The sequence below is a fragment of the Campylobacter sp. CH186 genome, from assembly GCF_004378925.1.
In the GTDB taxonomy this organism is placed as follows: domain Bacteria; phylum Campylobacterota; class Campylobacteria; order Campylobacterales; family Campylobacteraceae; genus Campylobacter_D; species Campylobacter_D jejuni.
Genome location: NZ_RYYB01000001.1, coordinates 499,159 through 554,125, shown reverse-complemented (window position 1 = coordinate 554,125; position 54,967 = coordinate 499,159). Strand labels below are relative to the sequence as shown.

At 30.0% G+C, this 54,967-nt stretch carries 57 protein-coding genes and 1 tRNA gene (1 of these 58 cut by a window edge); 17 read left to right on the top strand and 41 right to left on the bottom strand.

What is annotated here, in order from left to right:
* The first annotated feature begins 165 nt into the window (after window positions 1-165).
* Window positions 166-1,056, top strand: coding sequence for a tRNA 5-methoxyuridine(34)/uridine 5-oxyacetic acid(34) synthase CmoB (gene cmoB, locus ELQ09_RS02765; RefSeq protein ID WP_079862153.1), 891 nt, complete (start codon window positions 166-168; stop codon window positions 1,054-1,056).
* 72 nt (window positions 1,057-1,128) lie between these two features.
* A complete protein-coding gene (locus tag ELQ09_RS02760; protein ID WP_070317136.1) occupies window positions 1,129-1,707 on the top strand; it encodes a hypothetical protein in 579 nt (192 codons plus the stop codon).
* On the opposite strand, the gene ELQ09_RS02755 is transcribed toward ELQ09_RS02760, so the two are convergent.
* Window positions 1,708-1,881 carry a hypothetical protein gene (locus ELQ09_RS02755; protein WP_134224639.1) on the bottom strand — a complete coding sequence of 58 codons (174 nt, stop codon included), beginning with the start codon at window positions 1,879-1,881 and terminating at the stop codon, window positions 1,708-1,710.
* Between the two features lie 8 nt (window positions 1,882-1,889).
* On the bottom strand, window positions 1,890-2,417 hold the full coding sequence (locus tag ELQ09_RS02750; RefSeq protein WP_134224638.1) for a thermonuclease family protein: 528 nt from the start codon (window positions 2,415-2,417) through the stop codon (window positions 1,890-1,892).
* Window positions 2,418-2,484: 67 nt separating this feature from the next.
* On the opposite strand from ELQ09_RS02750, the gene ELQ09_RS02745 reads away from it, so the two are divergent.
* Window positions 2,485-3,753 (top strand): M20/M25/M40 family metallo-hydrolase, encoded by a 1,269-nt coding sequence (locus ELQ09_RS02745; protein WP_070317134.1) that lies wholly within the window; start codon window positions 2,485-2,487, stop codon window positions 3,751-3,753.
* On the opposite strand, the gene ELQ09_RS02740 is transcribed toward ELQ09_RS02745, so the two are convergent.
* Entirely contained in the window at window positions 3,736-4,983 is a 1,248-nt protein-coding gene (locus tag ELQ09_RS02740; protein WP_070317133.1) for an MFS transporter, read from the bottom strand. The two genes, ELQ09_RS02745 and ELQ09_RS02740, sit on opposite strands and share 18 nt — an antisense overlap.
* Window positions 4,984-5,024: 41 nt before the next feature.
* Entirely contained in the window at window positions 5,025-5,864 is an 840-nt protein-coding gene (locus ELQ09_RS02735) for a cysteine ABC transporter substrate-binding protein (RefSeq protein ID WP_002853956.1), read from the bottom strand.
* Window positions 5,865-6,082: 218 nt separating this feature from the next.
* On the opposite strand from ELQ09_RS02735, the gene jlpA reads away from it, so the two are divergent.
* Window positions 6,083-7,201 (top strand): lipoprotein adhesin JlpA, encoded by a 1,119-nt coding sequence (gene jlpA / locus ELQ09_RS02730; protein WP_088303944.1) that lies wholly within the window; start codon window positions 6,083-6,085, stop codon window positions 7,199-7,201.
* A gap of 90 nt (window positions 7,202-7,291) precedes the next feature.
* Window positions 7,292-8,032, top strand: a complete 741-nt coding sequence (locus tag ELQ09_RS02725; protein ID WP_070317130.1) for a YaaA family protein — start codon at window positions 7,292-7,294, stop codon at window positions 8,030-8,032.
* 3 nt (window positions 8,033-8,035) lie between these two features.
* On the opposite strand, the gene ELQ09_RS02720 is transcribed toward ELQ09_RS02725, so the two are convergent.
* The 3 genes from ELQ09_RS02720 to ELQ09_RS08290 all read right to left on the bottom strand — a co-directional run bounded on the left by ELQ09_RS02720 (window position 8,036) and on the right by ELQ09_RS08290 (window position 10,407).
* The gene (locus tag ELQ09_RS02720; RefSeq protein WP_096702679.1) at window positions 8,036-9,187 is read right to left on the bottom strand and encodes a M20 aminoacylase family protein; all 1,152 of its coding nucleotides are present in this window, start codon (window positions 9,185-9,187) and stop codon (window positions 8,036-8,038) included.
* Between the two features lies 1 nt (window position 9,188).
* Window positions 9,189-9,764 carry a hypothetical protein gene (locus tag ELQ09_RS08295; RefSeq protein WP_208357096.1) on the bottom strand — a complete coding sequence of 192 codons (576 nt, stop codon included), beginning with the start codon at window positions 9,762-9,764 and terminating at the stop codon, window positions 9,189-9,191.
* 232 nt (window positions 9,765-9,996) lie between these two features.
* A complete protein-coding gene (locus ELQ09_RS08290; RefSeq protein WP_079862151.1) occupies window positions 9,997-10,407 on the bottom strand; it encodes an MFS transporter in 411 nt (136 codons plus the stop codon).
* 232 nt (window positions 10,408-10,639) lie between these two features.
* Here ELQ09_RS08290 and ELQ09_RS02705 point away from each other — a divergent pair, with 232 nt between their 5' ends.
* Window positions 10,640-10,846 carry a membrane protein gene (locus ELQ09_RS02705; RefSeq protein ID WP_002853356.1) on the top strand — a complete coding sequence of 69 codons (207 nt, stop codon included), beginning with the start codon at window positions 10,640-10,642 and terminating at the stop codon, window positions 10,844-10,846.
* Between the two features lie 2 nt (window positions 10,847-10,848).
* Here the strand turns inward: ELQ09_RS02705 and ELQ09_RS02700 are convergent, their stop codons facing one another.
* Genes ELQ09_RS02700 through hemB form a run of 6 tightly spaced genes read right to left on the bottom strand, consistent with a single transcriptional unit; the run spans window position 10,849 to window position 16,604 of the window.
* Window positions 10,849-11,610, bottom strand: a complete 762-nt coding sequence (locus ELQ09_RS02700) for a DUF5416 family protein (RefSeq protein WP_079862150.1) — start codon at window positions 11,608-11,610, stop codon at window positions 10,849-10,851.
* Window positions 11,607-12,872, bottom strand: a complete 1,266-nt coding sequence (locus ELQ09_RS02695; protein ID WP_134224636.1) for a (Fe-S)-binding protein — start codon at window positions 12,870-12,872, stop codon at window positions 11,607-11,609. Before ELQ09_RS02695 ends, ELQ09_RS02700 begins: the two co-directional genes overlap by 4 nt.
* Before the next feature lies 1 nt (window position 12,873).
* Window positions 12,874-14,229 carry an oxygen-independent coproporphyrinogen III oxidase gene (gene hemN / locus ELQ09_RS02690; protein WP_070317126.1) on the bottom strand — a complete coding sequence of 452 codons (1,356 nt, stop codon included), beginning with the start codon at window positions 14,227-14,229 and terminating at the stop codon, window positions 12,874-12,876.
* Entirely contained in the window at window positions 14,216-14,707 is a 492-nt protein-coding gene (locus tag ELQ09_RS02685) for a DUF2603 domain-containing protein (protein WP_002853412.1), read from the bottom strand. The genes hemN and ELQ09_RS02685 overlap by 14 nt, the downstream gene beginning before the upstream one ends.
* Window positions 14,704-15,624, bottom strand: a complete 921-nt coding sequence (gene argF, locus ELQ09_RS02680; RefSeq protein WP_088303527.1) for an ornithine carbamoyltransferase — start codon at window positions 15,622-15,624, stop codon at window positions 14,704-14,706. Before argF ends, ELQ09_RS02685 begins: the two co-directional genes overlap by 4 nt.
* Window positions 15,621-16,604 carry a porphobilinogen synthase gene (gene hemB, locus ELQ09_RS02675; protein ID WP_070317124.1) on the bottom strand — a complete coding sequence of 328 codons (984 nt, stop codon included), beginning with the start codon at window positions 16,602-16,604 and terminating at the stop codon, window positions 15,621-15,623. The genes argF and hemB overlap by 4 nt, the downstream gene beginning before the upstream one ends.
* Window positions 16,605-16,661: 57 nt before the next feature.
* Between hemB and ribA the strand changes: the two genes are divergently transcribed.
* Window positions 16,662-17,222, top strand: a complete 561-nt coding sequence (ribA, locus tag ELQ09_RS02670; protein ID WP_070317123.1) for a GTP cyclohydrolase II — start codon at window positions 16,662-16,664, stop codon at window positions 17,220-17,222.
* Window positions 17,223-17,789, top strand: coding sequence for a 16S rRNA (guanine(527)-N(7))-methyltransferase RsmG (gene rsmG, locus ELQ09_RS02665; RefSeq protein WP_070317122.1), 567 nt, complete (start codon window positions 17,223-17,225; stop codon window positions 17,787-17,789).
* 15 nt (window positions 17,790-17,804) lie between these two features.
* On the opposite strand, the gene ELQ09_RS02660 is transcribed toward rsmG, so the two are convergent.
* Window positions 17,805-18,377, bottom strand: coding sequence for a hypothetical protein (locus ELQ09_RS02660; protein WP_070317121.1), 573 nt, complete (start codon window positions 18,375-18,377; stop codon window positions 17,805-17,807).
* Between the two features lie 91 nt (window positions 18,378-18,468).
* Complete coding sequence (locus tag ELQ09_RS02655; protein ID WP_038817288.1) at window positions 18,469-19,566, bottom strand: YeiH family protein; 1,098 nt, start codon at window positions 19,564-19,566, stop codon at window positions 18,469-18,471.
* 114 nt (window positions 19,567-19,680) lie between these two features.
* Between ELQ09_RS02655 and ELQ09_RS02650 the strand changes: the two genes are divergently transcribed.
* Both ELQ09_RS02650 and rpoD read left to right on the top strand, forming a co-directional pair.
* On the top strand, window positions 19,681-20,562 hold the full coding sequence (locus ELQ09_RS02650; RefSeq protein WP_002932884.1) for a LysR family transcriptional regulator: 882 nt from the start codon (window positions 19,681-19,683) through the stop codon (window positions 20,560-20,562).
* A 79-nt stretch (window positions 20,563-20,641) separates the two neighbouring features.
* Window positions 20,642-22,510 carry an RNA polymerase sigma factor RpoD gene (gene rpoD / locus ELQ09_RS02645; RefSeq protein WP_002865625.1) on the top strand — a complete coding sequence of 623 codons (1,869 nt, stop codon included), beginning with the start codon at window positions 20,642-20,644 and terminating at the stop codon, window positions 22,508-22,510.
* A gap of 14 nt (window positions 22,511-22,524) precedes the next feature.
* On the opposite strand, the gene ELQ09_RS02640 is transcribed toward rpoD, so the two are convergent.
* Window positions 22,525-23,037 carry a histidine phosphatase family protein gene (locus ELQ09_RS02640; protein ID WP_070317120.1) on the bottom strand — a complete coding sequence of 171 codons (513 nt, stop codon included), beginning with the start codon at window positions 23,035-23,037 and terminating at the stop codon, window positions 22,525-22,527.
* Complete coding sequence (locus ELQ09_RS02635) at window positions 23,034-23,552, bottom strand: rhomboid family intramembrane serine protease (protein ID WP_002853517.1); 519 nt, start codon at window positions 23,550-23,552, stop codon at window positions 23,034-23,036. The genes ELQ09_RS02640 and ELQ09_RS02635 overlap by 4 nt, the downstream gene beginning before the upstream one ends.
* Before the next feature lie 97 nt (window positions 23,553-23,649).
* Between ELQ09_RS02635 and ELQ09_RS02630 the strand changes: the two genes are divergently transcribed.
* On the top strand, window positions 23,650-24,066 hold the full coding sequence (locus ELQ09_RS02630) for a PepSY-like domain-containing protein (protein WP_134224635.1): 417 nt from the start codon (window positions 23,650-23,652) through the stop codon (window positions 24,064-24,066).
* Between the two features lie 7 nt (window positions 24,067-24,073).
* On the opposite strand, the gene ELQ09_RS02625 is transcribed toward ELQ09_RS02630, so the two are convergent.
* The 5 genes from ELQ09_RS02625 to ELQ09_RS02605 are packed head-to-tail and all read right to left on the bottom strand — an operon-like array spanning window position 24,074 to window position 31,010.
* Window positions 24,074-25,690, bottom strand: a complete 1,617-nt coding sequence (locus ELQ09_RS02625) for an ATP-dependent metallopeptidase FtsH/Yme1/Tma family protein (protein WP_002932876.1) — start codon at window positions 25,688-25,690, stop codon at window positions 24,074-24,076.
* A 3-nt stretch (window positions 25,691-25,693) separates the two neighbouring features.
* Complete coding sequence (gene mtaB / locus ELQ09_RS02620; RefSeq protein WP_002932875.1) at window positions 25,694-26,944, bottom strand: tRNA (N(6)-L-threonylcarbamoyladenosine(37)-C(2))-methylthiotransferase MtaB; 1,251 nt, start codon at window positions 26,942-26,944, stop codon at window positions 25,694-25,696.
* Window positions 26,941-28,512, bottom strand: coding sequence for a mechanosensitive ion channel domain-containing protein (locus ELQ09_RS02615; protein WP_002865744.1), 1,572 nt, complete (start codon window positions 28,510-28,512; stop codon window positions 26,941-26,943). Before ELQ09_RS02615 ends, mtaB begins: the two co-directional genes overlap by 4 nt.
* Window positions 28,509-29,564 carry a 3-dehydroquinate synthase gene (gene aroB / locus ELQ09_RS02610; protein WP_038817426.1) on the bottom strand — a complete coding sequence of 352 codons (1,056 nt, stop codon included), beginning with the start codon at window positions 29,562-29,564 and terminating at the stop codon, window positions 28,509-28,511. Before aroB ends, ELQ09_RS02615 begins: the two co-directional genes overlap by 4 nt.
* A 45-nt stretch (window positions 29,565-29,609) precedes the next feature.
* The gene (locus ELQ09_RS02605; RefSeq protein ID WP_002856550.1) at window positions 29,610-31,010 is read right to left on the bottom strand and encodes a COG3400 family protein; all 1,401 of its coding nucleotides are present in this window, start codon (window positions 31,008-31,010) and stop codon (window positions 29,610-29,612) included.
* A gap of 29 nt (window positions 31,011-31,039) precedes the next feature.
* On the opposite strand from ELQ09_RS02605, the gene tgt reads away from it, so the two are divergent.
* The 3 genes from tgt (at window position 31,040) to ELQ09_RS02590 (ending at window position 33,059) form a co-directional block, all read left to right on the top strand.
* Entirely contained in the window at window positions 31,040-32,161 is a 1,122-nt protein-coding gene (tgt, locus tag ELQ09_RS02600) for a tRNA guanosine(34) transglycosylase Tgt (RefSeq protein WP_070317117.1), read from the top strand.
* A gap of 1 nt (window position 32,162) precedes the next feature.
* Entirely contained in the window at window positions 32,163-32,930 is a 768-nt protein-coding gene (locus tag ELQ09_RS02595) for a magnesium transporter CorA family protein (RefSeq protein ID WP_038817424.1), read from the top strand.
* A 52-nt stretch (window positions 32,931-32,982) separates the two neighbouring features.
* Window positions 32,983-33,059 (top strand) — tRNA-Arg (locus tag ELQ09_RS02590).
* Between the two features lie 2 nt (window positions 33,060-33,061).
* Here ELQ09_RS02590 and ELQ09_RS02585 read toward each other — a convergent pair.
* The 19 genes from ELQ09_RS02585 to lepA all read right to left on the bottom strand — a co-directional run bounded on the left by ELQ09_RS02585 (window position 33,062) and on the right by lepA (window position 52,798).
* Window positions 33,062-33,511 (bottom strand): hypothetical protein, encoded by a 450-nt coding sequence (locus tag ELQ09_RS02585; RefSeq protein ID WP_088303580.1) that lies wholly within the window; start codon window positions 33,509-33,511, stop codon window positions 33,062-33,064.
* 15 nt (window positions 33,512-33,526) lie between these two features.
* Window positions 33,527-36,772: a cytochrome c biogenesis protein CcsA gene (gene ccsA / locus ELQ09_RS02580; RefSeq protein WP_088303530.1), complete on the bottom strand. Its 3,246-nt coding sequence runs from the start codon at window positions 36,770-36,772 to the stop codon at window positions 33,527-33,529.
* Between the two features lie 17 nt (window positions 36,773-36,789).
* Entirely contained in the window at window positions 36,790-37,485 is a 696-nt protein-coding gene (locus ELQ09_RS02575) for an ABC transporter ATP-binding protein (protein WP_002881782.1), read from the bottom strand.
* A complete protein-coding gene (locus ELQ09_RS02570; protein ID WP_002893211.1) occupies window positions 37,472-38,242 on the bottom strand; it encodes an ABC transporter ATP-binding protein in 771 nt (256 codons plus the stop codon). The genes ELQ09_RS02575 and ELQ09_RS02570 overlap by 14 nt, the downstream gene beginning before the upstream one ends.
* Entirely contained in the window at window positions 38,239-39,291 is a 1,053-nt protein-coding gene (locus ELQ09_RS02565; protein WP_002893210.1) for a branched-chain amino acid ABC transporter permease, read from the bottom strand. Before ELQ09_RS02565 ends, ELQ09_RS02570 begins: the two co-directional genes overlap by 4 nt.
* The gene (locus ELQ09_RS02560) at window positions 39,291-40,187 is read right to left on the bottom strand and encodes a branched-chain amino acid ABC transporter permease (protein WP_002852952.1); all 897 of its coding nucleotides are present in this window, start codon (window positions 40,185-40,187) and stop codon (window positions 39,291-39,293) included. The genes ELQ09_RS02565 and ELQ09_RS02560 overlap by 1 nt, the downstream gene beginning before the upstream one ends.
* An 18-nt stretch (window positions 40,188-40,205) precedes the next feature.
* Entirely contained in the window at window positions 40,206-41,315 is a 1,110-nt protein-coding gene (locus ELQ09_RS02555) for an ABC transporter substrate-binding protein (RefSeq protein WP_070317113.1), read from the bottom strand.
* A 21-nt stretch (window positions 41,316-41,336) separates the two neighbouring features.
* Window positions 41,337-42,452 (bottom strand): ABC transporter substrate-binding protein, encoded by a 1,116-nt coding sequence (locus ELQ09_RS02550; protein WP_002867160.1) that lies wholly within the window; start codon window positions 42,450-42,452, stop codon window positions 41,337-41,339.
* A gap of 30 nt (window positions 42,453-42,482) precedes the next feature.
* Entirely contained in the window at window positions 42,483-42,917 is a 435-nt protein-coding gene (locus ELQ09_RS02545; RefSeq protein ID WP_070317112.1) for a c-type cytochrome, read from the bottom strand.
* 8 nt (window positions 42,918-42,925) lie between these two features.
* Window positions 42,926-43,117 (bottom strand): mini-MOMP protein, encoded by a 192-nt coding sequence (locus tag ELQ09_RS02540; RefSeq protein WP_002853004.1) that lies wholly within the window; start codon window positions 43,115-43,117, stop codon window positions 42,926-42,928.
* 51 nt (window positions 43,118-43,168) lie between these two features.
* Entirely contained in the window at window positions 43,169-43,675 is a 507-nt protein-coding gene (locus ELQ09_RS02535; RefSeq protein ID WP_070317111.1) for a YqhA family protein, read from the bottom strand.
* Between the two features lie 8 nt (window positions 43,676-43,683).
* A complete protein-coding gene (locus tag ELQ09_RS02530; protein WP_002870587.1) occupies window positions 43,684-44,715 on the bottom strand; it encodes an aspartate-semialdehyde dehydrogenase in 1,032 nt (343 codons plus the stop codon).
* A complete protein-coding gene (flgR, locus tag ELQ09_RS02525; RefSeq protein ID WP_002892246.1) occupies window positions 44,715-46,016 on the bottom strand; it encodes a fla regulon two-component system response regulator in 1,302 nt (433 codons plus the stop codon). Before flgR ends, ELQ09_RS02530 begins: the two co-directional genes overlap by 1 nt.
* Window positions 46,017-46,072: 56 nt before the next feature.
* Window positions 46,073-46,522 carry a flagellar assembly protein FlgQ gene (gene flgQ / locus ELQ09_RS02520; RefSeq protein ID WP_002853668.1) on the bottom strand — a complete coding sequence of 150 codons (450 nt, stop codon included), beginning with the start codon at window positions 46,520-46,522 and terminating at the stop codon, window positions 46,073-46,075.
* Window positions 46,498-47,013 (bottom strand): flagellar assembly lipoprotein FlgP, encoded by a 516-nt coding sequence (gene flgP, locus ELQ09_RS02515; RefSeq protein WP_070317110.1) that lies wholly within the window; start codon window positions 47,011-47,013, stop codon window positions 46,498-46,500. Before flgP ends, flgQ begins: the two co-directional genes overlap by 25 nt.
* Window positions 47,014-47,079: 66 nt before the next feature.
* Window positions 47,080-49,668, bottom strand: a complete 2,589-nt coding sequence (gene gyrA, locus ELQ09_RS02510) for a DNA topoisomerase (ATP-hydrolyzing) subunit A (RefSeq protein ID WP_002870584.1) — start codon at window positions 49,666-49,668, stop codon at window positions 47,080-47,082.
* 40 nt (window positions 49,669-49,708) lie between these two features.
* Window positions 49,709-50,284: a ComF family protein gene (locus tag ELQ09_RS02505; RefSeq protein WP_070317109.1), complete on the bottom strand. Its 576-nt coding sequence runs from the start codon at window positions 50,282-50,284 to the stop codon at window positions 49,709-49,711.
* Window positions 50,281-50,925 (bottom strand): outer membrane lipoprotein MapA, encoded by a 645-nt coding sequence (gene mapA / locus ELQ09_RS02500; protein ID WP_088303533.1) that lies wholly within the window; start codon window positions 50,923-50,925, stop codon window positions 50,281-50,283. Before mapA ends, ELQ09_RS02505 begins: the two co-directional genes overlap by 4 nt.
* A 76-nt stretch (window positions 50,926-51,001) precedes the next feature.
* Window positions 51,002-52,798, bottom strand: a complete 1,797-nt coding sequence (lepA, locus tag ELQ09_RS02495; protein ID WP_070317107.1) for a translation elongation factor 4 — start codon at window positions 52,796-52,798, stop codon at window positions 51,002-51,004.
* Window positions 52,799-52,923: 125 nt separating this feature from the next.
* Here lepA and cmeD point away from each other — a divergent pair, with 125 nt between their 5' ends.
* The 3 genes in view from cmeD to cmeF are tightly spaced (at most 2 nt apart) and all read left to right on the top strand, a layout consistent with a single transcriptional unit that may run on beyond the window.
* Window positions 52,924-54,198 carry a multidrug efflux RND transporter outer membrane subunit CmeD gene (cmeD, locus tag ELQ09_RS02490; protein ID WP_070317106.1) on the top strand — a complete coding sequence of 425 codons (1,275 nt, stop codon included), beginning with the start codon at window positions 52,924-52,926 and terminating at the stop codon, window positions 54,196-54,198.
* Window positions 54,195-54,935 carry a multidrug efflux RND transporter periplasmic adaptor subunit CmeE gene (gene cmeE / locus ELQ09_RS02485; RefSeq protein WP_134263748.1) on the top strand — a complete coding sequence of 247 codons (741 nt, stop codon included), beginning with the start codon at window positions 54,195-54,197 and terminating at the stop codon, window positions 54,933-54,935. Before cmeD ends, cmeE begins: the two co-directional genes overlap by 4 nt.
* Before the next feature lie 2 nt (window positions 54,936-54,937).
* On the top strand, window positions 54,938-54,967 hold the 5' end (the start) of the coding sequence (gene cmeF / locus ELQ09_RS02480; protein ID WP_134263747.1) for a multidrug efflux RND transporter permease subunit CmeF. It continues 2,988 nt past the right edge of the window; only the first 30 of its 3,018 coding nucleotides appear in the window; it begins with the start codon at window positions 54,938-54,940; its stop codon lies beyond the right edge, outside the window.

The following is a 54,967-nucleotide window of genomic DNA, read 5'->3' as shown; positions in this document are numbered from 1 at the left end:
GCTTTAAAGAAGTATAAACTAGATGATGATTATAGTTCTAAAGCTTATGTGAGCTTTGGGAAGTATTTTTGAGTTTTTAAAAAATTATTTTTGATTAAATATTTAATGCATATAATTTATATTGCCATAAAAGCTTTTAATGTTATAATTTAGTATTAAAAGCAAATGTCAAGGATAAAAATGCAAGAAAATTTACTCGAAAAACAATTTCTAAATCACCCTTTATATGCTAAAATACAAGAACTTAAAGCTCTCAATCTTGCTTGTAATTTTTCTTTAGATGATAGTGTAAATTTATCTACAAATTCTCAAGCCAAAGATGAAATCTTAGCTATAACAAAAGAACTCAAACCATGGAGAAAAGGTCCTTTTAAAATAGACAATCTTTTCATCGATACAGAATGGCAAAGTTTTATTAAATTCAACATTCTAAAGCCTTTCATGAACGAAATTTCTCAAAAATGCGTTGCTGATATAGGCTGTAATAATGGTTATTATATGTTTAAAATGCTTGAATTTAATCCTGTAAAACTCATAGGTTTTGATCCTTCTATCAAATACCGTTTGCAATTTGAACTCATTAATGCTTTAGCTAAAACTCCTATAAAATACGAACTTTTAGGTGTAGAGGATCTTCCAAGCTATGGATTGAAATTTGATGTGATTTTCTGTCTTGGCGTGATTTATCATAGAAGTGATCCTATAAAAATGCTAAAAGATTTAAAAGCAGGACTTAATAAAAATGGAGTTGTTTTTTTAGATACCATGTATATAGAAGATGAGAGAGAAATCGCTCTTGTACCTAATAAAACTTATTCTAAAATTCCAAATATTTATTTTGTGCCAAGCATTAGTGCATTAAAAAACTGGTGTGAAAGAGCAGGATTTAAAGAATTTGAAGTTTTGGCTACAAAAAAAACCGATGAAAACGAACAAAGAAAAACAGAATGGATAGACTCTTTTTCGCTGGAAAATTTCTTAGATCCAAAGGATAAAAATCTTACCATTGAAGGCTATGAAGCACCCAAAAGAGTTTATATACGCATTAAAATATAAATTCTTTTTATTTTTTGCCGATATTGAAATTTAGATATTTTGAAGTAGATAAGTAGAATTTAAAGGTTAGATATGGCAAAAAAAGATAATTTTGAAGAATATGCACAACTTGAAGAATACGCATCTGCAGAAGATATATCTCGCGTTAGAGCAGAATTACTTACTTGTCCTGAATTAAACACCTCGCTTACTGGAACCATTATCGAAATTGATAAAAACTATGCCAAATCAATTTTAATAACTACAAGCGAAATGGTAGCAGATGATCAAGGATTGATTTTTGATGCCTTTATTTTCGCTGCGGCAAACTATGTAGCACAAGCCTCTATCAATAAAGAATTTTCAGTGATTATTGGATCAAAATGTTTTTTTTATGCTCCGCTTAAATTAGGCGATGTTTTAGAACTTGAAGCTCATGCACTTTTTGACGACACCTCCAAAAAAAGAGATGTAAAAGTGGTTGGGCATGTTAAAGAAATTAAAATGTTTGAAGGAACGATACAAGTTGTTAGCACCGATGAGCATATATTTAAACTCAAGCGTCCGCCACTTAACACTGTTAAACCTACGGAAAATCAAGAACAAGATACCAAAATCAAAAATCCAGAAGCTGTAGCAGCTGCATTAATGGCCTCTGTGGGTGGAAAATAATCAAGGAGTCATTTTAATATCCACCCAATTTTTTGAGCAATCCTTATGATAAGTTCCGCTTCCATCATAATACTCTTTACAATCATCATAAAAACGATTTGAAATCCCTCTTTCATTTACAAAACATCCAGAAATTCCTAAAGCTAATAGTATCATTAAAGTATATTTTTTCATGTTTTTCCTTAGAATTTATTGTGTTTTCTCCATTTATAAGGCTCTATAGGATTACTCTCTTTCCAAAGACCTAAATGATTTTTCTTAGCATTTTCTTGTTCTTTGATATAAGCATTGCTATAGTAAGTATCAGCCCAAGCATAACCTTTACTTACTAAAAATCGATTAATATCAACATCATTAAGCTTTACAATAGCAACAATTCTACCATAAGTATCTTTATTTTTATAAATAATTTCAACTTGTTTACTACTTAAAATTCTACTTAAAGCTTCTTTTGATTGCTTCCCAAAACTTTGTTTAAGTTCTGGTGCATCTATACCAAAAAATCTTATTTTAGCGAGTTTGTTTTCATGATTAACTTCTATAGTATCTCCATCAATAATTCTAACTACTTTTCCTTCAAAACTAGAATTTTGGGCAATATAGTTCTGAATAAAAACAACTACAAGAGTGAAGATTAATACAGAAAAAAGTTTTTTTGGATCACTTAGCAATTTTCTTAAATTAAATAATTTTTTATAATTTATTCTCATTTTTTAATCATTTTGCCTTTAAATTTTAAAAAATATGCCATAATTTTATCAAAACAAAGGAGATAAAATGCAAAATGTTATAGAAAATTTTAAACAATTATGCAAAATTCCTCATTGCAGTTATGAAACAGAACAAATGAAAGAATTTTTAAGCTCTTATGCTAAAGATAAAGGCTTTAAAGTGAATATAGATAAAGCAGGAAATATCCATGCCATAAAAGGCAAACCAAAAATTTGCTTACAAAGCCATTATGATATGGTCTGTATGGGCGATGCACCAAACTTAGAAGTTTATGAAGAAAATGGCTTTTTAAGAGCCAAAAATTCAAGTCTTGGCGCAGATAATGGTATAGGTATAGCCATCATGATGAGTGCTATGGCTGAATTTGAAAATTTAGAGTGTCTTTTTACAAACGATGAAGAAGTAGGACTCATGGGAGTGAATTCACTCGAGCACACTTTAGAATCTAAAATGCTTTTAAATTTAGATCATGAAAGCGATGATGAGATCATGATAGGTTGTGCAGGTGGAGTAGATATAGAAGCTAGCTTGCCTTTTAATACCCTTACAAAAAAGGGTAAAATTTATGAACTTTGTGCACAAAATTTTAAAGGTGGACACTCAGGCATAAATATCATACGCAATGAAAAAAGTTCCATCAAAGAAATGGCTAAATTCATACAAGAAAATGAAGGAGAAATCATTTCTTTTGAAGGCGGAGAAAGAATCAATTCTATACCTAAACACGCCAAAGCTTTAGTGCATTTTAAAAATGAAGTAAAGAGTAATAACTGGATAAAATGCAAATTTAAAGAAGAAGGTGAATTTGAAATTTGCGATCAAAGTAAAAAACTTTTAAGCCTTATCAATTCTTTTACTCATGGAGTTAGAGCTTATGATGAAAATCTAGGTATAGTTCAAACAAGCATTAACCTAGCTACTTTAAGAATGCAAGATAAACAAATCAAATTCGCACTTTTTGCAAGATCTAATATACTTGATGGGCTTAAGCAAATAGAATTTGAAACTTTAGAATTTTTCAAAGCTTTTGATTTTAAAGTAAGAAGTTTTAATTTCTATCCGCCTTGGGAAGGCAAACCAAACGCACTTAGCGACATGGTTTTTAAAGCACTTAAAAAACTATCGCCTAATGCCAAAGTTTCAGCTATCCATGCAGGACTTGAGTGTGGTATTATAGAGAAAAAACAAGAGCTTTTATGTGCTTCTATAGGCCCAAATATCCATAATCCTCATTCAACTGATGAGCATTGTGAAATCGCTTCAGTTGAAAAAATATCTAAGGTTGTTTTTGAAGTTTTAAAAGACAATGCTTAATTCTTTAATCTTGCTTCTTGCAAAAACGCGTTTTAACAAAAACACACAAAGCAAGGAGCAAAATCCCACTATAGCAAGATAAATACCTAAATACTCTTTATAAAAAGCATTAACTACAAAAGGGGTTAAAAAGCCTAAAATCGCATAAGAAATATTATAAGCAAAACTAAGCCCACTAAATTTAAGCTCGCTTTTAAAAATTTGCGTCATAAAAACAGGCGCGAAAGTGATAATACCTTGTGCAAAACAAGCCAGTAAAAAATAAAATAAAAAATTCTCATCATAAAAACTAAAAAGCATACCAAAGATAATAAAAGCTATACTAAAAATAGAACAAATCCTATAGCTTCCCCATTTGCTTGCTAAAAAACCTTGAAATAAAGCTCCAAAAATCACCGCTAAGATAGCAAAATTTTGCACCCATAAAGCAGAAGTTTTACTCATAGCTAAAAGACTTTCAAAATACTTAGGTAAAATCATCAAAGTTGCCACACCGCTTGTTAAAACCATGGTCATTAAAAAACAAACAAGCATGCTCATTTTATGAGTTTTTAAAGCTTCAAACAATGGAAAATTTAAAATTTTCTTTTCATTTTGAACTTTTATAAATTCTGGAGTTTCGCTGAGTTTATTTCTTAAAAACAAAGCTAAAATTCCAAAAAATCCTCCTATGATAAAAGGAATTCTCCAAGCATAGCTTTGAACTTCTTCAGGGGTAAAATAAGATCTTATGCCTAAAGTGGCAATATTTCCTAGCAATAAACCTATGGTTAAAGTCGCTGAAATAAAACCAAGAGCTAAAGGAATTTGACGCCCTTTGACAAATTCGCTCACATAAATCCAAGCTCCGCTCACCTCGGTTCCAACGGCTAAACCTTGCAAAATACGAATAGTAAATAAAATCAAAGTAGCAAATATACCTATACTTTCATAACTTGGTAAAAAAGCTAAAGCAAAACTAGGCAAAACCATCAAAAGCATAGAAATATAAAAAATATTCTTTCTTCCATATCTATCAGCAAAATGTGCCATCACAATAGAACCAAAAGGACGCGCTAAATAAGCAGCACCAAAGGCTATATAAGCATTTATCTGCATCCAAAAAGCATCATTTTGCGGAAAGAATACCTTAGCAAAAATATCCAAAAAAAAGGCAAAAAGCACAAAATCATAAAATTCTAAAATTCCACCCAAAGAAGCATAAATAATATTTTTGTATTTTTTTTGCATATTTTATCCTAAATCAATATAAAGGGCAAAAAAGCCCTTTGTTAAATTTTTCCACCTTCAATCACTACATCATCAGCCTTAACATCATCTCCAAAATGAGCTTTTAAAGTTTCATCATAAGCCTTGTGAAAAAACTGCTCTTGGCCTAGTTTAATGATCAAATTATCGATAAATTCTTTAAGTTCTTTATCGCCTTTTTTAACTGCTGGTGCAATAACATCTTTATTACCTAGCTCTTTAATACCCATTTTAAAATCAGGATGATCTTTCACCCAAGCAAAAAGCAAGGTATTATCATGACTTAAAGCATCGCCTCTTTTATCCATCAAAGCGGCAAAAGTTTCGGTATTTTGATCATATTTTAAAGTTTTAATATTAGGATAATTTTGCGTAAAGTAAGCATCCGCTGTTGTGCCTTTGTTTAAAAGTAAAGTTTTATCTTTTAAATCTTCTACGCTAGTTATATTACTATCCTTTGGTACAGCTACACCTAAAGCCACTTTCATATAAGGCAAGCAAAAATCAACCTGCTCGGCTCTTTGTGGAGTTTGAGTAAAATTAGCCAAAATAATATCTACTTTATTTGATTTTAAAAACTCAACCCTATTTGCAGCTTCAACAAGAACAAATTGCACCTTATTTTCATCGCCAAAAAGTTCTTTTGCTATGCGTTTAGCTAAAGCTATATCATAGCCTTGATTGTTTCCTTTTTCATCCACATAACCAAAAGGTGGTTTATCGCCAAATACCCCAATCCTAACAACTCCATTTTGCTTGATCTTATCAAGAGAATTTAAAGTTTTAGAGTCAGAATTTCCTCCACAAGCAGCCAATACTACTGCAACAAAGGCCGTTAAAACACTTAGAAGTATTTTTTTCATACATTTCCTTTCTTTAAAAATAAGCTTAAAGCTATTGCAAAAATATATAATAATTGCAAGGTTAATTATACTTAAAATTATAAATAATGCATTTGAAACAAACTAAAAAGATTTTCCTATGTGTAAAAATGTAATTAATCTCACACTCTCTTTTAGCATTGTTTAAATTTTAAGTAAAAAAAGATATAATCTTTTTTTAAATTTTTAAGGAGAAAACTATGAAAAAAGGTATTTTTCTCTCTATTGGAATAGCTGTTTTGTTTTCAGCTTGCGGAAATTCCATAGATGAAAAAACAGTTAAAAAATATGAAAATCAACTAAATCAAACAGTTAAACAAGAAATTGCAAGCCTTTCTCAGGATTCTGGAATAAAGATTGAATTTTCTGATTTTAAATGCAATGCAGATGGTGATTTTATAGCGTGTTTAAGTCCAAATTTCAAAACTCTTGCAAAAGATAATAACGATGAGTATCAAGAACTATTTCAAGCAAAAAATATCAAAATTCGCTCAAATGAAATTTACAAAGGCAAAGCAAATACATCAATTAGCATTAAAGAATATTACAACGATCTTTTTAAAAACCAAAAAAGCATACAATCAAATTTGGTTTTTGAAGATTTTAAACTTGGAGAAAAAGTTGCTGGTGACATCAATGCAAGCTTATTTCAACAAGATCCAAAAATCAGCTCTTTTATCAATAAATTAAGCTCGGATTCTTACACTTTATCATTTGACAACTCTATCAACAAACAAGAAAACAATTATCTAGATAATCTTGATATAAAATTTTATAACGCAAAATTAAATTTCAATACAAATCTAAATATAAATCTAAAAGAAGATTTGCTTAATTACCTTGATTCTAAGGGTATAAAATTTAACACTCAAACTTTAGCTATGGATGAACAAGCTATCAATGAACTTCTTAATATAGCAAACTACGAACAAGCTTCAGATTTTAGTAATACAATCCAAAAATACATCATCTTAAATAATTTTAAAATTGATTCAACTCTTAAAACCGAAGGCGTATTTAGTAGCTATGTAGCAACTGCTAAGGAAAATTTACAAACCTTAAAAGCTCAAAGTCAAAATGAAGAACAAGCATTAATCTTTGATAAAGCTTTAGCTATTTTAAACAATATCACTCAAAATGATGATTATAAACTCAATCTTGATTTAAAATTTAAAAACATCCCTGTTAGTGACTATAGCGCACAGGGAATCGACAGCATCGAAAAACTAAGCATCAACAATCAAGACGCCACAGAAGCGTTAAAAATTATACTTCCATTTATCATGTTTTCTATGTTAATGGGCGGAGCGTCGTTTTAAATTTTAAAATGATAAAAACTTCAAAAACATTAAAAGCAAGATTAAATTCTTTGCTCTTAATGTTTCATAACATTAACAAAAAAGGCTAAAATGAAAATTTTATTCTCCCCTAGTGAAAGCAAAAATGAAAATTGCGTAAAAAATCCTATCAATGAAAACTCATTTATATTTAAAGAATTATTTCCTTATAGAATGGAAGCTTTAAAGCATTATGAAGAATTTATCAAAAACGCAAGTTTACAGAATTTACAAGAACTTTTTGGCATTAAAAATGAAAATGAAATTGATAAATTTAAACACGACTTAAAACAAGCTCCCACTCAAGGAGCTATATTGCTTTATACTGGGGTAAGTTATGAATATCTTAATTTTAAAGCTTTAGATAAAAAAAGTCAAGCTTATATTTTAGAAAATACTCTTATATTTTCTAATCTTTTTGGCGTTGTAAGAGCTAATGATACCCTACCCTTTTATAAATTCAAGCAAGGGGCTAAAATAGGAAATTTTGCCATAGAGAAATTTTATAAAGAACATTTTAGTAAAGCCTTAGATGAATACTTGGAAAATGAAGAAATACTTGACCTTAGAGCAGGATTTTATGATAAATTCTATACCCCAAAAAAGAAATTTTATACCTATAAATTTGTAAAAAATGGTAAAGTCATCAGTCATTTTGCTAAAGCTTATAGGGGAATTTTACTCTCCATAAGTGCAAAAAACCAAGTAAAAAACAATAAAGAGCTTTTAGCAAACCTTCCTTCAAACCTAAAACTCAAAGAAATTCAAATCAAAGGTTTAAAGGAAGAAATTGTGCTTGAAATTCTAGATTAGTTTTTATTTTAAGTATTTTAAAGCTAGCTTCGCATAATAACTTGCAGCCCTAGCTAAAAGCTTATCATTAAAAACATAACTAGAATTATGTAAATAAATGTCGTTTTCATTTTCTAAAAAAGCATAGGCACATTTTTTCATTTCGCAAAAAAATCCAAAATCCTCACTTGCCATTAAAGGACGATGATTAAATTCACAATTTTTTTCTCCAAATAATTCTTTTGCAACCTCACTAGCAAAATCCACAGCTTCATCGTTATTCATGGTCACTGGTGCAACAACATTTTTATTGATTTTAATCTCTATATCATTAGCCTGTGCAATACCTTTACAAATTTTATAAATTTTTTCTTCAGTTAGCTTTCTAGTTTCATTATCTAATGCTCTAACACTCATTTTAATCGTTGCAATATCTGGAATGATATTAAAAGCATGTCCTGCATTAAAAGCTCCTATGCTTACAACTGCTGAATTTTGGGGATCAACATTGCGAGATACTATACTTTGTAAAGCCACAACAAGCAAAGAAGCAGCATAAATAGGATCTTTTGCCTTTTCTGGAGCACTTCCATGACCACCCCTTCCAATAACTTCAATACTATAACCATCCGAAGAAGCCATCATCGCACCTTTTTTAAGATAAAATTTCTTATCGCTACCAAAAGGCATATTGTGCCATCCAAAAACATAATCACTATCAAATTTTTCAAACAATCCATCTTCTATCATTGCCTTAGCACCACCCAAACCCTCTTCAGCAGGTTGAAAATAAAGATTTAGAGTGCCATTAAAATTCTGACTTGCTAAATATTTTGCAGCAAGCAATAAAGAAGTAGTATGCCCATCATGACCGCAAGCATGCATTACATTTTCTTTTTTGCTTTTATAAGGCAAATTTGTGCATTCTTGTAAAGGCAAAGCATCCATATCTGCACGAAGTCCTATTTTTTTATCGCTATTTCCCTTTTTTAAAACCCCAACAACGCCTGTTTTTCCTATTTCTTCATAAACCTCATAACCAAATTCTTTTAATTTTTGTGCCACTAATTTTGCAGTACATAATTCATCAAAACCAAGCTCAGGATTTTCATGAATTTGATGACGAATTTTTTCAAATTCGCCTTGTAAGTCTAGTATTTCTGGAATTAAATTCATTCTATTTTTCTCCTTGTATAAAATTTTCTCTTCTAGGTAAAACAAATTGTGCTAAGATCGCTGAAATAAAAATCAAAACAAAAATATAAACAAAACCCAAAGTAAAACTATGGGTTTTATCAACACTCCAAGATACTACCCATAGATTAAATGATAGTATAACAAAGGTAATACTCCAAAAAGCACTCATAATATAAGCAGTTTGATTTGGATTGGAATTTTTTAATTCTGAAGGTAGATTAAAGAAAAATGGAAACCACATAGAATAAAAAATACCCGATAACACAGCAAAAATCTGTATCAATACTAAATTTTGTAAAAACAACATACAAAATCCGCATATAAAAATACACGCTCCTCCAGACAATAGCATTATTTTAAAAGAAATATTTTTTCTTTTAAAAAATAATCCAAGATAAGGACCAAAAATAATAGCAAAATTAGCCAAGGCTGGAATTTCTTTTTTAGCAAAATCAGCTAATTCTTTACTAAAACCTGCATATTGTGCATAAAAAGTTGGTAAAAAAGTAAAAAGAGAATTTAAAAATAAAATAGGTCCTATGTAAAAAATAATCATACCCCAAGCAACACGAGATTTTAAAGCATAAATAAGATCTTTTGCATTATTCTTTTTTCTTCTTTTTTATTCTCATCTTTACCTATAAAAAGCCACAAAATCAATAAAATCAAATTAATCCAAGCATAAAATGATAAAGAATCTCTCCAATTTCCAAAATAATTTGAGATGCTTTCAGCTAAAACAAGTCCTAGGGTAATGCCTACTAAATTTGAAGCTATGTTAAAACTAATTACAAAATGTAAAGCTTTTTTTCAAACCATTGCTGTGCAATAGGCACTAAGCAAACTAAAGCACAAGCTGAACCAAGCCCTGTTAAAAATCTTATAACCAAAATACCGCTATAACTATCTACAAAACTTAAAAATATACCCGAACTCATTAAAATACAGCCTAAAAAATATCCCTTTTTTAATCCGAATTTATAAACTAAAAAAGCAGTAAATGAAGCACCAAAAATTTTCGCAACTACTATCATGCTAGTGATTAAAGTAGCTTGCTGAGTATTTAGAGCAAGATCATTTGAAATCAAAGGCATTAAAGATCCTGTCGCTGCCCAAGAGATACTAAAAACAGCATAAACACTAAAAATTATAAATTCAACTCCAATGCGTCTAAAATGAAATAAAAGTGATTTTTCCATATTAAAATCCTTTTAGATATTTATTAAAATATAACATAAAAAAATAAGATATTTATTATCTTTAATTATTTTTTTAATTTAATTATTTTTTTATATATTTTTTTGTTACTTTTTGAAAATTTATATATAAGTTTAAAGATAAAAAAACTAAAATACAAAATAAAAAACCCGTAAAAGTTTTTTGAAGTATTTAAATGATATATTTCAAAATCTAGTTTTAAAAAGGAAAAATATGGAATTTTTAGCATTTATTTTTTTGATTATTATATTTTTATTTGTAGTCTTTATCATCGTTACTCGCTATGAAAAAAAGATAAAATTACTCAACCAAAACATACAAAACATGAAAGAAGATATAGCCGATCTTAAAGAAACAACTCAAAAAAATCGCTCTTTAATTGAAAAAAATCGCTCTAATATAGAAAATATAATAAAATAAAACTAAGAAAGATTTGTGATAAGCTTATAGCGTTTTTTCTGATTTATCATTAAAGTAAAAATTTTTTCACTTGAATTTTCACTTTTATTTTTATAAATCATACTTTTTAAAAACGGAAAAAGCATCGTACTAGAAGTTTTACCTTGTAAAATAATATGCATAGAGCCTTTTAAAATTCCGTACTTATAACTCATACCGCTTGGAAATATATCAAGATTAAAGCTTAAACTATCTTCATTACTATCATAATTTAAAATTTCAATTTTAACAAAGCTAATTTCTTGATCTTCTTGAGATAAATTTTTAAAAATTTCAAGTTTTTCGTGTTTTTTGATAGTAACAACTTCTTGCTTACTTTCTTTAAAATCAGAAAGAAAATTTTCATTTTTAAAAATTCTTGAAAAAAATTTTAAATTTTTAAATTGTATACTTGTTTGTTTTGTGTTTTCATGTATTATTTTTTCGGATTTTAAGATGTTGTGTTCTATATCATCTTCTTGGTTTTGATTATCTTTGTTTGATTTCATGTCAAAATCTTCAACGATAATCATATCTTCACTATTACAAATATTAAAATGTTTTACAATTTCTTCAAAAGTAAAACTGTCATCACTAAATTCCAAAAGATCTACATTTGAAGTGATAAAATCAACACCATCTCGTTCTTCAATCTTATCTTTAATCACAAAAGCATCAACACAAAAGCACGATCTTTGAATTTCGTATTCAGAACTTTTGCCTTTAAATACTATCTTCATCATCACAAAGCTTTTGCTATAAGTTCTAAAGGACTAGCAAAAACAACCTTGCTTGAATTTTGTTCTAATGCATTTGAAATTTGCATTCTGCAAGCTGAACACTCGGCGCTTACCACACTAGCCTTAATTTCATCGATCATTTGTGCTTTTTTAAGCCCTACACTTAAAGCTCTATCATAATAATCCGTTTGCATACTCACTCCACCAAAACCGCAACAAGCATTAGAATTACTCATTTCTACAAAATGATAATTTGTTTTTAAAAGTTCTCTTGGCTCTTTAAAAACCCCTTGCATTTTTCTTGCATGGCAAGGATCGTGATAAGTAATGCTATAATTAAATTTATTTTTTGTTTTTAAAATTTCTTCCAAAGAAGTAAATTTATAAAAATACTCGCTAGCCATATATATCTTAGATGACACACATTTTGCGCGTTTTGCCCAGTCTAAATCATTTTGCATTATAAAAAAATGTTCATAATCTATCTTTAACATAGCCGAACAAGTGGCCTCAGGAACTATAATAGCATCTAATTTTTCTAATTTTTTTTCAAAATACTCAATATTTTTTTTAGCCAAAACTTCAACACTTTTAAAATCACCCGTAAAAAATTGCGGCGCTCCACAACACACTTGTTCTTTCATCAAATCCACATTGATTTTTAATTCCTTAGCGATTTTAAGCACTGCATTAGCCGTATCTATGTAAAAATAATTCGCCAAACAACCTACAAAAAAACCTATTGTTTTTTCTCCATCATTATTGATAAATTTTGGATTAGAATTTAAGAAACTTTTTTTATTAAAACTTGTAAGCAATCTTCCCTTTTTAACAAAAGGCATGGAAAATCTTGCCTTCATACCTGTATTTTCATTCTCATTTTGAATTTTAAACGCACAACTTTGAAACACATAGCCAAGCTTAGCTACCAAATCTAAAATTTTGCGTCTTCTTAAAAAGAAAAAAATAAGTTTTTTATACCAAGCTATACCAAATTTTTTAGCTATATCATAACGAACTTCTTCTATGGCATTATCTACTCTTAATTTACTTGGACATACTTCAACACAATTGGTGCATAAAAAACAAGATTCAAAAACTTTCTTAGCTTCTTTATCAAGTTCTAGACTTCCCTCTTTATAAGCAGCTAAAAGATCTAAAAATCCTCTTGGACTAGTAATTTCATCGCGATTTTCTTCATGTATAGTACAAACAGGTATACATTTGCCACATTTAACACAAGCATCACTTATTTGACTAAATTTCATCTTACACCGTTTTTGAGAATACTTTTTTATCTTCACTAATGTTTTTCATATAAGCATCAAAACACATGGCAATATTTCTTATAAGCAAAACGCCTGTTTCATTGACTTTGATAAAATTTTCATCAAAATTAATAAAATCTTTGTATTCTTCTAAAGCTTTTAAATCCTCTTTAAAATACTCCTGAAAATCAATGCAAAATTCTTTTTCTATTGACTTGATATCAAGCTTAAAATTTGCCATTAACTCCATAATCACTGCTTTTCTAAGTTCATCATCATCGCTTAAAGCTACGCCTCTTTCAAAAGGCAAAACTCCTCTATCTAATGCAGCTTCATAACTTGACATATCTTTAAAATTTTGTGCATAATGTCTTTGTCCTTCACCTATACTTGTAAGCCCGACACCGACTAAATCAGCACCGCCTTTAGTAGTATAACCTTGGAAATTTCTATGCAAAGTTCCATTTTCTAAAGCTTTAAAAAGCTCATCATTTTCTTTTGCAAAATGATCCATTCCTATCATTTTATAGCCATTTTTGCTTAAAAATTTCTCACAAAATTCTAAAATTTCAAGCTTAACATCAGGACTTGGCAGGGTATTTTCATCAAATTTTCTCATATTTTTCTTAAGCCAAGGCACATGAGCGTAATTAAAAATCGCCAAACGATCAGGGTTTAAAAGCATAACTTTTTCTAAAGTTTGTGTAAAGCTTTGCAAATTTTGATAAGGCAAACCATAAATTAAGTCCATATTTACAGACTTTATCCCTTTGCTTCTTACAAGATTTAAAGCATTTTGTGTTAATTCAAAAGGCTGGATGCGATGAATTTCTTTTTGAACTTTTTCATCAAAATCCTGCACTCCAAAGCTGATACGATTAAAGCCATTTTGTGTTAAAACTGTGGCTTGTTCGTCATTTAAAAAACGCGGATCGATCTCACAGCTAATCTCTGCATCTTTAGAAAAATTTCTAAAAATAGATCTGATTTTTAAAATCAAATTTTGAAGTTGTTTAGCACTAAAAAAAGTTGGAGTTCCGCCCCCAAAGTGCATTTGCACCACTTCACGCTTGGTATCCAAAATGGTACTTAAAATATCAAGCTCTTTAAAAATATAAGTTAAATACCTTTCTTTACTCTCTTCTTTGGCTGTATAAATAACATTGCAACCACAAAAATAACAGGCACTCCTACAAAAAGGTAAATGAAAATAAAGCGATAAAGATCTATCTTGCTTTTTTAAAATTTCTATATATTCTTCGTATTTGAAATTTGCATTAAACTCTACTGCTGTAGGATAAGAAGTGTAGCGTGGTCCTGCTTTAGAGTATCTTACAAAAGCTTTATAATCTCTCATTTTGATTTACCCTTTCTATCATCGCTTGCATATCTACAAATAAATTTGGATGTTCTTGTTTGATTTTAGAAATTAATTTTTCAAGATCAATACTAACTTCCATGGTGCCATTTTGTGCCTTTTGCTTGATCTCATCCATAGCAACCGTCCAAACATCGTTAAAATCTACAGGAATTTGTTGATAAATCGCCTTTTCTAAACGCAATTCAAAATTCTCTTTTTGACTTTGTTTTAAACTTTCAAGTATATTCTTAAGACTTTGTAAAGAAAGTAAAGTGTGAATTTCATCGTTTTCATCGATCACAAACCAAGGCTCAGGAGAATCAAAACTTCCATTTTCAAGAACTAAACATTTTTCGTTTTCATTCTCGCTTTGCTTCATTTTAAAAATCGTTCTATCTTTTTTCTTTATTCCTAGATTTTGACTAAATTCATCAATGCGTTTTAAGCAAGTGCTATACTTTTCTAGCTCTTTCATTCTCTTCCTCTCTGATTATCCAAAAAGCAAAGCAAGGCTTTTACCACATAAAGGCGATTTCTTGCTTCTTTAAAAATCACATCTGCATGTTTTTCAAAAATTTCTTCACTCACTTCATAACCCCTATAAGCAGGCAAACAATGAAGCAATATCGCGTCTTTATTGGCAACACTCATAGCCTTTTCATCAATCATAAATCCTTCAAATTCTTTAATCTTGCGTTCTTTTTCATTCTCTTCACCCATAGAAACCCAAGTATCGGTAATGACTACATCTTTATCCTTTAAGGCTTCAAATTTATCATGACTTAAGGAAATTTTAGCTCCTGAAATCAAAGCCTGTTTCATAGCAAATTCCCAAATTTCAGGGCTAATTTTATAGTTTTTTGGTATAGCTATACTAAATTCAAAGCCCAAAATCGCAGCCGTAATAAGCCAAGAATTGCACATATTGTTACTATCTCCGATAAAAGCAACTTTTGCTATACCATTTTGCATTTTATTCCATTCTTTAATAGTAAGCAAATCTCCTAAAACCTGAGTAGGGTGATAAAGTTCGCTTAAAGCATTGATCACAGGGGCTTTAGAATATCTTGCAAATTCGAGTAAAGTTTCATGTTTATTGACTCTCATCATCACAAAATCAACCATCGCCCCTATCACCCTAGCTGTATCCTTTACAGGCTCGCCACGACTAAGTTGTAAATCATTGCTGCTTAAAAATAAAGCCTTTCCGCCAAGCTCTGTTATGGCTAATTCAAAGGCCATTCTTGTTCTTGTAGAATTTTTCTCAAAAATCATCGCTAAAGTTTTATCTTGTAAAAGTTTTTTAGGCTCTTTTTTAAGCTCGCTAGCATGATTTACAAGGCTTAAAATTTCCTCCTTAGAAAAATCTCTTAAAGTTAAAAAATGTTTCATTTTTCTCCTTTTAACATTTTAGCTAATTCTTTGGCATGATAAGTGGTGATAAGCTTTGCTCCTGCTCTTTTAAAAGCTATCATAGTTTCATACAAAACTTTTTCATAATCAATCACTCCTGCATTTTTAGCTGCCTTTAACATAGCATACTCTCCGCTTACATTATAAACACACAAAGGCAAGTTAGAATGAAGGGATATTTCTTTAACCACATCAAGATAAGCAAGAGCGGGTTTTACCATCAAAATATCGGCTCCTTGTGCTTCATCTTCTAAGCTTTCTTCTAAAGCTTCTCTACCATTAGCAAAATCCATTTGATAGCTTTTTCTATCTCCATAACTTGGAGCTGATTCTGCCACATCTCGAAATGGCCCATAATAACTTGAAGCAAATTTAGTAGAATACGCCATTATAGGCAAATTTTCAAAACCTTCTTTATCCAAAGCTTCACGCAAAGTAGTGATAATACCATCCATCATTCCACTAGGTGCTATCATATCTACCCCTGCTCTTGCGTGAACTAAGGCTTGTTTGGCTGAAATTTCTAAAGTGGCATCATTATCTACACTTTTTGTTTTTGGATCGATAATCCCACAATGCCCGTGATCTGTGTATTCACAAAAACAAAGATCGCTGATTATAAAAAGATCTGGAAAATTTTTCTTAATCTCTCTTATACTTCTTGCAACAAGCCCTTCATCATCTAAAGCATCGCTTCCACAGCTATCTTTTTTCTCATTTTCCAAAACGCCAAAAAGTATAATGGCTTTAATGCCTAAATTGACTACATTTTGACACTCTTTTAAAATTTCATCTAAACTCATTTGAAACACATCAGGCATAGAAGAAATTTCTTTTTTTATCCCCGTTCCATTAACCACAAAAAGCGGATAAATCAAATCATTTACACTTAAAGAATTTTCTCTTACCATGGCTCTTAAGTTTTCATTAAGCCTTAATCTTCTAAATCTTTTAAACATTTTTTTGTCCTTTTTTTGCTAAAATCTTAACATAAATTTGATTATAGAGGGTAGTAAATGAAAATAAAAATTTCAGAAATTGCGAATTTACCTAGCAAATGGGGAAATTTCCAAATACAAAGTTTCAAAGAAAATGATAAAGAACATTTATGTATATTTAAAAATACTCCAAAAGACACACTCAATCTAAGAATTCATTCAGAGTGCTTAACAGGAGATGCTTTAGGAAGTTTAAAATGCGACTGCGGAGAACAGCTTGAATTTTCGCTAAAATATATAGAAAAGAATGGCGGAATGGTGATTTATCTTAGACAAGAAGGAAGGGGTATAGGGCTTTTTAATAAGGTTAATGCTTATGCTTTGCAAGATAAAGGTTTTGATACGATTAAAGCAAATCATCAGCTTGGCTTTAAAGCCGATGAGAGAACTTATGAAATTGTAGAATTTATACTCAAAAACTATGAAATTTCTAAGGTTAATTTACTCACAAATAACCCTGAAAAGCTAGATTCTATCAAAGAAAAAATCATCACACGCATACCGATTTTAATAGAACCTAATCGTTTTAATGCAGAATATCTAAACATAAAACAAACTCAAATGGGGCATCTTAAATAAATGATTTTTAAAGATTACGACTTTTTACAAAACCATGATTTAAAAAACTTTGAAGAAAAAATAAAAATTTATAAAGAATTATTATCTAAATTTAACCGCATTCACAATCTTACTCATTTAAAAAATATAGATGAAAATATCTTTGATAGTATTAAAATTTTAGATTTTTATGATTTCTCTAAAGCAAAAAATATTGCCGATATAGGAAGTGGCGCAGGATTTCCAGCTGTATTTTTAGCTTTTTTACTGCAAAGCAATTTTCATCTTTTCGAACCCAATCCCAAAAAAGCTGCCTTTTTGCGGACACTAAAAATAGAATGTGAGCTTTCAAATTTACATATTTACAAAGAAAAAATTCAAGAATGCAAAAATACCTTTAAAGCTGATATCATCACCTCAAGAGCCTTGATGGATGTTAAACCCTTGCTTGAAATTTGCAAAAATCTAAAAGATAACAATACGGTTTTTATTTTATGGAAAGGTAGCGAAATTTATCAAGAACTTGAAAATATAAAAGATTATGAAATTTTTGAAAATGATTTAAGAAAATATTGTATTTTAAAGTAGCCCTAAGGCTACTTTTTATTCTGCTAAGTCAGCGTTAAAACTGATATCAACCAAAGGCCAAGAAATTCCGCCATGTCCTGGAGCAGCATCGCTTAATGCTTTTAATGCTTTAGAGCCATTTTTAAAAGTATGCAAGTCAAGTTGTCCTTTAGCTTCAAATTTATTATCTTTGATGGTATAAGTTAAAGGCACAATAGTACTTTTTTTATCCATAGTAATTTTTGCTGAAATAACACCTTTATTTTCACCCGCAATCACATCTTGAAAAACAACTTTAATATCTGTATCTCCCAATAAAGCAGGGAAAAATACTTTTGTGATATTATTGGTTATAATATCATTGCCTTCACCCATAAAAGCATTACTTGGCTTTATGGTAGCTTTAGCGCCTTTAAGATAACTTGCCAAATCCTTTGTATTTTTAGAAAATTTATATTCTACATTTTTAAATTCACCTTTTGTTCCTATCATATCTTTAGTTTTATATCCCTCAAAAGAAACCTTTAAACCATCTTCTTTAAAAGATACAGCACTTAAAGCCGAAGCCAATAAGCAAGAGCTTAAAACACTTACAAGAATTTTTTTCATCTTTATTCCTTTTTTTAATAAATTTAATTAACGAGTTAAATTATATTCTTAGTTAGTTAATAAAATAAAATTTTCTAAAAAGTAATTTTTATTACCAAAGCATACCTTTAAAAGCTAAGGTTAAAAAATATCCTCCAAAAATCAAAACAAGTCCCAAAACAAAAGCCAAGCCAAACACTCTAGAGCCACTTTTTAAAAATTTTTTAAAGTCAATTTGCAAGCCTAAAGCTGCCATAGCAAAAACGATACATAAAGTACAAAGTGTTTTACCTAAAGAGATAATATCACTCGTAGCAATACCTAAAATACTTTCTTTACTTGCTAGATATGTATTTAAAACTATCATACCTAAAAATGCGAATGCAAAATAAGGTATAGTGATACTTTTTGCAGTTTTTCCACTGCTTGAATGCTGATTTTTAGCGAAAAAATAAGTCACTATAAGCAAAAAAGGCACAAGTAAAATCACTCTCATCATTTTTATAATCACTGCAACATTAGAAGCTCCTTGCTCAAATCCTGCCATATCCTTTGCCATTTCAGCAGCACCTGCGACATTTGCCACCTCATGCAAAGTAGCTCCCATAAAAACACCCATAGCATTTTGATCAAAAAAAGGAAAAAGATTTAAAGAAAAAGCTATGGGATACAAAAACATAAACACAAGTCCAAAAATCACCACCGTACCTACAGCTAAAATTCCCTTAAAAGGATCACTTTTCAAACTTGACTCTAGTGCTAAAACCGCTGCCGCACCGCAAATCGCACTTCCGGCTCCAACAAGCATAGAAGTTTCTTTATCGAGTTTAAAAATTTTCACTCCTATAAATAAAGCAATCATAAAAACAAAAAATATCACTATAGCAGAAAGCAAAAACCCTTTCAACCCTACACTTAAAAGCTCAGTTAAAGTGATATTAAAACCATATAAAACAATACCGAGTCTTAAAAGCTTTTTCGCACTAAAATGCACTCCAGCTTGAAAATGATGTTGGTATTTAAAAAACCAAGGAGAAAGCAATACTCCTATGATGATAGCAAAGGCAGTCGCTGCTAAATGGGTAGTATCTTTGATACTTTGAACACTAGAAAGATACATAGCAAAAATCACTATACAAGCAGTAAAAAGCAAACCCTTAAAATTTGATCGCACTATAGCCACGCTATGTGCTAAAAAACTTGTTTTCATTTATTTTCCTTTTTTTGTAAATTTTGTGTTATTATATTTTTTTTATTAAAATTATAAAAATATATTATTTTAATTTTTATAATAATTTTTTTTTATTAAATAAAGGAATCACTCATGAAAATCAAAGATATGGAAATATTTTTAGATCTTTTAAACACTCAAAGTCCAACTCATACAGCCAACAATTTTTCCATAACTCAACCTAATGTTTCAATAGTAATTAAAAATTTAGAAAATAAATTTGATGGTATTTTATTTGAAAGACTTGGAAAAAAACTCTTACCTACACCAAAAGCTTTAGAACTAGGAAAAAATTGGTTAAAAATTATACAAGCCTACTACCAAAGCTTAGAAAAATTAAACGACGAAAGTATGCTCTTAGGGGAAATAAAAATAGCCTCAACTCAAAGCATTTCTGAACATTTTTTAGCTCCTATTTTATTTGATTTTAAAGCAGAATTTAAAAACATAGAAATTCACTCTCAAACGCAGAATTCAAAAGAATGTTTAAATTTGCTAAAAAACGGAAATATAGAATTTGCAATCATTGAAGCAGAACTTGATCCGGCTTTAGTGGAGTATGAAAATTTAGAAATAAATTTTTGGCAAGATGATGAACTTATAGTAGCTACAAGTGATAAAAAACTCAATGAAAAAGAATTTTATATCGATGAACTTTTAGAACAAAAGTGGATTTTAAGAGAAGTAGGCTCAGGCTTAAGGGATAAATTTTTAAACGAAATTGGTGCAAGCTCAAAAAAACTTAATATTTTTCTTGAGCTTGATAGAATGGCCGCGATTAAAGAACTTGTTTTACAAAAAAAAGCAATCTCTATTTTTTCCAAAAAAAGCATAGAAAAAGAATTAAAAAATTCAACACTTTATGAAATTAAATTAAAAAATATCAACCTAAAGCGTAAATTTTACACCTTAAAAAGAAAAAATTATAATTTTAACAGAGCTTTAGAAAAATTTGAAAAAATATTCAAATCATAAGCATAATAACCGATTTATATAGAAAGTTAAGCAATTTTTAGATAAAATCCAAAGCTTATATAAATTTCAAGGATAATCAATGAACGCCAAAACTCAAGAAGCTGAATTAGAAGAATTATTTCAAGAAAATGCAAAAGATTATATCACATATGAAAAATTGGTAAAATATCTTACAAAACAACCAAGTGCATCAACCGCTAAAAAAGTGCAAGCATTAATGAAAAAACACAAAGTGCAACTTTTTTCAGCAGCCGAAATTGCACAAATGAAAAACATAGAAGATGCAAAAAGACTTCAAGAAGAAAAACAAAAACTCCAAGATACAAGCCTTGAGAACGAATTTGATTTAGCCAATGAAAACGATTTATTAGAATGGAGCAGATCAGACTCTCCTGTTCGTATGTATTTAAGAGAAATGGGACAAATTGCTTTATTAAACAAAGATGAAGAAATTGAAATTTCCAAAAAAATAGAACTTGGCGAAGATATTATCATTGATGCTTTTTGTTCTGTACCTTATTTGATAGATTTTATTTTAGATTATAAAGAACCTTTAATAAACAGAGAAAGAAGGGTAAAAGAACTATTTAAAAGCTTTGACGATGAAGAAAAAAGTGATGATAAACTTGATGAACTTGATATAGATGAAGATGAAGAAAACGAAACAGAATTAGAATCAGATGAAGAAAATGCTAAAAAAAACAGCAAAAAAGAAGATGAAAGAACTTTAAAAGTTATAGAAAAATTTAAAGCTCTAGAAAAAGCTAAAAAAGATTGGCTAAAAACATCCAAAGACAAAGAAAGTGAAGACGAGCTTTTAGATAAATTAAGCATTGCGTTCAAAAAAAATATTTTAAAAGAAAAATTAATGGATCTAGGCCCTACTTCAAAACTTATTAGTGAAATCGTAAAATCAATGGAAACTGCACTAAAAAGCGATGAAGAATTTGACAAAGAACTTAAGCGTTTAGAATACCGCTTACCTATGTTTTCTGATGAACTTAAAAAACGCCATGCAGATATTTTAAAAGATATTACAAAATTGAGCAAAGAAGAAATCACAGAGCGAGCTTTAGAAACAACCATGGTAAGCACTTATATGGAAATTAAAAAACTATTTCAAACTAAAGAAGCTAGTGAAAAAAGCTTTGATCTTGAAAAATCACGTTTAAAAGAAATTTTAGAGCAAATTAAACGCGGTAAAAAAATCTCTGATGAAGCAAAAGGAAGAATGGCAAAATCGAACTTGCGTCTTGTTGTAAGCATAGCTAAACGCTACACAAATCGTGGTCTACCTTTCTTAGATCTTATTCAAGAAGGAAACATAGGTTTAATGAAAGCTGTGGATAAGTTTGAATACAAAAGGGGTTATAAATTTTCCACTTATGCAACTTGGTGGATCAGGCAAGCTATTTCAAGGGCTATAGCTGACCAAGCAAGAACCATAAGAATTCCAATCCACATGATAGAAACCATCAATCAAATTAACAAAATTATCCGCGAACATCTACAAAAAGATGGAAAAGAACCTGATGTCAGTGTTATAGCTAAAGAAGTAGGTTTAAGCGTAGATAAGGTTAAACAAGTTATTAAAATCACAAAAGAACCAATTTCTCTTGAAGCTCCAATAGGAAATGAAGATGATGGTAAATTTGGAGATTTTGTTGAAGATAGAAATTCACTTTCTCCAATGGATCATATCTTAAAGGATGATTTAAAAGAACAAATTGATGAAGTTTTAGATCAATTAAACGATAGAGAAAAAGCGGTAATTCGTATGCGTTTTGGTTTAATGGATGATGAAAGTGATAGAACTTTAGAGGAAATTGGAAAAGAGCTTAATGTCACTCGAGAAAGAGTGAGACAAATAGAAAGTTCAGCTATAAAAAAACTCAAACACCCTAAAGTAGGAAGAAAACTAAAAAATTATATTGAAGGTTGGAAGTAAGAGTCAATCTCTTACTAAAAACCCAAATCTTTTTCTTCTTTTAGCTTGCGCACATGTTCAAAAAAAACTAATTTTCCGCTATGTTTTTTTAAATTTTTAAATTCCTTAATATCAAATTCTAAACACAAGATAGAAGAAGTTGGAAAAGAAGCCAAACATAGCGAGCTTAATAACTCTCCAAGATCCATTAAACCAGGATTATGACCCACTAAAAATACTTCGTTAAACTCATCATCAATATCTTGCAGAATTTTTAGCAAATTTTCAACATTGCAAAGATACAATCTTTCATCAAAACAAATTTTATTTTTATCAAAATTATAAAATTTGGCTATTTTTTTCGCTGTTTTAGCGGTTCTAACAGCAGGACTTGATAGCACCAAATCAGGATGAATTTCATGCAAGGCAAGATTTTTAAAAAGTTTTTTTAAATCTTCCTTTCCACTCTTAGTAAGTTTTCTTTCAAAATCATCAATATCCCCACTCTTACTTGCTTTTGCATGTCTTATAATATAAATTTTTTTCATTTTACCTCTTTTATTTTAGCTAAAATATAACCACACATAAACCCGAAAATATGACCATACCAAGCAACATTTACCCCCATAAGCAATGGCGCAAAACTCATAAGTAAAATTGCCACTATAAGTCCTTTTGTGCTATTTTTATCAAGAACAGCATAAAAGCCCATTAAAACACAAATTGCACCACTAGCGCCTATAACATTTATATTTTCTCCGAAATATTTAAAATCAAAATACACATAAAAAACACTTAAAAGTGAACACAACAATCCGCCAATAAAATAAATAAAAATAAAACGCAAAGCACCTAAATAAGTTTCTAATATACGCCCAAATTGAAACAAAACTATCATATTTAATATAAGATGAGTTAAATTTCCATGTAAAAACATTGAACTTAAAAGTTGCCAATAAGCTCCATTAAAAAATAAAATATTCAAACCAAGGATATTATAATAATCATAAGAAATCAAAAAATAACATAAAATATTTAAAAAAATTAAAAAAATTGTAAGCAAAGTATAAAACCTTTATTTTTTATAATATTGTCTTAAAATTCACATAAAATTCACATAAATTCTTTACAATTTTACTAAAAAATAATTAGGAAAAATATTGAAAATTAAATTTTTAAGTATTATTACTATTTTAAGTTTATCTTTAAATGCTGATATAATAATTTCTGCTGATAATTTGCCAAGTGTTTCTAAAGAATTTTTACAACATAATTTCAAAGCACCCATAGGGATCGCACAAAAAGACAAAAATTCCTATGAAGTCTATCTTAGCGATGGGACAGAACTTGAATTTGACATAGATGGAGCTTGGAAGGAAATTGAAAATAAAGCCTTTCCTTTTGATCTAGATTTTTTACCTCAAAATTTAGTCAATATCATTAAAAACGAATTTCCAAATATAAAAGCTAGAGAAATCGAAAGAAAAATCAACCATTACAAGATTAAACTTGATAACGATGTAAAAATTCTTATAGATTTTAATGGAACTATCTTACACAAAGAAATTGATGATTAAAATATAATTAAACCTGCATTATATTTTTAACATCATCATATTCTATCTTTTCTTTTTCAAGCAAAAGCTCTGATAATTTTAAAATTTTATCCTTCATAGAATTTAAAAATTCATCCATTTCTTTTTTTTGTTCATTTAAATTTGACTCTTCTAACATATCAAAACTCAACATATAATCAAGCAATTCTTTAATCTTTAAAAAATCATCTTGCGAGTTAGTATAACTTTCATTATAAATCAATCTCATAGCTCTAGAACCAGCCAAATAAACTTTTATACGATTGATAAGCTCTGATTTTGATCTTATATTATGCTCATATTCTTTAAAACGATCTTCAATAAGAGTGATTTTTTCAAATCCTATGTCAAAATAATACGCACTCAAAGCTTTTGCAGCCTGATAAGTGGCTTGAATTTTCTTCTCTTCATCATTAAAACTTAAAATCTTTTTCTTGCCTAAAAGAACTTTATTTAATACAGCATAAAAATCACTTTCCTCAACTAAAGCACTATTTCTTCTTAAAGCATTAATTGCCGCTTCATTGACCAAAGTTTCAAGCCCTGCTCCACTAAAACCTACGCTTGCTTTGGCGATTTTATTTAAATTGACATTATTGTTTTTATCTTTCATATAAATTTCTAAAATTTTAAGTCTATCCTTAAAATCAGGCAAAGATAAAAAAATTCTCCTATCAAAACGCCCCGAACGCAATAAAGCAGGATCCATAAGTTCGATTTTATTTGTCGCAGCTATAACTATAACCCCACTATTGTCCTCAAAACCATCCATTTGAGTTAAAAGTTGATTTAAAGTGCTATCTCTTTCAACATTTGACATTTCTCCTCTTGCCTTACCTACAGCATCTATTTCATCGATAAAAACTATACTAGGAGCCATCATTTTAGCTTTTGAAAAAAGCTCTCTAACTCTTTTTGCACCCATACCTACATAAATTTCAACAAAACTTGAACCGCTTTGATAAAAAAATGGCACCTCTGCTTCTCCTGCAACTGCTTTTGCTATCAATGTTTTTCCTACACCAGGTGGGCCTACCATTAAAACACCTTTTGGCATTTTTACACCAAATTCTTTATATTTTTTAGGATTTTGTAAAAAATCCACAAGTTCGCTTAGCTCCATTTTAACTTCATCAACACCTGCTACATCATTAAAAGTAATATTTGAAATCACAGGTTTTATATGAGAACTTTCTAAATTTATATTTGAATTTTGTGCCTGAGTGTGATTTTGATTCTTATTTGATATTGGATATTTAGCTAACTCTTTTTTACGAGCAAAATAGCCAAGACTTATAAAAAGTGCGATAATAAAAACAAGTAAAATAAAAAACACCCAAAGCGTGTTATCTTTTTTAACTTCTACGGGAACTTTTGCTAAAAGTGTTTTTATATCTATGCCATCTTTTATAATTACGTAATTTTCACCTTCCGCCTTAAGCCAAATTTCGTCTTTATCAATCACAGCTTTTTGGATTAAATTTTGACTTAACAGACTTTGATAAAGATTTTCATCTATATATTTAGGTTCATTTTTAAAATATAAAATTCCCAAAAGCATACATAAAACCATAAAAGATGCTAAAATTATCTTTTTATTTTTCATTATCTAGCCTTTTAAATTTGCAAAGTTAGACTTTTCTTGTACTTCATATTGAGATATAACAATCCATTCTTTAGCTATATCTTTATCACTTTTAATTTTGATCTTATTAAAAAACTGATCATAACCCTCAAAAAAACCATCTTTTTGATTTTCTACCAAAACTTCAAGTGAAACTTGATTTTTTTTTCTAAATTCATAATTATTTTTTTCTACTATGGATTTTAAAGTGTTTAATCTTTCTTTAGCTAAAGTTCCATTTATCACATCTTTCATGGTAGCAGAATGCGTGTTGTTTCTAGGACTAAAAATAAAAGCATGAATATGAGTGAGTGGAAATTCTTTAAATTTTTTCAAAGCTTCTTGCCACACTTCTTCACTCTCGCCTGGATGAGCTACTATAAAATCCGTCCCTAAAGCATATCCTTTGCTTGCTATAGTATTAAAAAGCTTTAAATCATTATCCGTATGCGATCTTCTTCGCATTATGCGAAGCATTTTTTCACTTGTATGTTGCAAAGCAATATGTAAATGCCTTTCAAGCCAAGTCTCATCTAAAATTTCTAAAAAACTTTCATCAATTTGTGCGGGTTCTAAACTACCTAACCTTATGCGTTTTATACCTGAAATTTGTCCCATTTTTTGCAAAAGCTTGCCTAAACTTGTGCCATTTTTAAGCCCATATGAACCTATATTAGTCCCTGTTAAAACAATTTCACTATAGCCATTAGCCCCCAAAATTTCAACTTGTTTTAAAAGAGCTTTTTCATCTACACTTCTTGATTTACCCCGCACGCTAGGGATAATACAATAAGAACAAGCAAAATCACAACCTTCTTGAATTTTCACAAAAGCTTTGGTATGATTTTCATACTCACAAACTATATCTTTATCAATAAAATTTAAATTTCCAAGTTCATAAAAACTTGTCTTTGCTCCTAAAAATTCATTGATTTTATCTTTATTTGACGCTCCAAGCACTCCAAAAACTTGTTTTTTATCTAAAAGCTCCTTACCTTTGCTTACAGCACCACAACCTGTAAGTATAACTTTAATGCCTTTTTTTTGCATGGTATTTACATAAGACTTTATCCCGCTATCAGCTCCATTTGTAACCGTGCAAGAATTTACAACGATAATTTGTGCTTTATTCTCATCATTTATAATCTCATAATCTTTTACATAACTTTTTAAAAGCTCTGTATCATAAATATTTGTGCGACACCCAAAGGTTTTAAAAAAAACTTTTTCTTTCAATCTTTATTCCTTGCATAAAAATGCGTATTTTCATGATGTTGTTCAAAATGATTTTGATTTAAATTTCCTAAATATAAATTTTGCGATGGATAAGCGATTTTTATATCTTTATGCTTATTAAATTCTTTTATAATCTCTTTGCTAATCGTACTTCTTAATACCAAAGCCGCATAAGCATTAGTCATATACCATGCAGAAATTCGCATTCCCCAATGTTCAAAAAACATAAAAAACCTTGGCTCCACTTTAGGATTTTTAATACTATATTCATGTTGTAAACGAGCTATATTTTTTCTAGCAAGCTCAGTATAACCTTTAGCATGGCGTGTAACAATATTTTCCACAATTTCTTGCGCCTTATCAAGATTGCTATCAAAAGTAACACTTATATCAATGCCATCAAGCACGGTTTTCATACCATGGTGAGTATAATTAGCAAGCAAATTTGTAAAAACATAGTTATTAGGAATAAATATAATACGCCCACTACGACGATTTTTATTATAAGTTTCAAGTGTAAGCTCTTCATAAAGAGTAATGCGTAAAAAAGAAATGTCTATAATATCTCCTATATAGGTAGTATCATTTTGAAAAACCTTTACACGATCCCCTACTCTAAAACTTCCGCCAAAAATAATCACACACCATCCAAGCATAGACATAAACATATCTTTCATAGCAATAGCTAAGCCCGCAGAGGCAAAACCAAGTATAGTTACAAGATAAGTAATATTTTCTATATAAGCAAAGAGCAAAATAAGAAAAATAATATTTATATTAATAAAATTAATAATCTTCGTAGCAGTATAATATCTTTCACTATCTTTAATGTATTTTTTAGCAATAAATTTCAACATAAAAGCTATAGCTATAACAATAACAATAGCAACAAGTATATTTACAGCCCTTAAGCTTTGAACTTTAATCTCAGCACTTACTCGAGAAAGCTCTTCATCAATTTTTTTCTCATAAACAGAATAAGAAACACTGGCAAAATTTAAAGCTTGCTCAAATTCTTCCAACTTTTTATCCGAAGCTTTTAAAGCTTCTATATTCTCAACACTTGGTTTAAGCTCAACTAATTCCTTAAGTTCTGAGTTTTTTTCTCTAATTTTATCTACTAAATTTTTAAAATCATTAAATTTAAATATATACTCTTCCTTTTCTCCTTTTAATTTCTTAATATGAGAAAAAGCTCCTATAATAGCCAAAGGATTAGTAAGCTTAGATAAAGTTTCTATATTATCAGGGGCACTAAGACTTTGTGCAAAATTTAAATCTTTATATTCTTTAAGCAAGCTCAATTGCTCTTCTAAATTTGCTATCTTACGTTTAAGTTCTTCTTGTTGGTGAATATCGGAAGTCTTTTTTAAATTAAGATTTAAAATGATTAATTCATCATTTATATCTTGATATTTTATAAAATTTTCATAACGTATATTCCAAATACTAGCACTGATTACAGTATTTAAAGTATTAATTTTCTCATTTATGTTATTAATAATAGTCCGATTTACATCACCAAAAGCAAAAACAACAAAAAAGGTTAAAATAATAATTTTTTTCATCGGAATTCTCTTAAAGTTGCAATTATATCTTCTTTAGAAATATCACCTTTTATCAAACCCTTGCCCAAAGGACTAGCAAGAACAAAATTGATTTTTTTATTAGAGCTTTTTTTATCCATGAAAAAAGCTTCATAAAATTCATCTACATTGTTGATTTTATATGATATTGGCAAACCGAATTTAAGTAAAATAGCTTTTATTTTTTGACTTTGCATTTTATCCAAAAGCCCTAAATTTAAAGCCAATTGATTTGCCATAACCATACCTATAGCTACCGCTTCTCCGTGTAAATAAAGCTTATAATCTGTAAAATTTTCTATAACATGAGCAAAAGTATGACCATAATTTAAAAGCATTCTAAGCCCTGATTCTTTTTCATCTTGTTCAACAACCCTTGATTTAAGTTCTATGCTTCTTGCTATAATTTGAGTAAAAATTTCATTCTCACAAGTAGCATTTAAGAAACTTTTTTCATCAATTTTTTCTATAAAATCAAGTATACCATCATCAAACATTGCTGCCATTTTAATAAATTCAGCCATGCCTGCAGCAAGTTCTCTAGAGCTCAAAGTCTTTAAAAAAGAACTCTCGCAATATACAGCTTTAGGTTGATAAAAAGTGCCAATAAGATTTTTACCAAAATTATTATTAACACCTGTTTTTCCACCTACTGCTGCATCAACACAAGCTAAAAGTGTAGTAGGAATATTTATAAAATCAATACCTCTTTGATAAATACTAGCAGCAAATCCGCCCATATCACTAATCACGCCACCGCCAAAACTTATAAGCACGCTTTTTCTATCCAATTTAGAATTAAACATTTGGTTTAAAATTTCTTCTATGGTGCTTAAATTTTTATATTCTTCACCATCTTTTACAGTGGCAATAAAAATTTCTTTTGCCTTAATTTTAGAAAGTAATGTTTTCAAATGAAGACCTGAAATCTTAGGATTTGAAAGTATAAAAACCTTACTATCAAATTCTAATTCTTCAAGTTCATCAATATAAACCTTATAAGCATTTTCTTTTAACTTAACTTCTACTTGCATTGAACTACTCTTTTTGCGTTTATTCTATCACATTTAATTAATTATTTATTCTACTGGTATGAAAAGTTGGTAATTTTGTCTCATTTTATAATAATGCCTATTTAAATTTGTACTTAAATTTCTGCCAAAATCTCTATTTAGTAATTCTTTTTGAAAACTCACAAATTGTAACAAATCTTCGCGATATTGCAAATTTAAAAGAGGGTTTTCATCATTTTTATTAATAATTTGTATATTTTTATCATAAAGCTTAGATAAACTTCTAAAATACTCCTCCATATCTGTAGTATTTTGAGAATTTGGATTATAATAATATAAAATAACTCCAAAATCAAGCTGTTTACTTAAATCAGTAATGACATTTGCATTGTTTTCAAGTTCACTCTCATCAGCACTTAAAATAATCGCTTCTTTAAGTTCATCAAAAGAAGCTTCACCCACTTTCATAATAGGAATTTTTAAATCAAAAAAAGCTTGTTTTTCTTTCTCAAAATTTTTTATATCGGTTACAACTAATCCTATATCATTATTTTGCAACCATGTGGAAATTTGTTTAAAATCTGTGTTGAAATAATCAAAAAACACACCTTCTTTATCCTCAGAAAGTTTTTTTAATTTTTCATACATTACCCCTAATTTAGGATTGATAACATGTATAAAAAATCTTTTTGCATTGCTTTTTTGAGTTAATTTTAAAGTAGTATCAAGCACTCTTTCTTGCATATTTTGATTCATATTTTTCATATCAATTAAAGCAAAAACATTACTTCCAAAAGGCATAGGAAATTGCCCTGCTTTGCCTCTTATATTATGAAAAATACTTTGTAAAACAACAGGATCTCCAACGATCAAAATGCTATCATTTGGCTCTAAAACAAAAGATGGTTTTACAAAATAAATCTTAGAATTTCTATAAATAAGGACTATGCGCCACCTTTTTTGTTGTATTGAACTTATGTGCCTATAAGCAAAAATAGATCCTGCTGGAATTTTTACTTCCATAATCTCTCCAACCCCAAGTCCTATATACTGAGCTGTTAAAGCAATATCTGGTAAAAAATCCATAAATCTACGGCTTAAAGTCATTCTAGCATCAGCTAAATTTGCATGAGTATCATTAACACTTAACCCCCAAAAATCCATTATTTCTATTTCTAAATTTGGATTTAAAGAACGCAAAGCCTCATAACTTTTTTTAGTTTCAAATTCATCTTGCATATAAATAAAAGCCTGTTTAAAATCTTTACTCATAATATTTTCAAGACGCGCTGTGCTTGTAGGATCAAAATAATGCAAGTCAATATACTCACTAGAAATATTTAAGTTATTTTTTTCACTATTTTGACACACTACTGTAAAAAAGTAACCTAAGCCTTTTTCAAAACAAAGCCTTTCTAAGAAATGCTTTGCTAAAATACCGTCTATTATAATTAAAATATTATTCATTTTAAACTCCAAAAAGGAAATTATAACAAATGGAATTTAAATTAAAGCATAAAGATGGAATGGCAAGGGTTTGTGAAATCATTACCGCACACAGCACTTTTTTAACCCCTGTTTTTATGCCTGTTGGCACAGTAGGAGCGGTTAAAAGTCTTGATGCTAATGATATGAAAAACGAGCTTGATGCAAAAATTATTTTAGCAAATACCTATCACATGTACTTGCGTCCAACTTCCAAAGTGGTAAAAGATTTTGGAGGTTTACATGGTTTTACGAAATTTGATAGAAGTTTTTTAACCGATAGTGGTGGTTTTCAGGCTTTTTCTTTAAGTAAAAATTCCAAACATTTTAACGAAGGTATAGAATTTAAAAGTCACATCGATGGGAGTCGTCATCTTTTTACTCCAAAAAGTGTTTTAGATACTCAATATGATTTTAACTCTGATATTATGATGATTTTAGATGATTTAGTAGCCCTACCCGCAACCAAAGAAAGGGTTAAAATTTCTGTTGATCGCACTATACTTTGGGCAAAAGAGGCTATTACTTATCATAAAAGTATGCAAAATAAAGGTATAGGTATAGGGCAAAATATTTTTGGTATTATCCAAGGTGGTACAGATTATGAAGAAAGAAAGCGTTGCGCTTTAAGTTTAAATGAAATGCCATTTGATGGTTTGGCTATAGGTGGGCTTAGCGTGGGCGAAGAAAACGCCTTGATGTACGAAACAGTCCAAAACTTAAACCCTTATCTAGATGAAAATCGTCCAAGATATTTAATGGGCGTAGGAACGCCTGAAGATTTGGTAGAAAATGTTGAGCGAGGAGTAGATATGTTTGACTGTGTGATGCCAACTAGAAATGCAAGAAATGGAACATTTTTCACAAGTTTTGGAAAATTTAATATCAAAAAAGCAGAATTTATCAATGATCATGAAGCTATAGATCCTGTTTGCTCATGTTATACTTGTCGTAATTTTTCAAGGGGTTATTTGAACCATCTTTTCAAAGCTAAAGAACTTACTTTTTTTCGTTTGGCAAGTTTGCACAATCTACATTATTATCTTGAACTTGCAAGAAAGATGCGTGAAGCAATTTTGAATAATTCTTTTACGCAATTTAAAAGAAATTTTTATCACTTAAGAGGCAAATAAAATGCTAGAACTACACGAAAATCTAAAAAAAATCCTACAAGCAAAGAATTTAGAAACTTTCTATAGTGAAATTTATGGACAAAAAATTTTTGTTTATGTGGGATTAAATTTGGAAACTTGGCTTTTTAACGATGAAAAAATTTATAAACTTCAAGATGAAGAATTTAAGCTTTCTAGTATAGAAGAATTTTCAAATTTTATTAAATCCATTTTAGAAGATTTTAAAGTACAAAATACTCATTTTCAAAACCTTTTAGAACACAAAGAAGGTATTATCTTAAAAGGTGGTTTTGTTAAAAATTTTTACAAAAAATCCTTTGTGTTAAGACAAAAAATCAACAAAAATCTAAAGCAAATCAATCTTCTAAGCGAAGCTTTCAATCTTTTGCTTAGCGAACAAGCGCAATACAAAAAACATTTAAAAATTCTAAATTTATCCATTAGCATCTTGAGTAAAAACACCAAAGAACATCTAGCAAGAGTTGATACTCTTTATGCATTAACAAGTGCAATTAAAAATGAAAAAATGAATAAAAGTATTTATCTTTTAAGTATACTTTCTTCTATTTTCTTGCCTTTAAATTTGATCGTAGGATTTTTTGGAATGAATACTAATAATCTTTTTTTCAAAGATAGCCCTTATGGTACACTTTATATTTTTTCTTTGATTTGCTGTATTTTGATTGTAGGTTTTATATTTTATCATTCAAAAAAGACTAAAGAATTTGATTTAGATGAAGGTAAAAAAGCTAAAAAACAAACAAAATAAGCAAAATTTTGCTTATTTTAAGAATATTTATATATAATTTTAACTTATTTTTGCGCTCATAGCTCAGCTGGATAGAGCATTTGATTGCGGTTCAAAAGGCCAGAGGTTCGAATCCTCTTGAGCGCACCATATTATTTATCTTCTTTAATTTTTCTTTTAGCTAATCCCATATGCTCATAAGCATCAATTTCTTTTTTGTAAGATCCAGAAATTTTCTTAAGTTCTTTATTTAAGTAACTTACTGTTTGTGCACTTGCATTAATATTTGCAGCCAAAGCAGAAACAAATTCTAGTTTCTTTTTTGTTGGTTCATCTAATTCTTTAGAAGTTTTTGAACCAAGTTTATGTGTCTGCACATAAAGTTTGGCAAGTTCTTTTAATTCAATATCCGTTAGCTTAACATCGGAAGCAGCAATTATCATTTTATCTAAGTCTGTATCAAATTTTTTAGTCTTTTCAGCTACATGCTGCTTTTGGCTAGTTTTTTGCTTTTTAATTGTTTTTTTGCCATCACTTGTAATAAGATAAGCAATCATGCCTAAAAACAATAAAAGCGCTAAAGCAGCACAAAAAATAACCAAAAAAATATGGCTCATTTACAGTTTGCCTACAAAATTTCGCTTCCTTCTTGCAAAAAGAGCTAAAACCACCATCAATGCAAATCCCCAATAAACATAATTAGGAATTTGAGCCGCTTCGCCTGCAGCGTAAGAATGAAGTCCTGTTAAAAAGTAATTTACTCCAAAATAAGTCATAATAATAACCCAATAAGCAAACATACTCCATAAAGCAAACACAAATTGATTACAATATTTTGGAATCATTCTAAGATGCAAAATTGCTGCATAAACCAAAATGCTAACTAAAGCCCAAGTTTCCTTAGAATCCCAACTCCAATATCTCCCCCAACTTTCATTTGCCCAAATTGCACCTAAAAAATTTCCTACAGTAAGCAAACAAAGTCCAAAAATCATTGCCATTTCATTAATTCTTGTAGCCTCTGTAATATTTCTCAAAATATTAAGATTATATTTTCCATCTTTCTTAAGAAAACACATTAAGAACAGTGTAAAGATACCAAGTAAGGCACAAAGTCCTAAAAATCCATAACTAGCAGTAATAACAGATACATGAATACTAAGCCAATAAGAATTGAGCACAGGAACAAGATTTGTAATTTGCGGATTCATTTCGCTTAAATGTGCAACCATTAATACAACACCGGATAAAATAGAAGTTAATGACAAGGCTATAGGACTTTTTCTAGAGAAAAATATACCCGACAAAGACAATGCCCAAGCTATATACACCATGCTTTCATAGCCATTACTCCATGGAGCATGACCTGATAAATAAGCACGAAGTCCAAGACCTACTGTATGAATTACAAAAGCTAAAACATTTAAAACATATACCACTTTAAATATAAAAGAGATTTTTAAATTCGGTACGACCATTTTAGAAAAAACAAGAATCAAAAGTAAAAAACCCGCAATTAAATATACAGGAGCGAGTTTAACGAAAATTTCAGCCTTATTAGAAAAAATTTCCATTTCAACCTTGGTTTTACTAGGCATGACTTTATATCCTATTTTTTCTTGATATTCTTTGATAAATTTCAAGCCTTCATCAGCTCTAGTCCAATTACCATCTTTAAAAGCATTTTCCACAGCACTAAAATAATTCTGTATTAAAGCCAAAACAATATGCCCTTCATCCCCCTTAAGAGTAGTTACAGCAGAAAAAGGTGCAAGCCAAACATTATTTGGATTATTTTGAACAGGAATAAATTTAAATAATTCACCACTAAAAACTAAATTTACAACATTAGCTCTTTCATCTAGTTTTATAATTTCCTTATCAAAAACTCCTCTTGCATTTGGGTTTTTACGATTTGCATTTTCAACATATTTTTGAAGTTTATATCGGTTATTCTCATCAAAGAAATCTTTATAAGAAATATATTTAGTGCTAGGAATTTCTAAAATATTTGCAATAGCATCACGAACTGCTTGATTTTGTGGCATTAAAATAAAAGGTTCCATTTGCCATTTATCTACATCAACGAGCATGGAAAGCATAACAGCGTTAGAATTTTGACCCTTATAGCTATCACTTTGATGAATTTTTTCTAAAATTTCTCTTGATAGCGTATCAAAAGGCACCATTCTTCCATCTGCTGATTTTTGAACTATTAAAGTAGCAAGAGCTTTAGCATGATTAGTATTTACCACAGGTAAGGTCGAATTTAAATCTTGAGCAAAAGTCTTTTCAGAACCAAAAGATAGCAATAAAATAAAAATAATCACACTTGCATGTTTTAAAGTGTCTTTATTAATTAATCTTGCCAAAGTTCTAAATCTAGAATGTGGATTTAAAAAATTCATAAACATTCCAAGACAAAGCAAAAAATAACCTATATAAGTTGGTATTTTACCTGGATCTTTATTTACAGATAAAACAGTCCCTTTTTCATCTTGATCATAAGAACTTTGATAAAATCTATAGCCATCATAATCTAAAACATTATTCATAAAAATTCTATAATCAAAATTTTCATTATTATTTTTTACGGTAATTTCACTTGCATAAGAAGCTGGAGACATAGAACCTGGATAACGATCTAATACAAAATCTCTCAAATAAATATCAAAAGGCAATTGTTCATAAGAAAGTGCCCAAGAAATAAAGAATTTTTGACCTGCAAGTTCTATCATAATAGGTTTATTATATTCAAAAATATAAAATTCTTTACTTTCATTTTTATAGCTTAATTCTAATTTTAAAGCATTAGAGCCAGTTAATTCTAAGTTTTTATTCTCATTACTTAAAGCAAAATCTTTAAAATGCAATAATAAAGAATTTTTCCAATTTTGAGGCTCGCCAAAAGTAGAAATCAACATAGTTCTACCCACTTCCAACCAAGCAGATTTAAACCATAACCAAAAACTTTCATCTTGAGGTCTATTAGAACCTTCTAAAGCTTCTTGTGCGTGTAAAGAAGCAGCTTTAACTACAAAACTAATATCTTTAATTTCATAAAGCCTTCTTTCCTTAGCATTTGCCTTTTCTCCAATTTTAAGGTCTAAATTTTGTCCATCTAGCATACTTAGAAAATGTAAGTTTTCACTTGAACTTAAAGTTAAATTTTCATCAATTTTTACAAAAGGTGCTTTAACATTATCATTCATAAAAGCAAAATTAACCCCTTCTATATTCTTAACTTCACCTTTTTCAAATTTAACATCAACACCTTGAGATCCTTTTTGAGAAAGCATCAAAACCAATAAAGGATCAGAATTATTATTTTCTTTATAAGTATAATGAGCATTTAAGATTAAATCTTTATATTTTAATACAGCTTGATCATCACCTAAATTAAGTTTTAGTTTAAAAGAATTAGCAAAAGGCAAATTTCCTATATAACGATCATTAACCGCACTATAGCGTTCTCCATCTTTTATAGCAGAAATGCGCAAAGAAGTCTTAGAACTTTCTATAAGTGAATTTTGAGTATGCTCTCTAATAGGTAAAATACCTTCAAAACCAGCATATCTTGTCATTGCAGAACCCACTAAAATAAATAAAAAAGAAATATGAAAAATCATTAAAGGCAATTTTTTAAGCCCAAACATTTTATAACGAAACATCCCGCATAGTAAATTAATACCAAGTAAAAGTTGTATATATTCAAACCAAAAAGTATCATAAACCATTGCCCAAGCCGTAGGAGTTCCATAAGCACTTTCAATAAAAGTTGCCAAAGCACAAAAAAGCGCAAAAAGCAAAAACAATACAACCGAAACTCTTAAATCCCCTATGCTTTTTATTATATTTTTCATTCTTTTTCCTTTAAATTTTAAAGCCCTAAATATTTCTTTCTAATCTCATCATCACCTATTAAATTTTTAGCCTCGTTTTCCATTACAATGCGACCATTTTCCAAAACATAAGCATAATCACTTATTTTTAATGCAGAATAAGCATTTTGCTCTACCAAAAGAATAGTTATACCCTCTTCTTTTAAACGCACAATAATATCAAAAACTTCACCCACAATCTTTGGAGCAAGTCCCAAAGAAGGCTCATCCAACATCAAAAGTTTTGGTTCGCTCATTAAAGCCCTTGAAATCGCAAGCATTTGCGCTTCCCCTCCACTCAATGTTCCAGCTAAAGCATGCTTTTTACTTGCAAGTCTTGGAAAGAGTTTATACATTTGCTCTCTTAAATGCTCATAATTTTCAGCATTATTAAAAGCACCTATTTTTAAATTTTCCTCTACGCTTAAATTAATAAAAACACGCCTTCCTTCAGGAACTAAAGCTATACCTTTTTGAACTAAAGTATGAGTTAAATGCCTTTTAGTATCATAACCTAAGAAATTAACCCCACCAGTTCTTTTAACTGAGTTTAAAAGCGCATTTAAAGTTGAAGTTTTACCTGCTCCATTTGAACCTATAAGAGAAACAATATGGCCTGTTTCCACTTTAAAATCAATCCCTTTAACAGCTTCAATTAATCCATAATAAACATGCAAATCTTTAACTATTAGCATCAAAATCCCCTAAATACGCAGCAATTACTTCTTTATGATTTACAGCATCGCAAAGTTTACCTTCAAAAATTGTTTTTCCATAATCAAGTACCAATACGCGATCGCACAATTTATTTACAAATTTCATATCATGCTCTATAAGCAAAACGCTAATTTTATAATCTTTTCGTAATTTAAAAATGAGCTCAGCAAGTTCATCGCTCTCAGAGCTATTCATCCCAGCGGCTGGCTCATCAAGCAATAATAATCTTGGCTGAGTAGCCATTGCTCTTGCAATCTCAACTTTTCTTTGTTGTCCATAACTTAAGCTAGTAGCCTTTTCATTGGCAAATTCTGCAATACCAAGTTCTTCTAATATTGCATAAGCCTTCTCTTTAAATACTTGTTCTATTTTTCCAAAACGCCCTAAATGCAAAAAGGCTTCAAAAATATTATATTTCATTTGTTTATTAAAACCAATAAGAACATTTTCAAGCACATTCATGCTTGAAAAAAGCCTAATATTTTGAAATGTTCTAGCTATTCCTAAATGCACAATCTTATGAGGTTTTAAGTGGTCAATTCTTTCTCCTAGAAATTCAACCGAACCTGAACTAGGTTTATAGTTACCTGTTATAATATTAAAAAGAGTTGTTTTGCCAGCCCCATTAGGTCCAATTAAAGCAAAAATTTCACCCTCATTGATTTTAAAAGAAGTTTCATTAATAGCCTTAACACTACCAAAACTTTTTGAAATTTGTTTTAATTCCAAAATCATTTTTCACTCCTTTTAAAACGCTTTTTAATCCCTCTAATCACATCACTCAACTCATAATAACCCATTATGCCTTTTCTTGCAAAAAGCATTACTAAAATCAGAACAATAGAAAAAACAACCATTCTAAGCCCTGGCGTTGATTGGATATCAAGATTTAAAGAATCTATTTTTATATTTAACTCATCTAAAAATCTAAGCCACTCACTTCCACCAATAACTAATATCGCACCTATAATAGCACCTGTAGTAGAACCAAGTCCGCCTAAAACAATAATAATCAAAAGCTGAAAAGTAAGTAAAAAATCAAATTGAGTTGGAGATACGGTAGTCAACAGACAAGCCAAAAGTCCCCCACCTACACCTTCTAAAAATGCTGAAGTGCTAAAAGCTAAAGTTTTTATCCAAAAAGTATTTATTCCCATAGCACTTGCAGCATCTTCATCATCTCTTATAGCCTTCATTGCACGACCATATTTAGAATAAACTATATTTAAAATTAAAATAACCGCTACAATAGCAATACCACCTGTCCAATAAATCGTGGAAAATTGTGGAATATCTACCAGTCCTCTTGAGCCATTAGTAATAGAAGGAAAATTAATAGCAGCTATTTTAATAATTATTCCAAAGCCTAAAGTTACAATAGCCAAATAATCCCCTCTCACGCGAAATACAGCAAAAGCCAAAATCAGGGCAAGTAAAGATGAACAAATTCCAGCTACAATTAAAGCTAGAATAAAGGAATTTGAATGGATGGCTAAAATAAAAGAACTAGGACCATCTAAAAAAAACTGATCATTTTTCGCATCAGCACTCAAAAGAACTAAAGCAGCCGCATAAGCTCCAATCGCAACAAATCCATTGGGTTCTAGTGAAAATTGTCCAGTTACACCATTAATAAGGTTGTAACTCACAGCCAAAATAATAAAAATAGCAATTTGATTAACAATGTTTAATCCATAGTCCCCAAAAATATAAGGAGAAATGAAAATAAAAATAATTGAAGCAATTAAAAAGATTAAATGTGAAACCTTAATTTTAACCATCATTAAAACCTACTCTTTTCAAAATTTATACCTAAAATTCCCGTAGGCCTAAATAACAATATAAACACCAAAAAAATAAAAGCAAATGCATCTTTAAAGCCTGATAAATCTGGAAAAAAAGCCACAACAACAACTTCAGTAAATCCTATAATAAGTCCACCCAAAACTGCACCTACTACAGAACCTATACCCCCTAAAACTGCAGCAGCAAAAGCTTTTAAACCTATTAAAGTTCCCATAGTAGGTTCAACAGAGTAATAATTTGCAGCCCAAAAAACACCCCCAACTGCTGCCAAAGCTGAACCTAGGGCAAAAACTATAGCAATAATACGATTTGCATCTATACCCATTAAATTTACTGTTTGTATATCAAATGCCAAAGCACGAATAGCTATACCATATTTACTTTTATACAAAATCCATAACACTGCTATTAAAATAACAAATGTAAGAGCAGGAACCATTAAAGAACCATAAGTTGTTATCACTCCACCAAAATTAACACTTTCCTCAAAATAACTTGGCGGTGTAAAAGTTCTAGGTGTTGAAGTAAAAAGCATATTAAAAAGATTTTGCAAGAAAAAACTAATACCAATTGCTGTAATCAACAATGAAATTCTAGGAGCCTGTCTTAAAGGTTTATAGGCGATTCTATCTGTAGCTATTCCAACACAGGCAGCAAAAATCATTGCCAAAGATAAAGCTCCTAGAAAAGGAACATTTAGATTAGTCATGCAAAAAAGAGCTGCATAAGCACCAACCATCATAATATCGCCGTGAGCAAAATTAATAAGTCTTAACACGCCATAAACCATAGTATAGCCAACAGCAATAAGGGCATACATACTGCCCAAACTAAGTCCATTAACAAGTTGTTGTAAAAATAAAGTAGAATCCATAATCTTTCTATTTTTCCTTTAAGGATTGATAATATCTTTATAATTTTGCTTTTGATTTTTAATTTCTTTAACCACTACAGAACGAGTTGCATTTCCTGTTTGATCAATACTGATAACACCAGAAACACCTTGATAATTTTTAGTTTGGTGAATTTTTTCATTGACACACTTACTAGTAAGATTTTCAACGCAAGCATTCATAGCATTTAGCATTACAAAATACGCATCAGCACCCATAGCTGAAAAATTTGGAACTTCTTTTGTTCCTTTAGCTTTTTCATAAACACTGATAAATTCTTTGCTTAATTTTGTAGTTGGATTATTAGCATCAAAACTATCTGTGAAAATATAACCCTCGCTTGCATCTCCAGCTAAACTAATAAAAGTTTGATCAGCAACTCCATCTGCAGAACCCATAGGAATATTTAAACCTGCGAGTTTTGATTGTCTTGCAAACAAAGAAGCTTCACTATAATAAAGCGGTAAAAAAATAAATTCTGGATTTAAACTTTTAACTTGAGCTACAATAGCTCTAAAATCTTTATCACCTGAATTAACTCTTAAAATTCTAAGAATTTGACCGCCATTAGACTTGTACTGTTTTTCAAAAGCTTTTGCTAAACCTAAGGAATAGTCAGTGCTTTGATCTACTACAATAACAGCACTTTTGTAATTAAGTTTTGAAAAAACATATTTTGCTAAAGATGAACCTTGAAAACTGTCCATAAAACATACTCGAGAAGAATATATTTTTTTATCAAGCAATCTATCACCAGTTGCAGCAGGAGCGATCAATGGAATTTTATTATCTTCTGCTACGCGCATAACTTGCAATGTATTAGCAGTAACCATTTCCCCTATAAGACCTATAACTTTATCTTGAGAAATTAAACGATTTGCTCCACTCGAAGATTCTAATTTATCACCTTTAGTATCAATAATAGCAAGAGAAACCTTATCTCCATTACTTAAAGTTGATTGCATTGAATTTGCAAGTTTAATCCCTTCTAGTGCACTTTGTCCATATGCTGCAGTAGCTCCGCTAAGTGGTAAAACAACTCCTATTTTGACTTCCGCAGCGCTTAAACTTAAACTTAGAATACTTGCTAAAATTAAACTTTTTTTCATTCTCTACCTTTATTTTAGTAATTATGGATTTATAATTGTTTTATAATTTTGTTTTTGATTTTGAATTTCTTTAATCACAACAGAACGAATAGCATTACCGCTTTCATCTATGCTAATCACACCACCAACAGCTTGAAAATCTTTAGTTTGATGAATTTTGCTATTAATACATTCACTGCTAAGATTGTCAACGCAAGCATTCATAGCATTCAACATTACAAAATACGCATCAGCACCCATAGCCGAAAATGCTGGAAGTTCTTTTGTTCCTTTAACTTTCTCATAAGCTGCAACAAAATCTTTTCCTAATTGTGTAGATGGATTGTTATAATCAAAACTATCAGTGAAAATTACTCCATTAACAGCACTTCCGCCAAGATCTATAAAAGTTTGATTATTAACACCATCTCCTGCTGCTAAAAGTTTATCAAAACCAATTTGTCTTGCTTGTCTCGCAATTAAAGCAGCTTCAGGATGATAAATAGGCATATAAACAAAATCAGGATTTAAACTCTTAAGTTGAGAAACCACAGCTCTAAAATCTTTATCTCCTGAATTAATAACAAGTTTTTTTATAATTTTCCCACCATTATTCTTAAAAGAATTTTCAAAAGCTCTTGCCAAACCTAAAGAATAAACATTGCTTTGATCTATGATGATAACAGCATTTTTAAGCCCTAAATCCTTAGATACATAAGTAGCAAATTTATCTCCTTGAAAACTGTCTTTAAAACAAACTCTACTTGCATATTTCTTTTTATCTAGCAATTTATCTCCAGATGCCACTGGAGCTATTAGAGGAATTTTTTTCTCTTCTGCTATAGAAATAGCTTGAATGGTATTTGGAGTTGTAGCTTCACCAATAATCCCAAGGACTTTATCTGTTGCTATTAAACGATTAACTCCGTTTGAAGTTTCAAGTTTATCTCCTTTTGTATCTATTGTGATAAGTTTAATAACATCTCCATTTGAAAGTTTTGGTTGTAGCTTATTGGCCAGTTCAATTCCGTTAAAAACATCTTGCCCATAAGCTGCCACAGTTCCAGTTAAAGGTAAAACTACCCCTATATTAATATCCTTAGCATATAGGCAATTTACCATAGTTAAAACACTTAAAGTTAAAGTTAGTTTTTTCATAGCATTCCTTTTAATTATAGTTTTTACATTTTATTTTAGAAATATATTATGTTTTGTTTTTTGCGCAGGTTCTTCTTCAAGAAGGTCTTTTGCTTGCAAATCAAGCGCAAAATTTCCACCTTTAATATAAGCAATAATATTATCTATATCCTCGTGGCTTAAATTTCTAGCATAAAAAGCCATTTGAGAAGCTGTTGTAGAACTGCTACTATCAAGAGTATAACCTATCAAAGCTCCTTTAATATCCTCAGGAGACATATCTTTTAAAATTCTAGATCCTATAACACTCTTTTCAGCATTATCTCCATGGCAAGTATTGCATTTATTTTGAAAATACAAAGCCTTCGCTTTTTCCATATCATATTGCTTATTTGCATCAAAGGTATAAGTAAAAAATGATTTCAAGTTAATACCAAAAAGCGCAACAACAAATATTGAACTAATAAACAACCATCGTATAATCATGATTTTCCTTATTTTATTGTAATTTCCGTTTGTGTTTTATTTTGATATCTATGTGTTTTTTTGTTGTATTTTTTTTCTTTTTTAATATCATAGCGATAACGAACAGTCCCTGAAACTTCTATATCTTTAAAGACTTCATCTAACGGAGCTGCAAAAACAAAATGATTTAAAATCATACCAATTAAAAATATTTTTTTCATTTTTATTCTTTAAACACAAAAAACGATTATATCAAAAAAAGATAATCCTTGTTAATGACCACCTTTATGTAAAAAATAAAGTCCTACACAAAGAGCTAAAATCGATCCAGCAAGAAAAGCCATATCCACAGGAGTAGCAAATTTCATCTGTAAAACCCTTTGAAAGAAATTTACCACTAAGACCATAATGATAACTTTTGCAAGCTTGTCTTTTAATTGATCTAAGCTATGCACCTCTAAAACCTTGCTTTGTTTTGTTTGTTTAAATTCTTCTATTTCACTGATAAAAAGCTCATAAACTCCAAAAGAAAAAATAAACAAAACTAAAGCCATAAGATAAAGATCAACAGCTCCTATAATCAAAGCCACCACATCCTCATGCAAATCCACATTAGAACCTGCATCAAAAAAATAATTATAAGTATAAAATATAACTTTTAAAACATCATAACTTGCTATAAAAAACAAGACAAAAGCACCCACTAAACCAAAAATTACGGGTAAAATTGTAACAATACGACTTCTAACAAGTAAAGATTCAAATATTTTCTCTAACATTTTTTTCCTTATTTATTTTTTAATTCTAGCCATTTTTGCGCAATACGCACAGCATTTGTTGCAGCACCTACACGAATTTGATCTGCCACACACCAAAGATGGAGTATTTTTTTATCATACACATCAGCACGAATTCTTCCTACATAAGTTTCATTAGTATCGCTAGTCATTAAAGGCATAGGGTATTTTTTATTTTTAGGATCATCTATGACAACAACACTTGGTGCTTTTTCTAAAATTTCTTTAGCTTTTTTTACATCTATTTCTTTTTCAAAATGCATAGTAATGGCTTCGCTATGACTTCTTAAAACAGGCACTCTTACACAAGTTGCTGAAACTTCTAAATTTTTATGTAAAATTTTTTGAGTTTCATTGACCATTTTAAGTTCTTCTTTAGTGTAATCATTATCCATAAAAACATCAATTTGTGGAATAAGATTAAGTGCTAAAGTATAAGGAAAAGTTTGAGGTTCAAATTCATCAAGTTTGAAAGCAAAAAAACTTTGCATGGCTTCAACCAATTCTTGCATTCCTTCTTTTCCTGCTCCACTTGCAGCCTGATAGGTACTTACATCAACACGCTTTAAATTAAATGCATCATTTAAAGGTTTTAAAACTTGTACCATTTGTATAGTAGAACAATTTGGATTAGCAATAATCCCTGTTTTTTTCCAATCTTTAATATCCTCAGGATTGCATTCAGGAACCACCAAAGGAACATCTTTTTCCATTCTAAAATGACTTGTATTATCAATAACAACAGCACCCGATTCTACTGCAAATTTAGCATATTTTTCACTCACACTTCCACCTGCGCTAAAAAAAGCAATATCAATAGGATTTTCTTTAAATACATTTTCAGTAAGTTCTTTGACTTTATAAGTTTTGCCTTTAAATTCTACTTCACTACCTACACTTTTTGCACTTGCTAAAGGTAAAATACTTTCCACTGGAAAATCAAGTTCATCTAAAACATTTAAAAGCTCTTCCCCAACCGCACCAGTAGCACCCACAATGGCTATTTTTTGTTTTTTTGACATTACCTATCCTTTATTTGATATTTTTTAATTTTTTCATTTAAAATTTTTATATCCATACCTAAAATTTGAGAAGCTTGATCCTTGTCATAATCTACACTTAAAAGAACTTCACAAATCAATTCTTTCTCTAAATTCTTTACATCTTTTTTTATACTTCTAGCTTCTAAGAACAAATCTTCACTTGAAATTTCATCATTTTCACTTAAAATACAAGCTCTTTGTACAACGGATATTAATTCTCTAATATTACCAGGAAAATCATATTCAAGTAAAGCATTTTTAGCTTCTTGGCTGAGCTGTTTTTCCTTAAAATCATATTCTTTACAAGTATCTTCTAAAACCTTTTGAGCTATACCTAAAATTTCTTCTTTGCGCTCTCTTAAAGGCGGGATATTAATAGGAACAGTGTTTAAACGATAATATAAATCTGAACGAAATTCGCCATTTTTTATTTTTTCATCTAAATTTGCATTAGTTGCACTGATAATTCTTACATCTATTTTGATGCTTTTCGTACTTCCAAGTCGCGTAATTTCTTTTTCTTGCAAAGCTCTTAAAAGTTTGGCTTGAATTTCATAAGGCATTTCGCCAATTTCATCTAAAAACAAAGTACCCTCATTAGCCATTTCAAAAAGCCCTATTTTAGTTGCATTGGCATCAGTAAAAGCACCTTTTTCAAAACCAAAAAGCTCACTTTCAATCAAATTTGCAGGAATGGCTGCCATATTAATAGCAACAAAAGGCTTATTAGAGCGTTTAGAATGAGTGTGAATATAACGAGAAAATACCTCTTTTCCTACTCCACTCTCTCCAAAAAACATTACAGAGGCATCAGTTTTAGCCGCTTTTTGACTTAAATTTAATGTTTTTTCTAAATTAGGAGAAGTTGAAAAAAAATCTTTATTTTCTTCTTTTTTTTCATTTTTTTTGCTTTTTTTATCGGCTGTTTTTTCTCTTATGATTTTAGCACGCTTAATAGCCTCGACTAAAGTATCAACATCAAAAGGCTTGGTTAAAAAATCTTTTACTCCCAAACGAACCGCTTCTATAGCACGACTTAAAGTAGCATTTCCCGTCATAATAATAAAATCATATTTATTTTCACAGGCTTTAACAAATTCTATGCCATCAATTCCTGGCATATTAATATCTGTAATAATCAAATCTGTATTCTCATCTATTTTTTTTAAAGCTTCAGTAGCAGATTTATAAGATTTAATATTAAATTCTTCATACTCTGCTAATGCAATTTCTAAGGATTTGCGCATATTAATATCATCTTCTACTATGACTAAATTCATCCTAAGCCTTTTAAAAAATTTCTGCTATAGTATCCAATTTGCGCTTAATTTTGAATTTACTTTTTTTTAAGATAATAAATTATCGCATTTTGTTCGCCAAATTCCACGGTAAAACGCAAGGGTAAAATTTTAATATAAGTTTCACTTTGAGCACGTAATAAATCGGTATTAACAATATCCTTAACACTGATTTTAGCTCCTATAAAGCAATCACTTAACTCATCTTTATGAGAATTTAAAAAATTAAATTTAATTGTTTTTGGCATATTATCATCAATTAATCCTAAAGAAGTTCGAGGTAAAACTTTTAAATCTTGATCACTATAAGAAATTTCACATACCCATTGTTCTTCAACATTTTCACTTTGCGTCATTGCTAAGGATAAATTTTGATTTTGATGAAAGAGAATGAAATTTTTACTAGAAAGCTCTGCCCAAAAAATAAATTCATCTTGGGCAAAAAGCTTAAAGCTAAGAAAAATTAATAAGCAAACAATTCTTTCCACTTGTCTGCATCGATTTTAAGTTCTAAGTTTACTCTATAAAGTCCTTGATTAAAATTCTCATCAATAATACTTGCATTTTTTATCAAACCATTTACTTGCGCAGTAATAGTTGAACTTCTAAGCATTGCATCTTTTACAGTGTCTTTACCATTCACTTTCACACCATAAAGCTTACTTGCAAGCTGTCTGTAAGCATCTGTAATCGCTGCTCTTTTTGCTAAAGCTAGGGCTTGAGCAGCAGAAACTGTATTCATCGGAGCAATCCCTTCACCAACTGCTGTAAAACTAAGTTCCGTTTCGCTAGCATCTGGAGCCAACATTTTTTCTTCTCTGATAATATCACGCACATCATCTTTATCGACTTTTTGCACGATAACATCTTGAGATGGAGCAGTGCTATTTGCACTTGAATTTTTAGTTGCACTGTTTGCACTTGGTACACAACCAGCGAAAATTCCTGCTATTGCTAGCATAAAATAAATTTTTTTCATTTTTACACCTTCAAAATATTGTAATTAGTAAAATAAAAAGCAATAAGCGTTCCAACTTTAAGCTTATTACAAATCTAAACCAAAGTTTTCATCGCTTAACTCATCCTCATCATTTTCCTCTTTAGGACACTTAGCGATGCTAACCACCTCGTCATTTTCCACATTAACTACAATGACACCACTTGTATTACGCCCTGCCTTTCTAATGCTTTGCATATCAACACGTATCATCTTGCCTGAACTTGTAAGAGCCATCAAATCCATAGTTTCATCTACTATAACTACGCTAATAAGATCTTTGGTTTTTTCTGTAAGTTTCATACAAATTACACCCTTACCACCTCTGCTTTGCAATCTATATTCTCCAGCATTGGTGCGTTTTCCTATACCTTTTGCACTTATGCTTAAAATTTCTTGCTCATCATTTTCTATAACAACTGCACCTACTAATTCGTCATTTTTCTCTTTAAACTTAATAGCCGTCACCCCACGACTTACACGACCGATTTCACGTACTTTAGCAAGTGGGAATTTGATACACATACCTTTTTTGGTTACTGCAAAGAGCATTTTACCTTGTGTGCTTACACTCTCTTCATTTTCAAGATTTTCATCATCTAAATTTTCAATTTCTTGATTTTCTAAATTTTCTTCACCACCACTGACAAAAATTTCATCTTCATCTCTTTGAACAATAATAGCAGTTACCAACTCATCATTTTCATCCAAGTTGATCGCTCTAACTCCTACACTTCTGATATTTTGATATTCACTCAAATTTGTACGCTTTACAATACCATTTTTAGTAAAGAAACATAAAGATTTACTCTCATCAAAATCCGTAGTTGGAATAATAGCCATGATTTTTTCTTCAGCTTGTAAATTAATAAGATTTACCACTGCTTTTCCTTTAGCCGTTCTTGAGCCTTCAGGAATTTTATAAACTTTAAGCCAATAAAGTTGTCCACGATCTGTTACAAACATAAGCGTATCATGTGTATTTGCCGTAAAGAAACTTTCTATAAAATCATCATCATAAGTCGTAACGGCTAATTTTCCTTTTCCGCCTCGTTTTTGCTTTTCATATTGTTTACTAGGCACACGCTTAATATAACCACGATGGGTAATAGTTACAACCATATTTTCATTAGGAATCAAATCTTCAATATCAATATCATCATAATCATCTTCAATTTGAGTAATACGTGGCACATCAAATTTACTTCTAATTTCTTTTAATTCATCGCGAATTAAATTTTCAAGCAAGGTTTCACTTTTTAAAATTTCTTCAAGTCTTGCAATTTCTTTCATTAATTCTGCAAGTTCATTTTCGATTTTTTCTCTTTCAAGTCCTGTTAAACGACCTAGTTTCATATCTAAAATAGCATTCGCTTGAAGCTCGCTAAGACCAAATTTAGCTACCAAAGAATCTCTTGCGGTATTATTATCAGAACTGTTTTTAATTAAAGCAATCACTTCATCTATATTATCAAGTGCAATTTTAAGACCTTCTAAAATATGAGCTCTTGCTCTTGCCTTTTGAAGTTCAAAAATCGTTCTTCTAATAATAACTGTTTTTCTATGGGTTAAGAAAAGATTTAAAAGTTCTAACAAAGAGAAAATTTTAGGTTCTTTATTGTGAATTGCCAACATAATCACACCAAAAGTACTTTCCATAGTGGTAGATTTAAATAGATTATTTAAAACAATTTCACTCATAGCCTCACGTTTAAGCTCTATAACAACGCGGATTCCTTCTTTATTGCTCTCATCTCTTACTTCAGATATTCCTTCAATTTGCTTTTCTTTAACAAGCTCTGCAATCTGCTCTATAAGCCTAGCTTTATTGGTTTGATAAGGAAGCTCATCTATAACAATAACATCTTTATTTGTCTTTTTTTCAATATGAGTTTTAGCTCGCACTTTCACGCGACCACGCCCTGTGCGATAAGCTTCTATAATACCTTTTTTACCATAAATTATTCCACCTGTTGGAAAATCTGGACCTTTAATAAACTGCATAATCTCTTCTAAGCTTGCATCTTTATTATCAAGCAAATATAAAAGTCCATCTATCAACTCATTTAAACTGTGAGGCGGGATGTTTGTCGCCATACCTACAGCTATACCACTTGAACCATTTAATAATAAATTTGGAACCCTAGAAGGTAAAACATCAGGTTCACTTTCTGAACCATCATAATTTGGAACAAAATCGACCGTATCTTTATCTATATCTTTTAAAAGCTCATGAGAAAGTTTACTCATTTTTGCTTCAGTATAACGCATCGCAGCGGCGCTATCACCATCTATAGATCCAAAGTTGCCTTGTCCTGTAATACTTGGATATCTCATAGAAAAATCTTGAGCCATTCTAACCAAAGCATCATAAACTGCTGTATCTCCATGTGGGTGATAACGACCTATAACAGCACCCACTATACGGGCTGATTTGACAAAATCTGTTCTACTTTTTGCCTCATCATTTTGCATAGCATATAAAATTCTTCTATGAACAGGCTTTAAACCATCTCTTGCGTCAGGCAAAGCACGACCTATAATAACACTCATAGAATAGTCTAAATAACTACTTTTTATAGAATTTTCTATATCTACAAGTTCAATATCAGAATCTTTGCTAAAAATATTCTCCATAAAAATCCTTCTATTAGTTCAAAGTTTTGATTATAGCATATTAAACTTTTGCATCAGCTAAAACAAGAGCAAAAAGTACAGAAATTTTATTTTCTTCTAAAACTTTTTTAGCTTCCAAAAGGCTAGAACCAGTCGTTACAATATCATCTACCAAAATTACAGGTTCTTGAATGGTTTTTAAGAGTTTATAATTTCTTTTATGTTTTTGACGAAATTCTAAACTTTTTCCAGAATATTTAATATGATTTTGTGCTTTTAAAACATTAAAAACAGGTTTTACAAATTTTGTTTTAAGATATCTAGCTAAAATAGCAGAATGTGAATAAAGCATATCTTCAACCTTATCATCTAAGGCTATAACATTGATTATCATTCTAGGATCAAAAAAATCTTTAAATTTTGCAAAACTTAATTTAGCAAGCATTTTATAAACAAAATAACCATAAAAATAATGTTTAGAGTGAAGCAAGTGTTGTATTTCATGGTATTTATAAAAAGAATAGACTTTGAAATTATTATCAAGCTTTCTTACATTTAAGGAAAATTCAGAAAGCTCTAGCTCACATAAATCACAAAAGCAGAGCAGAGCAAAAGCTCCGCAATTTATACACCTCAAAGTTCAGAGATTAAACTAGCTGCTTTATTTGCCATTTGTTTTATTAACAAATGAGTATAAAAAGTTGTTTCTTTTAGATCATCGAAACCTTGTACGTCTTGCTTGGTGCGGATTGTAAATTTCTTATTTTTGTTTATATCGCTAACTTGTAAAACTCCTACTAGTTTTGAATGTAATCCTGTAGTATCTTGAGTTGCTCCATAAGATATAAATTCTAAATCAATCTTACTCACATAAGGTGAATTTTGATCGTTATTGTCAAGCACAACTATTCCTCTAGCTTCAAGTTCTTGTTTTAAATAAGTATAAAATACCGCATTAAAATTCACATCAACAAATAACTTTTTCCCTTTAGCATTTAAAACTTTTTGCCCTTCTTTTAAATCATAAAATCTATGCAAATAAACCTTTTTTAAAGCAATACCAGTGTCTAAAGTGCGTTTATTGGCACAACATTGAATTCCAACATCGCTAATGTATAAAAGCCCTTTAATCTTTGCTTCAAAGCCATCAGGACTTTCACAAGAACTGCATTGAGAATTTTTAGAAATTTGATTAACTTGAGTAAAAGTATCTTGTTTAGTTGCACAAGCACTCAAAAATAAAATAGGCACTATAAAAATCAAAAATTTTTTAAACATTTTTTCTCCTTAGAAAATTATTTTAAAATTGTATTAAAAATACAAGCAAATTTCAAGCCAAGTTTTAAATTTATCATCAATCTATCTTTAAAACACTCAAAAAAGCCTCTTGAGGTAAATTTACCTTACCTATAGCTTTCATTCTTTTTTTACCTTCTTTTTGCTTTTCTAAAAGCTTTCTTTTTCTAGTAATATCCCCACCATAACATTTTGCTGTCACATTTTTACCCATAGATTTAACAGTTTCCCTTGCGATGATTTTATTTCCAATACTTGCTTGAATAGCCACTTCAAAAAGCTGCCTAGGAACTATTTCTTTCATAGCACTAACAAGCTCTCTTCCTTTGCTTAATGCTTTTTCATTGGGCACGATAATGCTTAAGGCATCAACATTTTCACCTGCTACCTTAATATCAAGTTTTACCAAATCTCCTACTCTAAATTCTATAGGTTCATAATCAAAACTCGCATAGCCTTTTGTTAAGGACTTTAATTTATCATAAAAATCCATCACAATCTCATTTAAAGGCACATCATATTCTAGCAAAACACGCTCAGGTGTAATATAGTCCATTTTAACCTGCACTCCTCTTTTGCGATTTAAAAGAGTGATTAAATTCCCTAAAAATTCACTTGGAGTAATGATAGTGGCTTTAACATAAGGCTCTTTTATATGATCGATTTTATTAACAGGAGGAAGTTCGCTAGGATTTTGAATTTTAACAAGCTCTCCATCGGTTTGACAAATTTCATAAGTTACAGTTGGAGCTGTAGCAATCAAATCAAGATTAAATTCTCTCTCAAGCCTTTCTTTGATCACTTCCATATGTAAAAGTCCTAAAAACCCTACCCTAAAACCAAAGCCTAAAGCCAAAGAAGTTTCAGGCTCATAAGTAATAGAACTATCGTTAAGCTTTAGCTTATCCAAAGCATCTCTTAAATCTTCAAATTTATCCGTTTCTATAGGATAAAGTCCTGCGAACACAAAAGCTTTAGCCTTTTCAAAACCCCCTATAGCTTCTTTAGCTTTATTTTTTACTAAAGTAATAGTATCGCCTACTTGTACATCACCTACGGTTTTAAGCCCTAAAACCACCACGCCTACTTCACCCGATTGTAAAGATTGAGTTTTAATTGGACTTAAAGGGTGGGGATAAAAAAGATCTTGAACTATATGTTTTTTATCTGTACTCATGACTAAAACTTCATCGTTTTTAGCTATCCTTCCTTCATAAATCCTAACCAAAGCCAACGCACCCAAATAATTATCAAACCAAGAATCATAAATTAAAGCCTTAGTAGGAGCTTCATCATCTGTTTTTGGTGCAGGGATTTTAGTGATAATTGTTTCTATAAGCTCTTTTATACCCACTCCTGTTTTTGCACTCACGCAAATGGCATCTTTGCAATCTATACCTATAATATGCTCGATTTCATGCTTGACTTTTTCAACATCAGCATTAGGTAAATCGATTTTATTAATCACGGGAATGATTTCAAGATTATTTTCAAGCGCTATATAAACATTAGCTATAGTCTGTGCTTCAACACCTTGAGAAGCATCTACTACAAGCAAAGCCCCTTCACAACTTGCCAAAGAACGACTCACTTCATAAGAAAAATCCACATGGCCAGGAGTATCAATAAGATTTAAAACAAAATTTTCATTATTAAATTTATAATTTAAACGCACTGATTGTGCTTTTATGGTGATACCACGCTCTTTTTCTATATCCATAGTATCCATAACTTGCGAACTCATCTGCCTATCGCTAATAGCACCACACTCGCTAATAATCCTATCTGCAAGAGTAGATTTTCCATGATCTATATGAGCTATAATAGAAAAATTTCTAATATTTTTTACCGACAAAATTTCATCCTAAATATAAAATTTTAAAGCTAAGATTTTAACAAAATTTATGTTTAAAACAAATAAATTTTATTTTATATAAAAAACTTCAATTGAAATTTATATAAAGCATATTAAAATATCAAATGTTTGAAAAATATTTAAAATCAGCTATGTTTTTAGCTCTTTATCCCTTAGCAATGTTAGCTTCTAATTTGCACGAATTTATAGCACTAAGTCAAAATAACGAATCCTATCTTATTAAGCAAATGCAAAGCGAACAAGCAAATTTGGACAAAGAACAAGCTTTTAGAAATTACCTACCCTCTCTTAGTCTAAACTCAGCTTATGTAGCCAATAACAAAGATCGCTTCATTATCGATCCACAAGAAAGTTTATTTACTAAAGTTTCTCTTAATTTTTTGCTTTTTGATGGGGGTGCTAGAGAGGCCAATTTAAGAGCTTTAGAAAGCAGAGAAAAATTAAGCCTTTTAGACAAAGAACAAAATAAAAATTACCTTGCCCTAAATGCAATCACACTTTATTTTAATACCTTAAGTCTTGAAAAAATTTTACTAGCCAATCAACAAAAAATAGCTTTTTTAAAATCAACTTTTGAAAGATTGCAAAAATTTTACGATGCAGGACTTAGCCCTAAAGATGAACTTGAAAGTATTGAAGCTAAATACCATTTAAGCTTATTAGAGCTCAGTCAAAATGAATTGAAACTTGCCAATATACAAAAAGAGATTAAAATTTTAAGCGATACAGATTTTAAAGTGCAAGGGAATGCTTTTTTAGAAAATCCACAACAAGAAAAAAGTCAAAACTATGAAGTAATGATAGCTAAAGAGCAAATCAATCTTGCTAAAGAAAGTGTAAATTTAGCAAAAGCTGAATATTTTCCAAAATTTTATATTCAAGATAATTTTAACTTTTATAAAAACAATTATAATCCAAAAGTTCCAGCTCCTTTTGCAAATTTAGCGGATCAATTCTTAGAAAAATATTCTCAAGGTAATCAGTTTATTTTAGGTATGGAATGGAAAATTTTTGATTTCAATGCAAGGGCTAAAGAAGTTGAAAAAGAGCGTTTAAATGTTCAAATAGCCAATGCAAATGCAAGATTTAGTGAGAGAAAAAATAAAGAAGAATTAAATTATTTAGACAAAAGTTTAAAAGTTTTACAAAAACAAATTTTAGCTCTTAATCTTAGCTTAAATGCTGCAAATTTGGCTTTTGAAAGCGTAGATAAAAAATACCAAGCAGGACTTGTTTCTTATGTGGAATATCTTCAAGCTTTAGAGGCTAAATTTAAAGCACAAAGCGATTTAGAGCTTGCTAAAAATGAATTTGAAATTACTAAAGCAAATTATTATTTTAATGCGGGTATAGATCTTAATTCAAAGGTTAAAGAATGAAAAAAATTCTATTTTTACTTCTTGCTTTTAATTACACCTTTGGCGAAGAAATTTACGCAAGTTTCAATGTAGAAGCATCAAAACAAAGCAAACTTGCCCTTGAAAGCATAGGTTTAGTTCAAAAAATTCCTGTAGAAATTGGACAAAAAGTCAGCAAAGGAGAACTTTTACTTGCTCTTGATCAAGAAAGTGAAAAAATAGCTCTTCAAAATGCTCAAAATTCTTATCAACTTGCCCTTGTAGAATACGAAAATACCAAAAGCAGAATGCAAAAAATCAAAGCTGTAGAAAATGTTATAGACAAACAAAGCTATGAAGATATGGAAGCTAAATTTGATGCAGCTAATTTAAATTTAATCAAAGCAAAAATCAATATAGCTTATTATAAAAATATCATGGCAAAAAAAGAATTGCGTGCACCTTATGATGCTATTATCGCAAACAAATTTATACAAGTGGGCGAAGGAGTAGGAGGAGTAGCTCAACCTTTAATAGAAATTTTTTCCTATCCGCAAAGCAAACTGATTTTAAGTTTTGATGAAAAATACAAAGATAAGGTTAAATTAGGCGATGATTTCTTTTATAAAATCGATCAAAATGGTACAGAATTTAAAGGAAAAATCAGCCTTATCTATCCAAGTATAGAAGTAAAAACAAGAAAAATTTATGCTGAAGTGCAAACTACAAATTTAACACCAGGGCTTTTTGGCGAAGGTAGAATCATCACTAAAGATTAAAAATGTTTAAACTAGCTATAAACCGACCAATT

Bases quoted from the DNA above. Each gene is read 5' to 3' on its own strand.
- ELQ09_RS02755 (WP_134224639.1), bottom strand. From the start codon at position 1,881: ATGAAAAAATATACTTTAATGATACTATTAGCTTTAGGAATTTCTGGA.
- ELQ09_RS08295 (WP_208357096.1), bottom strand. From the start codon at position 9,764: ATGATTATTTTTTACATAGGACCTATTTTATTTTTAAATTCTCTTTTT.
- ELQ09_RS02595 (WP_038817424.1), top strand. From the start codon at position 32,163: ATGCTAGAACTACACGAAAATCTAAAAAAAATCCTACAAGCAAAGAAT.
- cmeE (WP_134263748.1), top strand. From the start codon at position 54,195: ATGAAAAAAATTCTATTTTTACTTCTTGCTTTTAATTACACCTTTGGC.
- ELQ09_RS02735 (WP_002853956.1), bottom strand. From the start codon at position 5,864: ATGAAAAAAATACTTCTAAGTGTTTTAACGGCCTTTGTTGCAGTAGTA.
- ELQ09_RS08290 (WP_079862151.1), bottom strand. From the start codon at position 10,407: ATGGAAAAATCACTTTTATTTCATTTTAGACGCATTGGAGTTGAATTT.
- gyrA (WP_002870584.1), bottom strand. From the start codon at position 49,668: ATGGAGAATATTTTTAGCAAAGATTCTGATATTGAACTTGTAGATATA.
- ELQ09_RS02750 (WP_134224638.1), bottom strand. From the start codon at position 2,417: ATGAGAATAAATTATAAAAAATTATTTAATTTAAGAAAATTGCTAAGT.
- ELQ09_RS02745 (WP_070317134.1), top strand. From the start codon at position 2,485: ATGCAAAATGTTATAGAAAATTTTAAACAATTATGCAAAATTCCTCAT.
- tgt (WP_070317117.1), top strand. From the start codon at position 31,040: ATGGAATTTAAATTAAAGCATAAAGATGGAATGGCAAGGGTTTGTGAA.
- flgR (WP_002892246.1), bottom strand. From the start codon at position 46,016: ATGAATTTAGTCATAGTAGAAGATGATATTAATATGCGCAAATCCTTA.
- ribA (WP_070317123.1), top strand. From the start codon at position 16,662: ATGAAAATAAAAATTTCAGAAATTGCGAATTTACCTAGCAAATGGGGA.
- hemN (WP_070317126.1), bottom strand. From the start codon at position 14,229: ATGAGAGATTATAAAGCTTTTGTAAGATACTCTAAAGCAGGACCACGC.
- aroB (WP_038817426.1), bottom strand. From the start codon at position 29,564: ATGCAAGTAGAAGTTAAGTTAAAAGAAAATGCTTATAAGGTTTATATT.
- ELQ09_RS02540 (WP_002853004.1), bottom strand. From the start codon at position 43,117: ATGAAAAAAATATTTTTAATTGGTATGATTTTAAATCATTTTGTTTTT.
- ELQ09_RS02660 (WP_070317121.1), bottom strand. From the start codon at position 18,377: ATGAAAAAAATTCTTGTAAGTGTTTTAAGCTCTTGCTTATTGGCTTCG.
- ELQ09_RS02615 (WP_002865744.1), bottom strand. From the start codon at position 28,512: ATGAAAAAAATTATTATTTTAACCTTTTTTGTTGTTTTTGCTTTTGGT.
- ELQ09_RS02655 (WP_038817288.1), bottom strand. From the start codon at position 19,566: ATGAAAACAAGTTTTTTAGCACATAGCGTGGCTATAGTGCGATCAAAT.
- ELQ09_RS02545 (WP_070317112.1), bottom strand. From the start codon at position 42,917: ATGATTATACGATGGTTGTTTATTAGTTCAATATTTGTTGTTGCGCTT.
- ELQ09_RS02740 (WP_070317133.1), bottom strand. From the start codon at position 4,983: ATGCAAAAAAAATACAAAAATATTATTTATGCTTCTTTGGGTGGAATT.
- ELQ09_RS02570 (WP_002893211.1), bottom strand. From the start codon at position 38,242: ATGATTTTGGAATTAAAACAAATTTCAAAAAGTTTTGGTAGTGTTAAG.
- cmoB (WP_079862153.1), top strand. From the start codon at position 166: ATGTCAAGGATAAAAATGCAAGAAAATTTACTCGAAAAACAATTTCTA.
- ELQ09_RS02640 (WP_070317120.1), bottom strand. From the start codon at position 23,037: ATGAAAAAAATTTATATTATAAGACATGCAAAAGCAAGTAAGAGTGGG.
- ELQ09_RS02560 (WP_002852952.1), bottom strand. From the start codon at position 40,187: ATGGATTCTACTTTATTTTTACAACAACTTGTTAATGGACTTAGTTTG.
- argF (WP_088303527.1), bottom strand. From the start codon at position 15,624: ATGAAACATTTTTTAACTTTAAGAGATTTTTCTAAGGAGGAAATTTTA.
- cmeD (WP_070317106.1), top strand. From the start codon at position 52,924: ATGTTTGAAAAATATTTAAAATCAGCTATGTTTTTAGCTCTTTATCCC.
- ELQ09_RS02685 (WP_002853412.1), bottom strand. From the start codon at position 14,707: ATGAAAGAGCTAGAAAAGTATAGCACTTGCTTAAAACGCATTGATGAA.
- flgP (WP_070317110.1), bottom strand. From the start codon at position 47,013: ATGAAAAAAATTTATTTTATGCTAGCAATAGCAGGAATTTTCGCTGGT.
- ccsA (WP_088303530.1), bottom strand. From the start codon at position 36,772: ATGAAAAATATAATAAAAAGCATAGGGGATTTAAGAGTTTCGGTTGTA.
- ELQ09_RS02760 (WP_070317136.1), top strand. From the start codon at position 1,129: ATGGCAAAAAAAGATAATTTTGAAGAATATGCACAACTTGAAGAATAC.
- ELQ09_RS02535 (WP_070317111.1), bottom strand. From the start codon at position 43,675: ATGTTAGAGAAAATATTTGAATCTTTACTTGTTAGAAGTCGTATTGTT.
- jlpA (WP_088303944.1), top strand. From the start codon at position 6,083: ATGAAAAAAGGTATTTTTCTCTCTATTGGAATAGCTGTTTTGTTTTCA.
- rpoD (WP_002865625.1), top strand. From the start codon at position 20,642: ATGAACGCCAAAACTCAAGAAGCTGAATTAGAAGAATTATTTCAAGAA.
- ELQ09_RS02625 (WP_002932876.1), bottom strand. From the start codon at position 25,690: ATGAAAAATAAAAAGATAATTTTAGCATCTTTTATGGTTTTATGTATG.
- ELQ09_RS02695 (WP_134224636.1), bottom strand. From the start codon at position 12,872: ATGAAATTTAGTCAAATAAGTGATGCTTGTGTTAAATGTGGCAAATGT.
- ELQ09_RS02725 (WP_070317130.1), top strand. From the start codon at position 7,292: ATGAAAATTTTATTCTCCCCTAGTGAAAGCAAAAATGAAAATTGCGTA.
- ELQ09_RS02530 (WP_002870587.1), bottom strand. From the start codon at position 44,715: ATGTCAAAAAAACAAAAAATAGCCATTGTGGGTGCTACTGGTGCGGTT.
- hemB (WP_070317124.1), bottom strand. From the start codon at position 16,604: ATGTTTAAAAGATTTAGAAGATTAAGGCTTAATGAAAACTTAAGAGCC.
- ELQ09_RS02650 (WP_002932884.1), top strand. From the start codon at position 19,681: ATGAAAATCAAAGATATGGAAATATTTTTAGATCTTTTAAACACTCAA.
- ELQ09_RS02720 (WP_096702679.1), bottom strand. From the start codon at position 9,187: ATGAATTTAATTCCAGAAATACTAGACTTACAAGGCGAATTTGAAAAA.
- rsmG (WP_070317122.1), top strand. From the start codon at position 17,223: ATGATTTTTAAAGATTACGACTTTTTACAAAACCATGATTTAAAAAAC.
- ELQ09_RS02555 (WP_070317113.1), bottom strand. From the start codon at position 41,315: ATGAAAAAAAGTTTAATTTTAGCAAGTATTCTAAGTTTAAGTTTAAGC.
- ELQ09_RS02575 (WP_002881782.1), bottom strand. From the start codon at position 37,485: ATGCTAATAGTTAAAGATTTGCATGTTTATTATGGATTAATTGAAGCT.
- mapA (WP_088303533.1), bottom strand. From the start codon at position 50,925: ATGTTTAAAAAATTTTTGATTTTTATAGTGCCTATTTTATTTTTGAGT.
- ELQ09_RS02705 (WP_002853356.1), top strand. From the start codon at position 10,640: ATGGAATTTTTAGCATTTATTTTTTTGATTATTATATTTTTATTTGTA.
- ELQ09_RS02605 (WP_002856550.1), bottom strand. From the start codon at position 31,010: ATGAATAATATTTTAATTATAATAGACGGTATTTTAGCAAAGCATTTC.
- ELQ09_RS02565 (WP_002893210.1), bottom strand. From the start codon at position 39,291: ATGATGGTTAAAATTAAGGTTTCACATTTAATCTTTTTAATTGCTTCA.
- ELQ09_RS02550 (WP_002867160.1), bottom strand. From the start codon at position 42,452: ATGAAAAAACTAACTTTAACTTTAAGTGTTTTAACTATGGTAAATTGC.